We start from the raw sequence: 57310 nt of genomic DNA on the forward strand, positions 1-57310 counted from the left end.
CCGTCGAAGAAGCACTCCTCATCAAGGAAGCTCAGGGCGGTGAGGTAACGGTGCTGTCCGCAGGTCCCGACCGCGCCACCGACGCTATCCGCAAGGCTCTCTCGATGGGCGCCGACAAGGCCGTCCACATCAACGACCCGGCACTGCACGGCTCCGACGCGATCCAGACCGCATGGACGCTCGCTGCTGCTCTCGGACAGATCACCTTCGAGAACGACGAGCCTGCCGACCTGATCATCGCCGGCAACGAGGCCACCGACGGCCGCGTCGGCGCTGTTCCGGCCATCATCGCCGAGTACCTGGGCATCCCGCAGCTCACGCAGCTGCGCAAGGTCGTCGTCGCCGACGGCAAGATCACCGGTGAGCGCGAGACCGACGAGGGCGTCTTCGGCCTCGAGGCTTCGCTGCCCGCGATCGTCTCGGTCACCGAGAAGATCAACGAGCCGCGCTTCCCGTCCTTCAAGGGCATCATGGCCGCGAAGAAGAAGGAAGTTCTCGTCTACACGCTGGCCGACCTCGGAGTCGACCCGGAGACCGTCGGAGTTGCCAACGCCGGCACCACCGTGACGTCCTCCACCCCCAAGCCCCCCCGTACCGCTGGTGAGCGCATCGTCGACGAGGGAGACGGTGGCACCAAGATTGCCGCTTACCTCGTCAGCAACAAGGTCATCTGATCGCGCCCTTCTAGACATCCAGCAGAAGAACTCAGGGAGAGTTAAGTCATGGCAGAAGTACTTGTGCTCGTAGAGCACGCAGAGGGTGCGCTGAAGAAGGTCAGCACCGAACTCATCACCGCTGCACGCGCACTCGGTGAGCCGTCGGCAGTTGTCGCCGGCCCCGCGGGCACCGCAGCAAAGCTCGCCGACGCTCTGGCAGCAGCCGGCGCCGAGAAGATCTACGTCGCCGAGTCCGACGACATCGACGGCTACCTCGTCACCCCCAAGGTCGACGTTCTCGCCGCTCTGGTCGAGTCCACCAGCCCGGCAGCAGTCATCACCGCAGCCGGCACCGAGGGCAAAGAGGTTGCCGGTCGTCTGGCCGCACGTCTGGGCTCCGGATTGCTGACCGACGTCATCGAGATCAAGGCTGACGGCACCGGCGTCCACTCCATCTTCGGTGGCGCGTTCACCGTCGAGGCCAAGGCCAACGGCGACGTTCCGGTCTACTCGGTTCGTCCGGGCGCAGTCGAGGCTGCTCCGCAGGCCGGCGCAGGCGAGCAGATCACCGTCGAGGTTCCGGCCCAGGACGAGAGTGCCGTCAAGGTCACCTCGCGTGAGCCCATCGTCGGCGGCGACCGCCCGGAGCTCACCGAGGCGTCGGTTGTCGTCTCCGGTGGACGTGGTGTCGGCAGCGCGGACAAGTTCTCCGTCGTCGAAGAGCTGGCCGACTCCCTCGGCGCTGCAGTCGGTGCTTCGCGTGCCGCTGTGGACTCGGGTTACTACCCCGGACAGTTCCAGGTCGGTCAGACCGGTAAGACGGTCTCCCCGCAGCTGTACATCGCGCTCGGCATTTCCGGTGCCATCCAGCACCGCGCCGGCATGCAGACGTCCAAGACCATCGTTGCGGTCAACAAGGACGAAGAGGCACCCATCTTCGAGATCGCCGACTTCGGCATCGTGGGCGACCTGTTCAACGTCGCACCGCAGCTCACCGAAGCTGTGAAGTCCCACAAGGGCTGAAAAGCACAAACTGCTGTGCGCCTTTATCAACCCCCCGCGGTTGATAAAGGCGCACAGTGCTTTATTCACCCGGCCTGCATCGGCATGTCACTTCGTCGATACCGAGACGCCGTTCGCGCTCGATAAACCTTGCGCATGACAATTACGTCAGTCCTTCGCTCCGCGAGTGACAATCTCGGCCGTGAGGTCGCCCAGCCGAGATATTCCCTGATCGTCTCCTCCGACCGCGAGCATCGTGTCGCAGCGCAGCGCCTTCGATACCGAGTGTTCGCCTCCGAGCCAGGCTTCTCCCTCCCGGCCTCGGCCGGGGTCTTCGAACTCGACGCCGACGGCTTCGACGAATTCTGTGATCATCTACTCGTTCGTGACAACATCACCGAGGAGTACGTCGGCTGCTACCGAATGCTGCCGCCGGATTCCGCTGCGGCGGCGGGTGGGTATTACACCGCAACCGAATTCGACATCTCCGCGCTCGATCCGGTGGCGAACAGGATCGTCGAAATGGGTCGCGCGTGCGTCGATCCCGCGCACCGCACCGGATCCGTCCTGAGCCTGATGTGGTCGGGCATCCTGCACTATCTCGAATTGACCGGATACGAGTGGGTGATGGGCTGCGTCTCCGTGCCCGTCTTGCCGAGCCCCGATTCAATTGCCGGCGCCGATGTCCGCGGCGTCCGTGACTTCGTGATGAACAAGCACGCCAGTCCGGGGTCGCGGCGGGTGATCCCACGAAACCCGGTGGTCCTCGGGGGTCTGACGCTCGACGAGATCGCCGCACCGGAACGCGTGACGATGCCACCGTTGCTCCGTGGTTACTTGCGGATGGGCGCGATGATCTGCGGGGAACCTGCTCACGATCCCGAGTTCGGTGTGGCCGATTTTGTTGCGCTGCAAGGCCTTCACTCCGCCAACAAGCGCTATCTGGAACGGCTGCGATCGGCGGCCGCCGCACACGAGTCGGGGATCGGCTGATGACCGCGGCGGTGCCGTACTGGGTGCCGACGAGCCCCTGCGGCGACGGGTGCCTACCCGCGGACGCACCCGGTGTGTCGAGTATCACCGTGATGGCCCGCGGGGTCATGGTCGGTGCCGCACTGGTGACTGCGCCTGTGCTTTCGGCCGGCTGGCTGCTCCCGCGCACCTGGCGTACTGAGATGCAACGCGGATACTCGCGCGCGTTGCTTCGTTGTCTGGGGATGAAGCTGACGGTCGACGATCAGCGGTTGGGGCGCGCGGAACCTGACGGGGTCATGGTTGTCGCCGGTCACGTGTCCTGGACCGACGTCCTCGTCGCGAGCGCCGTTGCTCCGGCCAACTTCGTCGCCCGCGCCGACCTGCTCGACTGGGCAGTGCTCGGCGGTCTCGCGCGCCGGATGCGCGTCGTCCCCATCGACCGCGCTCGCCTGCGTGAACTCCCCGGAACCGTCGACGTCGTTCGCGAACGCCTGCAGCGAGGTGTCCGGGTGATGGTGTTTCCCGAGGGAACGACCTGGTGCGGGCGGGCATACGGCGGTTTTCGTCCGGCGATGTTCCAAGCAGCCGTCGACGCCGAATGCCCGGTTCAGCCGATGGCGATCCGCTACGAGAACGCCGACGGTTCCCTGTGCACCGGACCCTGCTTTGTCGGCACCGAAACGATCGGTCAGTCCATCCGTCGGATCCTGCGTCAGAAGAACGTCGAGGTGAAGGTCAGGCTGGCTCCGCTCGAGGAGGCAGGGGAGTGTCGAGCCGATCTCGCGCAGCGATGCGAGAGAGCCGTACGCGGCGTCGACATCATCGATCTGGCAGCTCACGACATCTTCGACCCCGCACCGGAACTCGTGACACAAGCCGTGGGACAAATCGATCCTTCCCCGGCGATGAGCGCTTAGCCTGCTGAGCGAGGCTGGTCGAACTCTCGTGCTGGGCTATCCTTGTCAAGCCATGACTCTGCCTGCACACAGTGCCCACGCCGGATTTCCGGTGTACCTCGATCATGCCGCCACGACTCCGATGTCGGCAGCCGCTATCGAGGCGATGACCGATACCTTCAAAACCGTGGGCAACGCGTCCTCGTTGCACGGCTCCGGCCGTGCGGCCCGGCGCCGCGTCGAGGAATCGCGCGAATCGATCGCCGCCAGCTTGGGTGCGCGGCCGTCGGAGGTCATCTTCACCTCCGGAGGCACCGAGAGCGACAATCTCGCGGTCAAGGGCATCTACTGGGCTCGCCGTGACGCAGACCCGCGACGCACTCGCATCCTGGCCAGCTCCGTCGAGCATCATGCTGTGCTCGACGCCGTCGAGTGGCTCGAGCAGCACGAGGGCGCGCGCGTGACGTGGTTGCCGGTCGACGAGAACGGTGTCGTCGACCCGCAGACCTTGCGTGACGAGCTTTCCGTCCACGCCGACGAGGTCGCACTCGTAACGGTGATGTGGGCCAACAACGAGGTCGGCTCGATCATGCCGATCGTGGAGTTGGCGGAGATTTCGGCTGAGTTCGAGATTCCGATGCACAGCGACGCGGTTCAGGCAGTTGCACAATTGCCGGTCGATTTCGCGGCGAGCAAATTGGCCGCGCTGAGCATCGCGGCGCACAAGTTCGGTGGTCCGCACGGCGTCGGCGCGCTTCTGCTCGGACGCCAGGTTCCCTGTGTGCCGCTCCTTCACGGCGGCGGACACGAACGTGATCTGCGTTCGGGGACGCCGGACACCGCGGGAGTTGTCGGGATGGCTGCGGCGCTGCGCGCGAATGTCGCGAACTTCGATTCGAGCACAAGGGAATTGGCGAAGCTGCGTGACCGTTTGATCGACGGGGTCCTGGAGATCCTTCCCGAGTCGGTGCTCAACGGCCCGACCGGTTCCGATCGGCTTCCCGGTAACGCGCACTTCACCTTCCCCGGTTGCGAGGGCGATTCGTTGCTGATGCTGCTCGACGCTGCCGGTATCGAATGTTCCACCGGTTCGGCCTGCACCGCCGGTGTGGCCAGAGCCAGCCATGTCTTGATCGCGATGGGCGTCGAATCGCCCGTCGCGCGTGGCTCACTGAGATTTTCGCTCGGACATACGTCGAGTGTCACCGATGTGGACGCGCTCATCGCTGCGCTTCCACAAGTAGTAGAGCGCGCTCGGGCCGCCGGTCTTGCCGGTGCCGGTTCGCGTGGAGGGGATCGCTGATGCGAGTACTCGCAGCCATGAGCGGAGGTGTCGACTCCGCTGTCGCCGCCGCCCGCGCTGTCGCCGCCGGACACGACGTCGTCGGCGTTCATCTTGCTTTGTCCACGGCGCCGGGCGCATTGCGGACGGGTTCGCGTGGATGCTGCTCGAAGGAAGATGCCGGCGACGCCAGGCGCGCCGCCGACGTTCTCGGAATACCCTTCTACGTCTGGGATTTCGCCGATCGCTTCAAGGAAGACGTGATCGACGACTTCGTGGCGTCGTACGCAGCGGGTGAGACCCCCAATCCGTGCCTGCGCTGCAACGAGAAGATCAAGTTCACCGCACTCGCCGACCGTGCAGTCGCTCTCGGCTTCGACGCCGTGGCGACCGGTCACTACGCGCGCCTCGAAGACGGCGTCCTGCGCCGGGCGGTCGACGCTGACAAGGACCAGTCGTATGTCCTCGGTGTGCTGACGGCTGAGCAGCTTTCGCGAGCGATGTTCCCGATCGGTGACACACCGAAAGAACAGATCCGCGAGGAAGCCGCCGAGCGCGGTCTGGCTGTGGCGAACAAGCCTGACAGTCACGACATCTGCTTCATCCCGACCGGCGACACACGAGCATTCCTGGGTGCGCGCATCGGCGTTCGCCCGGGAAGCGTCGTCGACGCCGATTCGGGTGAAGTCCTCGCTGCACACGACGGCGTACACGGCTTCACGATCGGACAGCGCAAGGGTCTCGGCGTCGAAGGTCCGGCGGGTGACGGCCGTCCGCGGTACGTGACCGCGATCGAGCCCGAAACCGGAACGGTCCGAGTGGGTTCGGCCAAGAATCTCGACGTCTGGGCCATCTCGGCGCAGCGTGCGATCTGGACCTCGGGCCAGGCGCCGGAGGGCCCTGTCGAATGCATGGTGCAGGTTCGTGCGCACGGTGGACTGGCGCAGGCTGTTGCGGAGGCCGTCGACGACGGTACTTCAAGCGGCGGTATCTCGATCTCGTTGCGCGAACCACTGACCGGCGTCGCAAAGGGACAGGCCGTCGTGTTGTATCGCCCCGACCGCGAACTGGGCGACCAGGTTCTCGGCAGTGGCACCATCTCGGGCACCGAATCCGAGCCGAACACACTGTGACGCAGCAGGTTTCCATCGGTGGTCTCGTCACCGGAATCGGATCCTGGCCGGGCACGGATGCCCGCGAAAGTGCCGCAACCATCCTCGGTGAGCTGGGTGGTTTCCCGCATCTGGTGGAGTTGCCGAGCCGCGGTCTCGGCGCTGACATGGTCGGCCGGGCGGGGGCAATTCTGGTCGATATCAACCTCGACGCCTCGACCCGCGCCTATCGAGTCGTGCCTCGGAGGGGCAATGTCGCGAAGCGAGCCGAGGACTTTCTGAATCAGGATCTCGACGCGCTCGAGGAAGCCTGGGAGTCGGCGCGCTTGGTCGGCGGAGACCACGTCGTCAAGCTCCAAGCCGCCGGCCCGCTGACACTCGGCGCCGAGATCGAAGTCGCAAACGGTTCGCGAGTTCTCGTCGACCGCGGTGCGCTCCGCGACATCGCAGAATCACTCGGTGAGGGTCTCGCGCGTCATGCGGCCGAGGTCACTCGCCGCACCGGCGCCGCAGTGGTGATCCAGTTGGACGAGCCGCAGATCGCGGCAGTTCTGGCCGGTTCGCTGCCTGGGCGCACCAAGATGGAGAGCGTTCCGGCTCTCCCGGAACCCGAGGCACTCGCCGTACTCGACTCGACGATCAGCGGTTGCGGACTGCCCACAATCGTCCACAGTTGCGGCACAGACATGCCGTGGGATCTACTGAGGCGAAGCCAGGCGTTCGGCGTGAGCTTCGACATGTCGCTCATCGGCTCACGCGATCTCGACGGTATCGGCCAGTTGTTCGACGCCGGCAAGGAATTGGCGCTCGGTCTGGTTCCGTCCGTGGAGCCGGAAAAGCCGGTGACGTGGAAAGAGTGTGCGATGCCCGCCGTCACCCTGGTAGATCGTCTCGGCTTCTCGCGTGAACTCCTGCAGACCCAGGTCGCGGTCACTCCGCGTTGCGGTCTTGCGGGTGCGAACCTCGACTGGGCTCGTGCCGCCCTTCGGCTGTGTACAGACGTCGGCAAGGCATTGGTGGACGATCCGTCGGCGTTCTAGTGTGTGCGTTCCGATGTGGAGTCGTGTGGTGTGTCGGTGTGAACCGATAATCTTCTAGCTGTGACTGAAACCGCGGATGCAATGCAGCCAGCGCCCAACGAGGCGCGCGAGCAGTGGACGGAGCTGGCCGAAGAGGTACGCCAGCATCAGTTCCGCTACTACGTTCGTGATGCGCCCGTCATTTCGGACGGTGCATTCGACACATTGCTCGGGCAGCTCAATGCTCTCGAAGAGCAGTACCCGGATCTGCGAACTCCCGACTCTCCGACGCAACTCGTCGGTGGCGGATTCGCGACTGACTTCACGTCCGTCGACCACCTCGAGCGGATGCTCAGCCTCGACAACGTCTTCGACGAGTCGGAGCTCCGAGCATGGATCGCCAAGGTAGAGCAGGAAACCGGGCCGGAACTGCACTATCTCTGTGAAGTGAAAATCGATGGTGTCGCCCTCAATCTCGTCTACGAGAACGGCAAACTCGTTCGTGCCGCAACCCGCGGTGACGGTCGTACGGGCGAGCTGGTCACGCTCAACGCTCTGACGATCAACGACATCCCGGAGCGCCTTACCGCCACGGACGAGTACCCGATTCCGAGCCTGCTCGAGGTGCGTGGCGAGGTGTTCTTCCGCCTCGAGGACTTCGCAGCACTCAATGCCTCCCTGGTGGAGGAGGGGAAGGCGCCGTTCGCCAATCCGCGCAACTCCGCGGCGGGCTCCCTGCGTCAGAAGAATCCTGCCGTCACCGCGCGTCGCCGCCTCGGAATGATCTGCCACGGGTTCGGGCGCATGGAAGGTTTCGAGCCGGCCTCGCAGTACGACGCCTACGTGGCCCTCGCCGCCTGGGGTCTGCCGGTGTCCACGCACACCTCACGGGTGGTCGGCGCCGACGCCGTGGTCGAGAAGATGAAGTACTGGGGAGAACACCGCCACGACGTCGAGCACGAGATCGACGGGTTGGTGGTCAAGGTCGACGAGATGTCGTTACATCGACGTCTGGGCACCACGTCGCGCGCACCACGGTGGGCGATCGCGTACAAGTACCCGCCGGAAGAGGTCACGACCAAGCTCCTCGACATCCGGGTCAGTGTCGGACGTACGGGTCGTGTGACGCCGTTCGCGTACATGGAACCCGTCACGGTGGCGGGTTCCACTGTGTCCTTGGCCACGCTGCACAACGGCTCGGAGGTCAAGCGCAAGGGTGTGCTGATCGGCGACACCGTGGTGTTGCGCAAGGCCGGAGACGTCATCCCCGAGGTTCTCGGTCCCGTGGCAGACGTTCGTGACGGTACCGAGCGCGAGTTCGTCATGCCGACACATTGTCCCGAGTGCGGCACGTTGTTGGCACCCGCGAAAGAGGGCGACGTCGACGTGCGATGCCCCAATCAGCAGTACTGCCCGGCGCAGTTGCGCGAGCGCGTGTTCCACGTCTCGGGGCGCGGTGCATTCGACATCGAGGTGCTCGGTTACGAGGCCGCGACCGGGCTGTTGGAGGCGAAGGTCATCGGCGACGAGGGCGATCTCTTCTCACTCGACGCCGAGAAACTGATCGAAGTTCCGATCTTCCGCACCAATGCGGGATCCCTGTCCGCCAACGGAAAACGCTTGCTGGCCAACCTGGATTCGGCCAAGGACAAGCCGCTGTGGAGAGTGCTTGTGGCACTGTCGATTCGGCACGTCGGCCCCACTGCCGCGAGGGCGTTGGCCGGCGAATTCGGCTCGCTGCAACGCATTCGGGAAGCCTCGGTCGACGAGTTGGCTGCAGTGGACGGCGTCGGATCGACTATCGCCGCCGCCGTCGTGGAGTGGTTCTCCGTCGACTGGCATCAGCAGATCGTCGACAAGTGGGCGTCGGCCGGAGTACGCATGGAGGATGAACGCGACGATTCGATTCCGCGCAATCTCGAGGGCCTCTCGATCGTCGTCACCGGTTCGCTCGAGACCTACTCGCGTGATCAGGCGAAGGAAGCGATTCTGGTGCGCGGCGGTAAGGCGGCAGGGTCGGTCTCGAAGAAGACTGCGTTTGTCGTCGTCGGTGAAGCGCCCGGTTCCAAGCACGACAAGGCGGTCGAATTGGGTGTGCCGGTGCTCGACGAAGACGGCTTCCGGCGGTTGCTCGAAGATGGCCCGGATGCGGTCGCTCCCACCGATTTGGACGAACCAGAGTGACTTTGTCCGATTTCTGAGATTGGTGTGCTGGGTGCGATAGTGACGCCATGATCGAGATTCGTGAAGTTCTACCGGCTGAGTTCGAGACCGTCGGGGAGCTGACAGTGCAGTCGTACGTGGGTGGCGGATTTGTCGCCGGCGGATCGCCGTACGCGGAGCGCCTGCGAGACACCGCAACTCGGGTGGAGCAGGGCCGGGTGCTGGTTGCGGTTCTCGGTGACGAAGTCGTGGGCTCGTTGACGATCGCAGAACCCGGCACGCCCTTCGCGGATGTTGCGCAGAAGGGCGAACTCGAGTTCCGCATGCTCGCAGTCTCGCCGCAAGCTCGGGGATCGGGCGCCGGAACCGCATTGGTTCGCGCAGTGATCGCCGAAGCCTACGACCGCGGCGATCACTCGGTGGTCATCTCGACGCAGCCCGAGATGGTCGATGCCCGTCGTATCTACGACCGCAACGGTTTCGTCCCCGATCCCGAGCGGGCGTGGGAGCCGATTCGCGGTATGGAACTGACCGTCATGGTGCGCGGCCTGGCCTGATCAGCCAGCCTGGTCAACCCAGTACCGTCGCCACGATTCCTGCGAGGTAGCCGAGGCGGGCTATCTCCGAAGGGCGGAATTCGGGCCCACCGGGACGACCGAGCATGAGGACTCGATTGCCGGAGCCGAGAGGTGCGGCAGCGAGGCTGGTGTTCATGTCGCGCCATACGTCCGGAACCCAGTCGGCCTCGCCGTCGAGGGCGGTGGGCTTGTCCAGTGGCATCCACGGAATGTCGGTGGCGTGGGTTTCCGGCGCGCCGGCGCTACCGACGACGCGGTACGCACCGTGCTTGCCGATGTCCGCGACGACGCACCAGCCGACTCGCAGTACACGCGGCGCGCCGTCGACGAGGACCTGTAGTCGATCGTTTCGGGCCGTCGCAACGGAATCTATGAGTTCGAGCTCACGGTGAGTGTCGAGAATCCCGGCGTAGGGGCGGATCGAATCGACCAGCACGTCCGGTAGATGCTCGGCAGCGGTGATCAAGGTGTCGGGCAGCGCGCCCGGTTCGACGTCGACCACGAGGTCGTCGATGGCAAAACCGTCACCTCGTTCCACGACGTCGAGGGAGAGGATGTCTGCGCCCACGGATCCGAGAGCTACGGCGAGCGCGCCGAGGCTGCCTGGTCGATCGGGCAGTTGGACGCGAAGCAGGTACGACACGTGCGTGCCTTTCGCTGATCGGTTCTCGCCCGGATCACGTCGACCCGGGCCTGACTCATCTTTGCACTTGCCCAACCTGCGATGGTGGGCGCCGCGGCGGCGTCACGCCAGATGCACATGCTTGTCACACGAGCGAAACACACTGCGGGCTTTCGGCGTGGCGATCGACACAGTGAGCGTGCTCGTCGTTCGATACAGCGGGCGTGCTTACAGGTCTGTCGCGGCGAGCAACTAGGCTGGACCGGCAATGTTCACGTCCTCTTCCGAAAGGGGCCCCGCGGTGCCTGCCATCTCCCGTGACGAGGTCGCGCACCTCGCGCGGCTGTCCAGACTCGCCCTGTCCGATGCCGAACTCGACGAGTTCGCCGGTCAGTTGGATTCGATTCTCAACCACGTCAAGGTGGTCACCGAGGTTGCGGCCGACGACGTCCCGCCCATGGCGAATCCCAATGCCGTCACCAACGTGACGCGCCCCGACGTGATCGTGCCCGGGTTGACCCCCGAGCAGGCATTGTCCGGAGCACCCGCAGTCGAACAGGATCGCTTTGCGGTTCCGCAGATCCTTGGAGAGGGCGAATGACCGATCTGACCACGCTGGACGCCGCTGAGCTGGCCGGCAAGATCCACTCGCGTGAGGTGTCCTCCGTAGAGGTCACGCAGGCGCATCTCGACCGCATCGCGGCCGTCGACACCGAGTACCACGCCTTCCTGCACGTTGCAGGCGAACAGGCTCTCGAAGCCGCCGCAGCAGTGGACAACTCGCTCGCAGGCGGAAACGAACCTGCTTCGGCACTCGCCGGCGTTCCGATCGCGTTGAAGGACATCTTCACCACGACGGACATGCCGACCACCTGTGCGTCGAAGATTCTCGAAGGCTGGGTCGCGCCGTACGACGCGACTCTGACCTCCAAGCTGCGCGCTGCCGGCATCCCGATCCTCGGCAAGACGAACCTCGACGAGTTCGCGATGGGCTCTTCGACCGAGAACTCGGCCTTCGGCCCGACGCGTAACCCGTGGGACGTCACCCGCATCCCCGGTGGTTCGGGCGGCGGCAGTGCGGCTGCGCTCGCGTCCCGTCAGGCCCCGCTGGCCATCGGCACTGACACCGGCGGTTCGATCCGTCAGCCCGCTGCGGTCACCGCGACAGTCGGAACCAAGCCGACGTACGGAACCGTCTCGCGCTTCGGACTCGTCGCGTGCGCGTCCTCGCTCGATCAGGGCGGCCCCTGTGGTCGCACCGTGCTCGACACCGCTCTGCTGCACGAGGTCATCGCCGGACACGATCCGCGTGACTCCACGTCCATCGACGCCCCCGTGCGTCCGGTCGTCGCCGCCGCACGCGAAGGTGCAAACGGCGACCTGCGCGGCGTCAAAGTCGGTGTGGTCAAGGAACTTCACTCCGACAGCTACCAGCCCGGCGTCATCGCTTCCTTCGATGCTGCCGTCGAGCAGCTCAAGGCACTCGGTGCCGAGGTTGTCGAGGTCTCGTGCCCGAGCTTCGAGCACGCGCTCGCGTCGTACTATCTGGTGCTGCCCAGTGAGGTCTCGTCCAACCTGGCCCGCTTCGACGCGATGCGCTACGGACTGCGTGTCGACGACGGCAACATGAGTGCCGACCAGGTCATGGCGGCAACCCGCGCCGCCGGTTTCGGTCCGGAGGTCAAGCGCCGCATCATGATCGGTACCTACGCACTGTCCTCGGGCTACTACGACGCCTACTACGGTTCGGCGCTCAAGGTCCGTACGCTCATCGCGCGCGATTTCGACAAGGCCTACGAGAAGGTGGACGTACTGGTCTCGCCGACCAGCCCGTTCACGCCGTGGAAGTTGGGGGAGAAGGTCGGCGATCCGTTGGCCATGTACCTCTCGGACCTGTGCACGTTGCCGACCAACCTGGCCGGACACTGCGCGATGTCGGTGCCCTCGGGCCTGTCCGCGGACGACAACCTGCCGGTGGGCTTGCAGATCATGGCGCCCGCCATGGCTGACGAGCGCCTCTACCGTGTCGGTGCGGCCTACGAAGCAGCTCGCGGCCCGATCGCGACTGCAGTCTGACCTGTTTGCTGTGCGCCTTTATCAACCCCCCGCGGTTAATAAAGGCGCACAGCAGTTTCAGGAGCAAGTTCTCAGGGCCGTCCCCTGATCGGTTCCGTAGCGATGGCCGTGACCGGCGGGGACACCGAGCGAACCGAGCATGTCGACGGTGGTCTGCAAGAACGTGACACCCGGGATCCACTGCGGGATCGGTGCATCTTGCACGGCACGGCTCAGATCCGGTTTCTGTGTCGCGAGGGCAGGCGACCACCACACCACCGGGTCGGAAGTGTTCGCGAGGACGGTTGCGCCGTCCGTTCGTGTCGCGCCCGCCGGGGGACCGGCCCACAACACGTCGCACGCGGTGGTGGGACTGCCCTCGGACAAAGCCTCGGTCAGTGCGGCGCTGCCGCCGACGGCGCCGAGGCTCTGTCCGTAGAGGAACAGGTCCGGTCGATCCTCGGCGGGCATAGCGGCAATGTGGCTGCCGACGGCGGTGAACAGAGCGGTTGCCGATTCTTCGGCGTCGTCGCGGCTGAACAGGAATGTCGCCCAACTGGGTGCGTCGGAGTATTGCTGCCCGACTATTGCGACGTCGCCGCCGAACCGTTGCTCGATACCGTCGACTGCATGCGTGTCGATCCACCCCGATCCGGTCGGAACGGCCACTACGACGCTGTTGCGGGCAAAGCCGCCGACGCGATCGAGTTCGCTCACCGCGAGAGCGGCACGTGATGCAGTGTCGGGTGCCGAATCCAAACCGGCGTAGACACGCACCGAGTCTTCGCCTGCTGCGACGAATTTGCGTCCCTCCGCCCCCATCGACGTCCACGAGATGAGAGATTCGGGGCTGCCTGACACAGAGGCCGAAAGTGGCTGTGTCAGAGCAGTGTCGATGTACGCGTTGGACTTGTCGAACGAATCGGCGAGGCCGTTCCACACGACGGGACCGACTACCAACTGCACCCCGAGAATACCCATGACCAGTGCGCCGACGCTCCGCGCGAAACCCATCCACCGCAGCGCCTTCGAAATTCCGATCCCGATGCCCCAGAGACCAAGTGCGGTCAGTGCTGAAATGCAACCCGCCTCCGCCCAGTGGAGAAGTCCGGCAGACGGTGCGCCCATCGCCGCTCGCAACGAGTTCTGCCAACCGGCGGCGGCGAACATCGCAACTGCGGTGCCGGCAGTCGACAACCCGAACGCGGTGATGCGCCAATGACGTTCGTCGAATCGGGCCTTGACCCGGTCGGGGACGAGCCGACGGGCTACCGCGGAGAACGCCCACATCGCCAGTAGTCCGGCCGCGACGAGCAGACCGCTGAACACCCCTTGTAGTACGGCTGATCGCGGCAGGAGTCCGGGAGCCAGCGAGATGGCGGACATCGCTGCCACGGCGACGCTCGTGGACACGCGGGGGAGTGCGAGCGCCCCGACTCGGGCGAGGACGGGGGTCCGTGACGCATTCAGAACGCTCATGCTGCAATCGCTTTCGGGGAGTAGGAGAACTCGTTCGACGGGTCGAGGCGCCGCGATCGCATCAGGGTGAAGCCGAAGGCGGAGACTGCCAGAACACCGGCCGTGCCGTAACCGAATCCCGATTCCGCGACCGGCGTCAGATAGCTTTGGCGCCAGGAGTTTCCGTTCACAGCCGTGACGGCTACATCGGCCATCGCGAAGCAATACCCTCGTGAGAGAAAGGACGTGCGGTCTTCACACGCGGCATGCATTCGCTGGTCGAGCTGACCGTCGAGGACCTGACGTGCCCACGGCCCCAGTTCCGTTCCGTGCGAATGCGCGTAGCGGAGTAGGTCGTAGCCGAGATCGTGCGCTTTGCAGGCCGAGTCGAATTCGTCGGGAAGTGGGACCGGCGACGAGCAGTCGCCGTGGGGATTGGCGAGGTATCCGTCGACGACGGCGGGGGTGTAACCGGCGAATGCCGCAAAGTCCGCCGGGATGGTGGTCGCAGCGTCAGAGGCATCCGCAGTAGTCACGGTGGCGATCGCCCTGGATGCGTTCGAATTCTCGGTGCGCGGCGACTGGGCTCCGCTCGCTCCGGCAGTGACCGTGATCGCTGCCGTTGCAGCCAGCGCCAGGGCAGCCCAGGTGCCGGCGCTTCGAGAGATGTCTTTCACCCGTGTGATCCGCATGCCGTTCACGCTATGAACGGACAATCCTGACGGTCATCGCTCTGTGGAGGGGTTCTCCGACGCGCATTCGGGTGAGAATTCCCTCCCCTGTGATACCTCGGAGGTAGGGGGATCTCACTCTGCAGTATGAGGACTTTCGGGGTTCGCCTTCATAGGCTTGACGAGTGATCAAGGTCCGTAGGAAGAACAAGGGTGCACCGGATGTGCCCACGCCGACATACGCCACCGCCGGGTCGATGCTGTCCGGCCTCGACGGGGCGGTCGTTCATTCGGAGAAAGTGCGCCGGGCAACCAGTTTCGTGGCCCGCGGTCAGTTCTGGAACATCGTCACCGTAGCGATCACTCTGATCCTCTATTCGATTGCCTGGCCGACACTGCAACTGACGCATCATGTTTCGCCGCCGATCATGCCCTTCGTCGCCGCGTTGGCTGCATTTCCGTTCGTCCTGATCCGGATCAACGCTCCGTTGGGGTGGGCGGTGTCGGCGGTCTCGGCGTTGATCATCCCGTTGGTGTTCGACAACACTCCCGGTTACGACTACCCGTGGCAGGTCGTCCACATCATCGTGCTGATGTCGTTGCTGGCCGCAGTGAGTCTGCGGGCGCCCATTCAGGTTGTCGGTGTCGCCTGGATCGCCACGGTGCTGCTCTTCCTCGGCAACGCCCCGGGAAGCGACGGCGCCGGTTGGGCTGTCGGGCTGAGTGCACTGGTCGTCTTCTGCCTGTTGATCCGCTGGTTGGTCCTCTCGCGCCGCCAGTTGGCCAAGCAGGAGGAAGTCAGTGAACTCGAACGCACTCGACGCACGATCCTCGAGGAGAAGGCGCGGATCGCCCGCGACTTGCACGACATCGTGGCCCACCACATGTCGATGGTGGTCGTGCAAGCTCAGAGTGCGCCGTACAGACTCGATGCAGTCACTCCGGAGATCCGAACCGAATTCGAATCGATAAGTGAGACAGGGCGAGCAGCGCTCAACGAGATCCGCGGCCTCCTCGGAGTCCTGCGCAGCGACGGGGACACCGTGGTGACGGCTCCACAACCGGGCGTCGACCAGTTGGACGAACTGTTGCTCGGCAGTACCCGTGCCGGTTTGCCGGTATCGTGGCGAGTCGACGGCGATCGAGCGTCGGTCTCGGAATCCACGGGCCTTGCGCTCTACCGGATCATTCAGGAGTCGATCACCAACGCGGCCAGGCATTCGCCAGGCGGACCCATCGAGGTCGCCGTGGCCTTCGGTCCGCAATCGGTGAGCGCGCTCGTGAACAACGGACCTTCGCCATTGGGTGGCAATCAGCACTCGGCGTCGGAAACCACTGGTGGCAACGGAATCCGCGGAATGCGTGAGCGGGCTTCGGCGGTGGGCGGCATGCTGTTGGCAAACCGGCGCGAGGACGGAGGGTTCGAGGTCCGGGCCGAGTTGCCGTCGATGCCCGCCTAGGCTGTCCGAGTGCCCATCACAGTATTCATCGCAGACGACCAGGCGATGGTTCGACAAGGGTTCGGAGCCCTACTCTCCGCCCAGCCCGACATCAGCGTGATCGGCGATGCGCCGGACGGCAAGATCGCCGTCGCCGAGGTCGCGCGATTGCGTCCGGATGTGGTCTTGATGGATGTTCGCATGCCCGAGATGAACGGACTCGACGCTGCCCGCCAGATTCTGTCCGCCGGATGGGAACCGCCGGTGCGAGTCCTCATGCTCACCACTTTCGACATCGACGACTACGTCTACGAGGCCCTGAGCGTCGGAGCGAGCGGGTTCATGCTCAAGGACGCACCGGCTGAGGAGCTGATTCGGGCGGTACGCGTCGTTGCCGAAGGGCAGGCTTTGCTGGCGCCGACGGTGACTCGGCGTCTGATTGCCGATGTGACCAGCCGGCGGGCGGCCCCGCGCGCACGGCCCGCAGCGCTGGACGCCCTGACCCCGCGTGAGCGCGAGGTCCTCGAACTGATCGCCCGCGGATTGTCCAACGTCGAGATCGCCGAGCGGCTGTTCGTCGCCGAGCAGACCGTCAAGACCCATGTCGGGAAGGTGCTGTCGAAGCTCGATCTGCGCGATCGCGCCCAGGCAGTCGTGCTGGCGTACGAAAGCGGGCTCGTCACGCCGGGTTAGGGGTCCCGTGCGGCGCGGCGTTGCGGCTCGGCAACGCCGCTATCCTGCGGCAATACCGTGACTGGGGGAAGATGGACACCAAGATCCACAATCCGGTCACGAGAGGTGCTGCACTATGCGAATCGGAATCCTCACGGGCGGCGGCGACTGCCCGGGCTTGAACGCGGTCATCCGCGCCGTCGTACGTACGTCGGCCGGTCGTTACGGCAGTACCGTGGTCGGATTCCGGGACGGCTGGCGAGGATTGCTCGAGGACCGCAAGGTCCCGCTCGACTCCGATGACCGCATCAACCGCATCCTCACCCGCGGTGGCACGATCCTCGGCACCGCTCGCGTGAACCCCGACAAACTCCGTGCGGGCCTCGATCAGATCAAGCAGACTCTCGACGACAACGGGATCGACGTCCTGATCCCGATCGGCGGCGAAGGCACTCTCACCGCGGCCAGTTGGCTTTCCGAGAGCGGCGTACCCGTGATCGGTGTGCCCAAGACGATCGACAACGACATCGATTGCACTGACGTGACTTTCGGTTTCGACACCGCCTTGGCTGTCGCCACCGACGCCATCGACAGGCTCCATACCACGGCCGAATCGCACCAGCGCGTCATGCTCGTCGAGGTCATGGGCCGGCATGCGGGCTGGATCGCGCTGCAGGCCGGACTGGCGTCGGGGGCACACCTGACTCTGGTTCCGGAACAGCCGTTCGACGTCGACGAGGTGTGCGCGATGGTCAAGAAGCGCTTCCAGCGTGGCGACTCCCACTTCATCTGCGTCGTGGCTGAAGGTGCGATGCCCGATCCCGCGTCGATGACCCTGCGCGAAGGTGGCATAGACGAGTTCGGCCACAAGATCTTCACCGGTGTCGCGCAGCAGCTCGGAAACGAGATCGAGCGCCGGATCGGCAAGGAAGTTCGCACCACCGTCCTCGGGCACATTCAGCGCGGTGGCACCCCGACGCCGCACGACCGCATCCTCGCCACTCGCTTCGGCGTTCATGCCACCGACGCAGCTCACCGCGGAGATTTCGGTCAGATGGTCGCGTTGCACGGAACGTCCATCGACCTCGTTCCGCTCGCCGAGGCGACCCGCAAACTCAAGACGGTGCCCAAGGAGCGCTACGAGGAGGCAGCCGCATTCTTCGGCTGAGCCGCAGACGCATAAACTGATCACCATGACTGCTGTCGATGCGCCCGACATCCTCGATTACGACGAAGTACTGACCAAGTACGAGCCTGTGATGGGTATGGAGGTGCACGTAGAACTCGGCACCGCGACCAAGATGTTCTGCCCGTGCCCCACCGAGTTCGGTGCCGAACCCAATACCCAGGTGTGCCCGGTCTGTCTGGGCATGCCCGGTTCGTTGCCGGTGGTGAACGCAGCCGCTGTCGAGTCCGCGATCCGGATCGGCCTTGCGCTCAACTGCTCCATCACGCCGTGGGGCCGATTCGCTCGCAAGAACTACTTCTACCCGGATCAGCCGAAGAACTACCAGATCTCCCAGTACGACGAGCCGATCGCAACCGAGGGTTACCTCGACGTGATCCTCGACGACGGCACGACGTGGCGCGTCGAGATCGAGCGCGCCCACATGGAGGAGGACACCGGTAAGTCCCTCCACGTGGGTGGCGCTACCGGTCGTATCCACGGTGCCAGCCATTCGCTGCTCGACTACAACCGTGCGGGCGTTCCGTTGGTGGAGATCGTCACCAAGACCATCCACGGTGCCGGTGAGCGCGCCCCCGAGGTTGCTCGCGCGTACGTCACGGCGCTTCGTGATCTGCTGAAGTCCCTCGACGTCTCCGACGTCCGCATGGATCAGGGATCGATGCGCTGCGACGCCAACATCTCCCTCATGCCGATCGGTTCCACCGAACTGGGGACCCGCACCGAGACCAAGAACGTCAACTCCCTCAAGAGCGTCGAGGTCGCAGTTCGCTACGAAATGCGCCGTCAGGCAGCAGTTCTCGACGCCGGCGGTGAGGTCATCCAGGAGACCCGCCATTTCCAGGAAGGCGACGGCACCACCGCAGCGGGACGCCGGAAGGAAACGGCCGAGGACTACCGCTACTTCCCGGAACCGGATCTCGAGCCCGTCGCTCCGAGCGCCGAGTGGGTCGAAGAACTGCGCGGTACCTTGCCGGAGCTTCCCTGGATTCGCCGTGCGCGGATCCAGAAGGACTGGGGAATCTCCGACGAGGTCATGCGCGACCTCGTCAACGCCGGTGCCATCGATCTGGTGATCGCGACCACCGAGGCCGGTGCTTCGCCCGAGGCAGCGCGCTCCTGGTGGCTGTCCTACCTGTCACAGCAGGCGAACACCCGTGGCGTCGAACTCGGCGCTCTGCCGATCACCCCGGCGCAGGTTGCCCAGGTCGTAGCTCTCATCGACAGCGGCAAGCTCAACAACAAAGTGGCTCGCCAGGTCGTCGATCACGTCCTCGACGGCGAGGGTGACCCGGAGCAGGTTGTCGCGGCCCACCCGGAGTTGGTCGTCGAACGTGACGAAACCAAGCTCAAGGCAGCCGTCGACGAAGCGCTCGCAGCGAACCCCGACATCGCGGACAAGATTCGCAGTGGCAAGGTGCAGGCCGCCGGAAAGATCGTCGGCGACGTCATGAAGGCCACTCGTGGACAGGCAGACGCGGCTCGTGTGAAGGAACTTGTCATCGAGGCGTGCAGCTAGCGCACACTGAATTTCTGACACTGATGCCCGGCCGAATCGAATTCGCCCGGGCATCAGTGTTTTTCGCTGTCGTTTTGCCGCTGTCGGTCTACAGACCAGGGACCACAACCGCGCGGCCGCTGAGCGTTCCGGCGGCCAGTCGTCGATACGCTTCGGCGCCGTTGTCGAGACTGAAGGTCTCCACCGCGATGTCGAAGATGCCGGCGTGCGCCAGGTCGATCAATTCGATCAGCTCGTTGCGGGCACCCCAGTACGGAACTGTCACAGAAGCCTCGTAAGGACTTTGGAAGAACCCGACTTTGGCATGGGCCTGCCCGTCGCCGATCCCGACGATCGTGACGTCCGATCCGACGCCGGCGACAGCCATCGCGGTGTCGATGGTGGGCTGATAGCCGACGAAGTCGAGAACCAGTGCGGCGCCCTGACTTCCGGTGATCCTGCGGACGTTCTCGGCCGCGTCCTTGTCGGACAGAACCACTTCGTGAGCGCCTACCTTGGTTGCCAGTTCGAGCTTGTCCGCGCTCACGTCGAGTGCGATGACGGTTGCTGCCGAGAGGTGGCGGAGGAGTTGGATGGCGACATGGCCGAGACCGCCGGTACCGATGACGACGGCGTACGAGCCACCGCGAAGTTTCGGCAGTGAACGCTTGATCGCGTGATACGGAGTCAGACCGGCGTCGGTCAGCGGCACCGTCTTGACCGGATCGAGGTCGCCGATCGGGACGAGGTGGCGAGGTGAATCGACGATCATGAATTCGGCCAACGCGCCGGGTGCACCGAGACCAGGAGGATTGATGCCGAGTTCTTTTGCTCGAGAACAGTAGTTTTCGAGTCCTTGCGAGCAGTGCCAACAGCTGCCACAGCCCCAGGGTCCGTAGACGACGACATTGGTTCCGATGTCGAGCCCTTCGACGCCCTCGCCGACGGCGGCGACCCGGCCGGCGCCCTCGTGGCCGAGCGTGAGAGGAAGGCCGTAGGTGTACTGCTCCTCGGGCAGGCTCATGATGAAGTCGTCCGAGTGGCAGACGCCGGCAGCGGTGACTTCCAGGAGCACTTCACCTGGACCGGGCTCGGGTTTGGGAATCTCCGTGAGTTCGGGTTCTGCGCCGATTCTCGTGTACTGGATTGCCTTCATACCGACTCCTTTGTCGTGGTTGGGCCAACCGGTCCTGGCGAATGCGTGGTGTTTAGCCCCGCTAACAAAAGAGTACGCATCTGTGCATGTTCGGTCACGGGATCCGTGACCGAACAGACATGGCGGCTCAGTCGATCCCGCCGCTGCCACTCGGCATCGGGATCTTGACCACCTTGTCGTCGTTCGGACCCGGCTCGCCCGCGGTTTTGTTTATCGTGCTCGCCCACATCAAACCGTCGGATCCGAGTGCCAAACCGCCCAGCTGGCCGTACGTGTCTTTCGCCACTGCCGACGGCGCGGTCGTGACGGCACCTGTTCCTGGATCTGCGGCCAGCGCCGAGATCGCTTTGCCGGCCCCCAGCGCGACAGCTACCACTCCCTGCGCCGCGATGCACCCGCCGACTCCGGGTCGGTCGGGCCACGTCCACGCGGGGGATGTCACCGTGCCGTCGGCGCCGACGCGTTGGAGGCGATCCTCGAGAGTGGTTCGGTCCGTGACCCACGTCGCGATTCCCGGATCGACGCACACGCCGCCGCCGTTTCCGATTCCGGACAGAACAACTTCCGGGCGAGGCGGCGCAGCGTTGGGTGTCAGCGATCGGACCCGCAAGAGTTTCCCCGCCAACGAGGCGGGATCCTGAGCAACCGCGGGGTTTCCGGTATCGCCTGTCAGAACCATGAGCTGGTCCGGGGCCGCGAACTCCAGTGACCCGCCGTTGCCGCTCGCGCCGCGCGGGATTCCACCGAGTACTTCCTTGGCGGTGTCACCCGGAGCGATGCGGACCACCCGGTTGTCCGTTCCGGTGGTGACGTAGGCATAGATCAGGTTGTCTTCGACAAACGTGGGGGAGAGTGCGATGTCGAGAAGGCCGCCGTCACCGCTGCCGTCGACGTCGATCTTGGCTACCTCGACCGGTGTCGTGTTGGGAGCTACCTGCATGATCCGGCCGGTCCGCCGTTCGGCGACCAGTCCGGAGTTCCCGTCCGGGAGTGTGACGAGCCCACCCGTGGTGTCGAGACAGGTTGCGATCACGGCGGTGTCGGCATCCTGACACGGTCCGAGGGGGCCGGTCCGCGGCGCCGGCGGCGTGGTCGACGGCGGCGGGTTCTCCGGCTGCACTTCCGCGCTGGCCTGGTTGGTCGGTTCGGGTGTGAACGGCGAGGCAGTCGATTCGTCGAAGTCGGCGCAACCTGCGAGCAACGATGTCCCGAGCACCAGCGCCAGTGCGCCCAGCGCTGCATGCCTACCCGTAGTCATGCCCAAGACGTTACGTAATGCACGGCAGATGCCGCCACGCCGGACCAAGGTTCCCCGTCGAGTTCGTGAATCGGTCATAGGCTCACCTACGTGACTGACGAGCGAAAAGATCCCAGCGAGTTGTCGGATGCGGACAAGCCGACGGGCAATGTGTCCAGTCCGTATGATTCGCCCACCGAACAATTTCCGACGGTGAGCGCCAAGAATCCGTTGCCGCGGACCGACGACGATCTCGATTTCGGTTCCACGAACGCCAACTCCCTGACCGAACAGATACCGACATACCGAGCACCTGGCGCGGATCAGCCGACCGTGGCTCTCGAGCGTGAGACGGCGTACGACGCTCCGATCGCCGCCGTTCCCACCGCCGAAGCCGTGGCAGGTACAACTGAGTCTCCGCGGGGCCGAGGCACTCTCGACCTCGGGTTGCTTGCACTGCGATTGGCCGTCGGTGGAACTGCGTTGGTGCACGGTCTGCAGAAATTGACCGGTATCTGGAACGGGCCGGGGCTGAACGGGTTCGAGTCGATGCTGGCGGACGCCGGGTTCCAGCAGGCGAAGTGGATGGCGATACTCGGCGCCGTCGGTGAAGTCGCAGGTGGCGCCCTCCTGATCCTCGGGTTGCTGACTCCCGTTGCGGCAGCGTCGGTTCTGGCGGTGATGATCAATGCGTGGGCGCTGCGTCAGGCGAGCGCACCCGGCCTGGAGTACTTCGCCCCGGCCGGGACCGAGTACGAGATGCTGCTCGGAATCTGTGCGGGCGTCATCATTTTGACGGGACCAGGTCGTATTGCGCTCGACGGTCGTCGTGGCTGGGCAACTCGTCCGTTTATCGGATCGCTCGTGGTTTTGATCCTCGGTATCGCTGCCGGCGTCTGCACCTGGATCTTCCTGAACGGTGCCAATCCGCTCATCTGAAACTCGCGCCGTCGAACCAACGAACCGCCGCTCTCCGAATCGGAGAGCGGCGGTTCGTTTGTGAAGGATCAGTCCTTGACGAGTACCGGGTCGGCGTTCGCGGACGGGATGGCCGTTCCGTCCTTGAGCTTGCGACCGAGGACCGACTTGCGGTGACCGTAGGCGAAGTACACGAGCACACCGATGGCCATCCAGACGAGGAACCGGATCCAGGTCTCGACCGAGAGGTTGAGCATCAGCCAACCGCAGGCGAGCACGGCGACGATCGGAACGAACGGCACCAGCGGGACGCGGAATCCGCGCGGCAGGTCGGGGCGGGTGCGGCGAAGGACGATGACACCGACACAAACCAGGACGAAGGCGAACAGCGTTCCGATGTTGACCATCTCTTCGAGCGTGCCCATGGGGAAGAACGCTGCCAGGACGGCAACGATGCCACCGACGATCAACGTGATGCGCATCGGGATGCCCTTGGCGTTGGTCTTGGCCAGGCTGCGCGGCATGAGGCCGTCACGGGACATGGCGAAGAGGACGCGGGTCTGGCCGAGCATCATGACCATGACAACTGTCGTGAGGCCGGCCAGGCCACCGAAGTTGATGGCGGTTTGTGCCCAACCAATGCCGTTGGCCTCGAATGCGGTTGCGAGGGTGGCGCTGGAATCGCCGACCAACGGACTGCCGTCCTTGAGTTCGGTGTACTTGACCATGCCGGTCAGTACGAGCGTGACGGCAACGTAGAGAACCGTGACGATGGCGAGCGAGCCGAAGATTCCTCGCGGCAACGACTTCTGCGGGTTCTTGGTTTCCTCGGCGGTGGTGGCGACGACGTCGAAACCGATGAAGGCAAAGAACACGAGGCTGGCTGCGGCGAGCAATCCGTAAGCGCCGTAGCTACTTCCGCCTGCGCCGGTCAGCCAGGAGAACAGGGTCTGATGGATTCCGCTTGCAGAACTCTCGGTTCCTTCGGACGGCGGGATGAAGGGGGAGTAGTTCTCCTTCTTGATGTAGAACGCGCCCACGACGATGACGAGCAGGACTACTGCGATCTTGATCGCGGTGATGATCGCGGAGACTCGCGAGGAAACCTTGGTGCCGATCGCGAGGATCAGCGTGATCGCGCCGATGATGAGCAGAGCGCCCCAGTCGAAGCTGATCGAACCGATGTGGGCGGTGGTGCTTCCGCTGGCCCCGATGACGTTGCCGAGGTACAGCGACCAGCCCTTGCCGACGACGGCGGAGGCGAGAGCGAACTCGAGAATGAGGTCCCAGCCGATGATCCAGGCGGCGAACTCCCCGAACGTGGCGTAGGAGAACGTGTATGCGCTGCCTGCGACGGGGACGGTGGAGGCGAACTCCGCGTAACACAGCGCGGCGAGGCCACAGGCGATGGCAGCGAGAACGAATGCCAGTGAAATGGAGGGTCCTGCGACATTGCCTGCGGTTCGAGCAGTCAGCGTGAAGATACCTGCGCCGATGACGACGGCGACTCCGAATACCGTGAGGTCCTTCGCGGTCAGTTCCTTCTTGAGCTTTGTCTCAGGCTCGTCGGTGTCCGCGATCGATTGCTCGACGGATTTGGTGCGCCATATGCCGACTCCGGGCATGTATTGCTCCTTGGTTGTTTCCCGTCGACCTTGTGGGTGACGGGCGGTGGCTGACTGTCGTCGTTGTGATGTGCGTCTCAGCGACCTGATGAGGGAACCACTGGTGAGCGCCGTGTGCAAGTCGGCTCGCTCGAACTGACCGAAATGATCACCTGACTGAAAGTCATCCCCCCTCATGTATCTGAATTGATCAGCTGGTGTCTGAAACCCTACGTCCAAGTGAATTCGCTCACGAGCCGGACGCGCGATTCGGTCTGAAATGTCTGATAGCTCATATCGTTCCGTTGGTGCTCCGCGTGTCGCCCGGTTATTCGGTACCTGTCGGTCGGTCTTGCTGTCGATGAGTTGCACTGTCGCTGTGCCAGCACGTCCCATTTCACCCGTATCGGGGCGACAGGCGAGAGGACCAACGCGTACCTGGATCCGATCGAGCGTCGATCACGCGTCGTGGCAGAGTGTCTCGGCGACGGGATGATCGGATTGGGTTGTGGTTCAAGCTCATACAGCACCGGAGGAAGTACGGCGTGTTCGGACGCAGTCGGTCCCGCGTTCTTCTCCGAGGTGACATGAACCCGACTCTGTCGACCCTCTGCCGTGGCCCGTTGGCGAGCATTCTCGTGGAGCTGAGTTGGTTGCCGCACGTCCGACTGCCCGAAAACCTTGTGTGACTGTCACATCGGCTACGCGCGTCTCGAGCCGCACGCACGCTTACAGAAAAGATCCCCGGCCGAAAGGCGGCCGGGGATCTTTTTCGATTCGTGGCAGAACTTACGGAACGTAGCGAACCGCGCCCTTGTCGGCGGACGTTGCCAGAGCGGCGTAGGCGCGCAGTGCTGTCGTCACGGTGCGCTGACGATCGACCGGCTGCCACGGGCGCTCCGAGGCCTCCATCTTTGCGCGTCGCTCGGCGAGGACGTCGTCGTCGACCAGGATCTCGAGCGTGCGCGAGGCGACGTCGATGCGAACCTGATCGCCGTTCTGGACGAGACCGATGATTCCGCCTGCGGCAGCCTCGGGGGAGATGTGACCGATGGACAGCCCGGAGGTTCCGCCCGAGAAACGACCGTCGGTGATCAGTGCGCATTCCTTACCGAGGCCTGCGCCCTTGAGGAAGGCAGTGGGGTGCAGCATTTCCTGCATGCCGGGGCCGCCCTTGGGGCCTTCGTAACGCACGACGAGAACGTCGCCGGCCTTGATCTTCTTCTGCAAGATGACCGAGACGGCTTCTTCTTGGGATTCGACGACGAGCGCCGGGCCCTGGAAGGAAAACAGTTCCTCGTCGATGCCGGCCGTCTTGAGGATTGCGCCGTCGAGTGCGATGTTGCCACGCAGGACAACCAAGCCGCCTTCGACGGTGTAGGCGTTCTCGACGTCGCGGATACAGCCGCCGGCCGCATCGGTGTCGAGGGCAGACCAACGGTTGTCCGTGGAGAACGGTTCGATGGTGCGCACGCCGCCGGGAGCCGCGTGGAAGAGTTCGATTGCCTCGTCGGTTGCCTTGCCGGAGCGGATGTCCCAGTCGTCGAGCCACTGGTCGAAGCTCTTGGTGTGCACGGTGGACACGTCGGTTTCGAGGAGTCCGCCGCGGCGAAGCTCACCGAGCAGGGCGGGGATTCCGCCGGCGCGGTGGACGTCTTCCATGTGGTAGTCCGAGTTGGGAGAGACCTTGGACAGGCACGGAACCTTTCGGCTGATCGCGTCGATGGTGTCGAGGTCGAAGTCGACCTCGCCTTCCTGCGCCGCAGCCAGCGTGTGCAGGACGGTGTTGGTGGAACCGCCCATGGCGACGTCGAGAGCCATCGCGTTGCGGAACGCTGCCGGGGTCGCGATGTTGCGTGGCAGCACCGACTCGTCGCCGTCGCGGTAGTACTTGAGGGCAGCCTCGACCACGGTGGTGCCCGCACGAGAGAAGAGTGCGTGACGAGCCTTGTGAGTTGCCAGCGTGGAGCCGTTGCCCGGCAATGCGAGGCCGAGGGCCTCCGTCAGGCAGTTCATGGAATTGGCGGTGAACATTCCGGAGCAGGACCCGCATGTCGGGCACGCGCTGCGCTCGACCTCGTCGAGGCCCGCGTCGGACACGGCATCGTTGGCAGAGGCGGAGATCGCGGTGATGAGGTCGGTGGGGGCTTGGGCCACGCCGCCGACGACCACTGCCTTACCGGCCTCCATCGGACCACCGGAGACGAAGACGGTCGGGATGTTGAGACGCATTGCAGCGTTGAGCATGCCGGGAGTGATCTTGTCGCAGTTGGAGATACACACCAGTGCGTCGGCTGTGTGGGCGTTTGCCATGTACTCGACCGAGTCGGCGATGATCTCGCGGCTCGGGAGCGAGTAGAGCATTCCGCCGTGGCCCATTGCGATGCCGTCGTCGACTGCGATGGTGTGGAACTCACGAGCGACGCCGCCGGCCGCACTGATGGCCTCGGCAACGATCTCGCCCACGTTCTTGAGATGCACGTGGCCGGGTACGAACTGGGTGTACGAGTTCGCTACGGCGACGATCGGCTTTCCGAAGTCGGAATCCGTCATTCCTGTGGCGCGCCACAGGGATCGGGCTCCGGCAGCATTACGTCCGATGGTGGTGGTGCGTGACCTCAACGGGGGCATGGGCGTGTTCCTTATGTGATCGTTGCTGGTCCACTCAAATAGAAGCGAGGGCCTTTCAACGCTACTCGCGTGCTACGGGCGCTTCTCTTCGGGCTGGTCCTGTGTGTTCTCGGCGACCTCTGCTTCTGCTTCTGCAGCTGCTTCTTCCTCTTCGGCTTCCTTGGCGGCGAAGGCTTCTGCGGCAGATGCATAGGGATCGGTGATGCGGCCGCCGCTGGCGATCGCGATCTCGGGAAGCCTGACGAAGCTGACCGCAGGCAGGGTCACCTCGGTTCCGTCGGTGAGTTCCGCGCGCGCCCAACTCCGCTTCGGGAAGCGGAAACCCTTGACGTCGTCCCAGGCGAGGGTGCGCTTGGAGAACGTCGAGCGGACCTCGAGGCCGTCAGGGCTGACGGTGGTGCGCAGTCGCGCGACGAGATAGACGGCGATGATCGGAAGGATCAGCAACCAGCTGAAGGCGACGGGCCACCCGAAGATCGGGAAGCTGACCGCGAACAGAAGGAACGCGCACGCCATGTAAGCGAGCTGCGAAATGCGGATGACGTGCCGAAGTGGTTTCGGCGTGTGGGATGATTGAGCCGGTGGCACGGGCTGCTGCGAAGTTGACACCTCTACATCTTCGCATTGCAGCCGATGTATCTCAGATTCTGGGACGGTCGACTCACCAAGTTTGCCGTTCGCGACTAGCGCCTCTACTGTCGAGTGCGTGAAACAGAATGAGTTGCTCGTAATCGGCCGGCGCGTCGTCGCCTGAGTCGATTTTTCAACTCACCAGATAACGACGCGCCACCCTCGCTCAGCAGATGCTGACGGGGGTTTTTTGTTGCCCGGAGCCAGAATCAGAGGATTTCCCAGTGAGCGCACCAACAGCACGGCCTCAACCCACGCCGCGCAAGTCAGGGACACCGAGCCCGACAACCGCGGCTGCCGCAACCCAGACGGCCAACCGTCGCCAGCTCCCGCCTGAGCGGGTAACCGGCGCGCAGTCTGTGGTTCGAGCCCTCGAAGAGCTCGAGGTCGACACGGTATTCGGCATTCCCGGCGGTGCCGTGCTCCCGGTTTACGACCCACTCTTCGATTCGGTCAAGGTTCGCCACGTGCTCGTGCGCCACGAGCAGGGTGCAGGCCACGCTGCCACCGGTTACGCCCAGGCGACCGGCAAGGTCGGCGTCTGCATGGCTACCTCGGGTCCCGGTGCGACCAACCTGGTCACGCCACTGGCCGACGCGCAGATGGACTCCGTTCCGATCGTGGCGATCACCGGACAGGTGGCGCGCTCGCTGATCGGTACCGACGGCTTCCAGGAAGCCGACATCTCAGGCATCACCATGCCGGTCACCAAGCACAACTTCCTGATCACCGACGCGATCGACATCCCGCGCATCATGGCCGAGGCCTTCTACCTCGCGGCCAGCGGTCGCCCCGGCGCCGTCCTGGTCGATATCCCCAAGGACATCCTGCAGTCGCAGACCACGTTCTCGTGGCCGCCGGAGATGCGTCTGCCGGGCTACCGCCCGGTGACCAAGCCGCACGGCAAGCAGGTTCGTGAAGCTGCACGTCTGATCGCCGACGCCAAGTCGCCGGTTCTGTACGTCGGTGGCGGCGTCATCAAGTCCGACTCCTCGCCGGAGCTGCTCGAATTGGCCGAGCTGACCGGTATCCCCGTCGTCACCACGCTGATGGCCCGCGGCGCGTTCCCGGACAGCCACGACCTCAACTGCGGTATGCCGGGAATGCACGGCACCGTTGCTGCGGTCGCCGCTCTGCAGCGCAGCGATCTCCTGATCACCCTCGGTGCGCGTTTCGACGACCGCGTCACGGGTCAGCTGGATTCCTTCGCGCCCGATGCCAAGGTCATCCACGCCGACATCGATCCGGCCGAGATCGGCAAGAACCGCTACGCGGACGTTCCGATCGTGGGCGACTGCAAAGAGGTCATCACCGAACTCATCGAGGCGATTCGCGCCGACATGGCCACGGGCACCACGTTCGATCTCTCGGAGTGGTGGGCGTACCTGAACGACATCCGTCGTACGTACCCGCTGAGCTACGACCGTCCCACCGACGGTCAGCTGAGCCCGGAGTACGTGATCCAGACCGTCGGCAAGCTCGCCGGACCGGATGCCATCTACTGCGCCGGCGTCGGTCAGCATCAGATGTGGGCCGCGCAGTTCGTCGGTTACGAGAAGCCGCGCACGTGGCTCAACTCGGGCGGACTCGGCACCATGGGGTACGCGGTTCCCGCAGCCATGGGTGCCAAGATGGGCATGCCCGACACCGAGGTGTGGGCGATCGACGGCGACGGCTGCTTCCAGATGACCAATCAGGAACTCGCAACCTGTGCCCTCGAAGGTATCCCGATCAAGGTTGCCCTCATCAACAACGGCAACCTCGGCATGGTGCGTCAGTGGCAGACACTCTTCTACGAAGAGCGCTACTCCAACACCAACCTCGGAACGCACGGCGCCATCCGCATCCCGGACTTCGTGAAGCTCGCAGAAGCATTGGGCTGCCACGGAATTCGTGTCGAGCGTGAAGAAGATGTCGAAGCTGCGATCCGTGAGGCGCAGTCCATCAACGACAAGCCTGTCGTGATCGACTTCATCGTCACCGCCGACGCACAGGTGTGGCCGATGGTCGCTGCCGGAACGAGCAACGACGAAATCATGGCGGCCCGGGGCATCCGGCCGCTGTTCGACGACGACGAGGCAGTTGCCGAGCCCGCCGTCATCCACGAAGCCATGTCACGCGAGCAAGCCGGACCCGCCGCGGGCACAGGGGAGGATCAGAAGTGAGCACCAGTCACACCCTCAGTGTTCTCGTCGAGGACAAGCCAGGCGTGCTGGCTCGCGTCTCCGCACTTTTCTCCCGCCGCGGATTCAACATCGAATCCCTTGCGGTGGGCGGAACCGAGATCCCCGAGATCTCACGTATGACCATCGTCGTCACGGTCGACGAGTTCCCTCTCGAGCAGGTGACGAAGCAGCTCAACAAGCTGATCAACGTCATCAAGATCGTCGAGCAGGACGGTGAAGCATCCGTCGCTCGCGAGCTCGTGCTCATCAAGGTGCGCGCTGATGCAAGCGTGCGCACGCAGGTCATCGAAACGGTGAACCTGTTCCGCGCCAAGGTGATCGACGTCTCTCCGGAGTCCGTCACCATCGAGGCGACCGGTACTCGGTCCAAGCTGGATGCACTGCTGCGGATGCTTGATCCGTACGGTATCCGGGAGATCGTTCAGTCCGGGGTCGTGGCAGTCGGTCGAGGGCCGAAGTCGATCACGGCCACCCGCTAGTACTTTTAGACACGTAAAAATCCAAGGAGAGGTTGAGAACTGTGGCAGTCGAGATGTTCTACGACGACGATGCCGATCTGTCGATCATTCAGGGCCGCAAGGTTGCTGTGATCGGCTACGGAAGCCAGGGCCACGCCCATTCGCTGAGCCTGCGTGACTCGGGCGTCGATGTGCGCATCGGCCTCAAGGAAGGCTCGAAGTCGCGTGAGAAGGCTGAAGAGCAGGGGCTGACGGTCGGTACGCCGGCAGAGGTTTCCGAGTGGGCCGACGTCATCATGGTGCTCGCACCTGACACCGCTCAGGCGAGCATTTTCACCAATGACATCGAGCCGAACCTCAAGGACGGCGACGCGCTGTTCTTCGGTCACGGCCTGAACATTCACTTCGACCTGATCAAGGCTCCGGAGTTCGTCACCGTCGGCATGGTCGCCCCCAAGGGCCCCGGCCACCTGGTGCGTCGTCAGTTCGTCGACGGCAAGGGCGTTCCCGCGCTCATCGCCATCGACCAGGATCCCAAGGGTGAAGGCCAGGCTCTCGCTCTGTCCTACGCCAAGGGCATCGGCGGAACCCGCGCAGGCGTCATCAAGACCACGTTCAAGGAAGAGACCGAGACGGACCTCTTCGGCGAGCAGGCCGTGCTCTGCGGCGGCACCGAGGAACTGGTCAAGACCGGTTTCGAGGTCATGGTCGAGGCCGGCTACGCACCCGAGATGGCGTACTTCGAGGTTCTGCACGAGCTCAAGCTCATCGTCGACCTCATGTACGAGGGTGGCATCGCCCGCATGAACTACTCGGTGTCCGACACCGCTGAGTTCGGTGGATACCTCTCCGGCCCGCGCGTCATCGACGCCGACACCAAGGAGCGCATGAAGGCGATCCTGGCCGACATCCAGTCCGGCGAGTTCACCCGTCGTCTGGTTGCCAACGTCGAGAACGGCAACACCGAGCTCGAGGGCCTGCGCAAGGCCAACGCCGAGCACCCCATCGAGGTCACCGGCAAGAAGCTGCGCGACCTGATGAGCTGGGTCGATCGTCCGATCACCGAAACCGCGTAATTCGCAGTTTCACGCTCCACGTCTCCACTGGCCTGATGCCGCGCCGGTTCAATTACGTTGAACCAGCGCGGCATTGGGCCGGAGTCGTTTTCCGGGTCGTCTGAGTCCGGATTCATATTCCATCGAGAATTTGCCCGCGAAAGTGTCCACTATGTGGTATTGCCTACCGCGTTGTGGATTCCAAGTGAGCGCGCACTAAACTATCGGTGGTTAAACCACCTTCACACCCACCTAATCAGGGAGTTTGCACGTGAGCCAGCCTGGCCGTCCCGTTGTTCTGATCGCCGACAAGCTCGCGCCGTCCACAGTCGAGGCGCTCGGTGACGGTGTGGAGGTGCGTTGGGTCGACGGACCCGACCGCCCGGCGCTGCTCGCCGCGGTACCCGAGGCCGACGCGATTCTCGTCCGTTCCGCCACCACCGTCGACGCCGAGGTTCTGGCTGCCGGCACCAAGCTGAAGATCATCGGCCGCGCCGGTGTCGGCCTGGACAACGTCGAGATCCCCGCAGCCACCGAGCGCGGCGTGATGGTCGTCAACGCACCGACCTCCAACATTCACTCCGCTGCCGAGCACGCTGTCGCGCTCCTCATGTCGACCGCTCGCCAGATTCCCGCAGCAGACAAGACTCTGCGTGAGAACACCTGGAAGCGAAGCAAGTTCAACGGTGTCGAGATCCTCGGCAAGACCGTCGGTGTCGTCGGACTGGGCCGCATCGGCCAGCTCTTCGCGCAGCGTCTCGCTGCGTTCGAGACCACGATCATCGCGTACGACCCCTACCTGCCCGCAGCGCGCGCAGCGCAGCTCGGCATCGAACTGGTCACCATCGACGAGCTCGTCGAGCGCGCCGACTTCATCTCCGTGCACCTGCCCAAGACCAAGGAAACGGCCGGCCTGATCAACGCCGAGCGCCTCGCCAAGGCCAAGGACGGCGTCATCATCGTCAACGCCGCTCGCGGTGGTCTGATCGACGAAGATGCGCTCTACGACGCACTCGTCTCCGGCAAGGTCCGCGGCGCCGGTCTCGACGTGTTCAGCACCGAGCCGTGCACCGATTCCAAGCTCTTCGAGCTCGACAACGTCGTTGTCACCCCGCACCTCGGAGCATCGACGTCCGAGGCTCAGGACCGCGCAGGCATCGACGTGGCGAAGAGTGTTCTCCTCGCTCTGGCAGGCGAATTCGTTCCCGAGGCTGTCAACGTCTCCGGCGGCCCCGTGGGCGAAGAAGTTGCTCCGTGGCTCGAGCTCGTCCGCAAGCTCGGTCTCCTCGCTGCGACGTTGTCGCCCGAAGCTGTGCAGACCGTGCAGGTTGTCGCCACCGGCGAGCTGTCTGCCGAAACCGTCGACATCCTCGGCCTGGCTGCACTACGCGGCGTGTTCTCCGCCAGCAGCGATGAGGCCGTCACGTTCGTCAACGCTCCGGCACTGGCCGAGCAGCGCGGCGTGACCGTGTCGGTCGAGAAGCACTCCGAGGCTCTTGCTCACCGCAGCGCGGTCGAGGTGCGTGCAGTTGCCGCCGACGGTACGGTCACGTCGGTCACGGGCGCACTCACCGGTCTGCAGCAGGTCGAGAAGATCGTCAACATCAACGGACGCAGCTTCGACCTGCGCGCCGAGGGCCACAACATCGTCGTTCACTACAGCGATCGCCCGGGCGTTCTCGGTGTCCTCGGCACCGTCCTCGGAAACGCGGGCGTCGACATCCTCGCAGCAGCACTGAGCCAGGATGCCGAAGGCGAAGGCGCAACTGTCATCTTGCGCGTCGATCGCGTCGTCGGTGACGCCGAGGTCGAGGCAATCGTCTCGCAGCTCGACGCTCGCGTCGCCCAGGTCGACCTTTCCTGATTGTTTTTGCTGTGCGCCTTTATCAACCGCCCGCGGTTGATAAAGGCGCACAGTTCTACTGAGATGAGGACTCCATGAAGCTTGCGGTCATTCCGGGTGACGGAATCGGCGTCGAGGTCACAGCCGAAGCGCTCAAGGTGCTCGGCAAGTTGGTTCCGGATCTGGAAACCACCGAATACGATCTCGGTGCCCGTCGCTACAACGCCACCGGCGAGTTGCTCCCGGCGGACGAGCTGGACCAGATTCGTCAGCACGACGCAATCCTGTTGGGCGCCATCGGTGATCCGCGGATCGTCGCACCCGGCATCCTCGAGCGTGGTCTGCTGCTGAACATGCGCTTCCAGCTCGATCATCACGTGAATCTTCGCCCCGCACAGCTGTATCCGGGTGCGCTGTCGCCGTTGGCGGCCCAGCCGGAGATCGACTTCGTCGTGGTTCGTGAAGGCACCGAGGGTCCGTACACCGGAAACGGTGGAGCGATCCGCGTCGGCACCGATCACGAGATCGCAACCGAGGTGTCGATCAACACCTGGTTCGGGGCCGAGCGCGTGGTGCGTTACGCATTTGCCTTGGCGCAGACCCGGTCCAAGCACCTCACCTTGATTCACAAGACCAACGTGCTCTCCAACGCGGGCGCAATCTGGACGCGTGCAATCGAGACCGTCGGTGCCGAGTTCCCGGACGTCGAAACCGCGTACTGCCACATCGACGCGGCCACGATCTACATGGTCACCGACCCGTCGCGCTTCGACGTGATCGTCACGGACAACCTCTTCGGTGACATCATCACCGACCTCGCCGGCGCCGTAACCGGTGGCATCGGTTTGGCCGCAAGCGGAAACATCGATGCCTCGGGTACCAACCCGTCGATGTTCGAGCCCGTTCACGGCAGTGCTCCGGACATCGCCGGCAAGGGAATCGCTGATCCCACCGCCGCGATCCTCTCGGCCGCACTGCTTCTTCGCCATCTCGGACGCGAGGACGACGCCGCTCGGGTAGAGGCTGTGGTCGCTGCCGACCTGGCTACCCGCGGCGAAGGTCCCATCTCCACAACGGAGATCGGCGACCGGATCACTGCAGCGCTGTAAGGAATTCTTTCACGAGACTGACGCGCGTGAGCCTTTCGGCTTGCGCGCGTCAGTCGTTTCCGGCACCCCGATAGACTGGCCGGCATGCGTCTTGGTCGAATTGCCAGTCCCGATGGTGTTGCGTTCGTCAGTATCGAAGGTGAAGAGGATGCCCTCGTCGCCAAGGAAATTGCGGAGCACCCGTTCGGGAACCCCACATTTACCGGCCGAAGTTGGCCGCTCGCCGATGTCCGTCTGCTGGCTCCGATTCTCGCCAGCAAGGTGATCTGCATCGGCAAGAATTATGCAGATCACATCGCGGAGATGGGCGGAGAGGCTCCCGCGGACCCCGTGATCTTCCTCAAGCCCAACACGTCCATAGTTGGCCCGGGTGCCCCGATCGTCTTGCCTCCCACCTCGAACGAGGTGCACTTCGAGGGTGAACTCGCGGTCGTCATCGGTCAACCGTGCAAGGACGTTCCGGCGGCGAAGGCGTTGAGCGTGGTCCTCGGTTACACGATCGCCAACGACGTGTCGGCGCGAGATCATCAGCGTCACGACGGGCAGTGGACGCGCGCGAAGGGCCACGACACTTTCTGCCCACTCGGCCCCTGGATCGAAACCAGTCTGGATGCGTCCGACGTCGACATCAAGACCGAGGTGAACGGCCAGGTCAAGCAGGACAGCAGCACGGCTTTTCTCCTCCACGACATTCCGAAGATCATCGAGTGGATCTCGGCGGTGATGACTCTCTTGCCTGGCGACGTCATCCTCACCGGCACCCCCGCCGGAGTAGGCCCGATCGTCGACGGCGATTCCGTGTCGGTCACGGTCTCGGGGATCGGCACGCTCACGAACCCGGTGACCGCCAAGAGCTGATCCTGACCCGGTTCGTTCAGTCACGCGACTACGGAGGCCCCATCCAACCGGATGGGGCCTCCGTCGTGGTGTGAGGTCGAGAGGTGTCTGTCGCAGAAAAGTTGCAAGATGGTAACTATCGCCAGTGGATTGATCGGGATTGCCAACCGACTCGAAGAAATCAGGCTCCGGGACTGACCTGCGGGTTTCATGACCCAGGCGAAGCTTCGCCTCTGATCCTCCTGGCGTTATGTCGGATTTGGCCAGGTTGGGAGAGTTCGCCATACGGTTTGCTGTCGCGGCCCGTAACAGACCAAATTCCCTGAAATGTAACGCTGAGCAGTAGGGTGACCGATAACTGGATAGAAGCCGATGGGGCAATCGAGTGGATTGCGCAGAAACGTGGTGATACATGACGACCTTCGCGGAAGCCTCCCGGACAGCGGCAGGGCAAGCGCGGAACGGGCAGCGGCCGGTGTGGCGAGACAAGAAGCGCTACCTGTGGCCACTGGGTTTGCTGGTTCCTCTCAGCCCGTTCGCTGCGTGGTTCCTGGTCGACAAATTCAGTCTCGGGCTCTTCTGGGCCATCGGGGCGTGGCTGATCGTCATCGTCATTCCCCTGATCGATCTCCTGGCGGGCGAGGACGGTAACAGCCCACCGGACGAAGCGATCCCTGAATTGCAAGAGGATCGTTTCTACCGCTGGTGCACGTACTTGTTCCTGCCCCTCCAATACGTCGGGCTGGTGTTCGTCGCGTGGTGTTGGGTGAACGCGCCGATGGCGGCGGGGGAGAAGTTCGCGCTCGCGATGACTGCCGGCGTGGTTGCCGGTGTGGGGATCAACGCGGCGCATGAATTGGGGCACAAGAGTGAGAAGCTCGAGAAGTGGCTCGCGAAAGTAGCGCTCGCGCAGTCCTTCTACGGCCATTTCTACGTCGAACACAACCATGGTCACCACGTCCGCGTCGCGACGCCGGAGGATCCGGCCAGCTCGCGGTACAAGGAAAACTTCTGGTTCTTCTTGCCTCGCAGCGTCATCGGCGGCCTGCGCTCGGGATGGCGGATCGAAAGCGCTCGTCTGAGGCGTCAGGGGAGACGGACGTGGAGTTACCGCAACAACATCCTGAACGCGTGGGCGATGAGTGTGGTTCTGTTCGGCAGTCTGATCGCCGCGTTCGGCTGGGAAATTGCGCCGTGGCTCGCCGTTCAGGCAATTGCAGGCTTCACGTTCCTCGAGACCGCCAACTATCTCGAGCACTACGGCTTGCTACGTGCGAAGCGGCCTGACGGCTCGTACGTCCGGTGCTCGCCCGAGGACAGCTGGAACAGCGACCACGTCGTCAGCAATCTGTTCCTCTATCAACTTCAGCGTCACAGCGACCATCACGCGAATCCGCGTCTGCGGTACCAGAGCCTGCGAAGTGCGGCCGAAGCGCCGCAACTTCCAGCGGGTTACGCAGTCATGATCGTCTGCGCGTGGGTGCCGCCGCTGTGGCGAAAGGTCATGGACAAGCGACTGCTGGCCTACTACGACGGCGACATGACACGCATCAACGTCCTGCCGGGTAAGTGATCGGCCGGATGGAGGAAGCGCTGCCGGACTAACCTGTAGTACGACCATCCATCATCGCCGAGCCAAGTGAGCCATGACCAACAGCGAAGTACGCGTCCGTTTCTGTCCGTCACCCACCGGAACCCCGCACGTGGGTTTGGTGCGCACCGCCTTGTTCAACTGGGCATTCGCACGACACCACGGCGGCACATTCGTGTTCCGTATCGAAGACACCGATGCGCAGCGCGACAGTGAAGAGTCCTACCAGGCCATCCTCGACGCCCTCCGCTGGTTGGGGCTCAATTGGGACGAAGGCCCGGAGGTCGGTGGGCCGCACGCACCGTATCGCCAGTCCGAGCGTCGCGACCTGCATCTCGACGTTGTTGCCAAGTTGCTGGCCGCGGGCGAGGCCTACGAGTCCTACTCGACCAACGAGGAGGTCGAAGCGCGACACAAGTCGGCCGGACGCGATCCGAAGCTCGGATACGACAACTTCGATCGCGAGCTCAGCGACGAGCAGCGCGCTGCCTACATCGCCGAGGGGCGCAAGCCCGTCGTCCGCCTCCGGATGCCCGATCACGATCTGACCTGGAACGACCTGGTGCGGGGCGAGACCACGTTCAAGGCAGGCACCGTTCCGGACTTCGCGCTGACTCGCGGCAACGGCATTCCGCTGTACACCTTGGTCAACCCGGTCGACGACGCGTTGATGAAGATCACCCATGTACTGCGCGGCGAAGATCTGCTGTCCTCGACTCCGCGTCAGCTCGCGTTGTACGAGGCATTGATTCGTATCGGTGTCGCCGATTTCACACCGTCGTTCGGGCACTTGCCTTTCGTGATGGGTCAGGGCAACAAGAAGCTTTCCAAGCGCGATCCCGAGTCCAACCTCTTCATCCACCGCGATCGGGGCTTCATTCCCGAGGGATTGCTGAACTACCTGGCTCTGCTCGGGTGGAGCATCGCCGACGATCACGACGTCTTCTCGCTCGACGAGATGGTTGCGGCCTTCGACGTCTCCAAGGTCAACTCCAATCCTGCCCGCTTCGACCAGAAGAAGGCCGACGCGATCAATGCCGAGCACATTCGTCTGCTCGAGCCGGCCGACTTCGCCGGTCGTCTGAAGTCGTTCCTGGTGGAGCACGGACACATCGGCGCCGACGTCGACGAAGCGACGTTCACTGTTGCGGCGGACCTCGTGCAGACGCGCATCGTCGTCCTGTCCGACGCGTGGGATCTGCTGAAATTCCTGTTCGTCGACGAGGCGTCGTTTGCTCTCGATCCGGCCGCGGCGGCAAAGAACTTGAAGGAAGATGCCGGTCCGGTTCTGGACGCGTCTCTTGCGGCGCTCGATGCCATCTCAGAGTGGTCGGCGGCCAGTATCGAGGAAGCACTCAAGAAGGCCCTCATCGAGGATCTGGAGCTCAAACCGCGTAAGGCCTTCGCTCCGGTTCGGGTCGCGATCACGGGCTCTCACATCAGCCCTCCGCTGTACGAGTCGATGGAATTGCTCGGTCGTGAGGTCTCGCTCGCTCGGTTGCGCGCCGGTAGGGCAGCGGTAACCGCCTAGATCGGACGGTCTTCCGGCCGAAAATGAAGCAAAAACCTCCTGTGACCATACGATTTGGTATTTGGGGCAGGGGTACTGGTAATCTTCTTTTCGGCCGGAGACGAGCCGCCGAGCACAACAGCGAAGCGGATCGGGCAAGGCTGGTGAGCAAGACCTTGGGGTATGGTGTAATTGGCAACACAGCGGTTTCTGGTACCGCCATTCTAGGTTCGAGTCCTGGTACCCCAGCGGAAATCCGGTCGATTTTGTGGCCGGACTCAGACAAGCTAAGCTTGCTGAGCATCCAAGAGCAAGGCTGAAATACCACGTTTAAAAGCGTGTCCTGGCCCCGTCGTCTAGCGGCCTAGGACGCCGCCCTCTCAAGGCGGTAGCGCGGGTTCGAATCCCGTCGGGGCTACAAATGAAAGACCCTCCGATCATTGATCGGGGGGTCTTTTCGTATGTGCGGAAAATGTTTCCGGCGATGCGAAAAACGATCACCCCCAGGCGAATTCGACTGGGGGTGATCGTCATCTCACTCTGTTGTCCGCGATCGGCTATCCGCTCTTACGGCGGAACTCTCGCTTGTGATCGGCCGGGCCATGCGTGTTGTGGACCTTGGACTGTCCGTCGCGATGGTCGGTCGATTTGGCGTTCTGATGATTCTTCCGTTCGAGGGCCTCACGGAACTTTCGTTTGGTTTCCTCCGATTGGGATTCGGGTTCGGACGGGGTGTTGCTGTCGAGATCGCTCATATGCTCACTCCTTGTTGTTGGGCCTGTTGGTGAAACTACGCCGGCCCGAATTCGATTGCTCGTGATTTTTCCGCTCACGAATCTCAGGGCTGCGGCGGCGGTGCGGTAGAGCCGGAAAGAGGCATCGCAGGCATCCCGAGCTTGCGGTGATCCCACGAACGAGTTCGATCGGGAACGAACCGTACCGCGACGCGCTTGTGGAGCATCGCGTCGACGGCCGGGCGGAGATCGTCGGTGTACGGGCCCGTGTATCGCTCCCAGACGCTGATTCCCACAGCGAAGAGGGCTTCCGGATCTTCGACGATGACCCCGGTACCCTCCATCGAGACTCCTCGGAGCGTGTCGTACGTCTGACCGTCTTCGATCAGGACGGACATTCGGGCGTCCCGGCGAAGATTGACGGCCTTCTGAGACTTGGCTTTGGTCTCGAACCAGATTTCGCCCTCGACTATCGCGAACCACATCGCGATCAGGTGAGGCATTCCGTCGGCGCTCAACGTCGCCATCGTTGCCGTACGGCTCTTTTCGACGAAGCTCGAGATTTCGGCCTCGGTCATCGTGATCTGACTACGCTGCTTTCCTGCCATGGTCGCGTCGTACTCCTACGTGCTCGAGGATCTGAAGGCCTTACTGTGTCACGAATTACAGACGCTTGTGGAGCGCTTCGGCAGCTGCGAGAAGGTCCGCCGCCCAGCGGGCTCCCGGTCGTCTACCCATCCGATCGATGGGGCCGGAGACCGAAATCGCGGCAATGACAGCGCCTGCCGAGTCGCGGACGGGAGCCGCGACGCTGGCGACACCGGGCTCACGTTCGGCCGCGCTCTGTGCCCAGCCGCGCCGGCGAACCTCGAGGAGCACTCGTTCGCCGAAGGACGCATCGGCGAGGACGGTCCGTTGGGTTTGTGGATCTGCCCATGCGAGAAGGACCTTGGCGCCGGATCCGGCGTTCATCGGCAGTCGGGCTCCGACGAGCACCGTGTCACGCAGGCCCGTCGGTGGTTCCATCGACGCGACGCAGATGCGTTGTGTGCCTTCGCGACGGTACAGCTGGACGCTTTCGCCGGTGATTTCGCGAAGGCGGGGGAGGATGAGTCCGGCCGCAGCAATGAGTGGATCATTAGCGGTGGCAGCGAGTTCGGCGAGTCCGGGCCCTGGGCACCACTGACCGTCCGAGTCGCGAGTGAGGAGTCGATGGACTTCGAGACCGACGGCGAGTCTATGGGCGGTCGCGCGCGGCAAACCGGTTCGTGCACAGAGTTCGGTGAGGCTGCACGGTTCCTCAGCTACTGCATGAAGCACGCCCATTGCTTTGTCCAGGACGCCGATGCCGCTATGCTGTCTCATAGGTCGATACCAGTTTCTCGCATAGTGGGATGCTACCGCATTTCCTGGAGGGATAGCGCATTTCCTCGGGACAGTCTGCATCTGCTGTGAAGGCTGGGGACCTACTTCACGCGCGGCGGGCCAGCCCGTAGTCCGCCGACGCGAGGCTACGTACAGAGGTGGAAGACATGGCACAGAAAGCACGCACTCTCGCCGAGAAGGTGTGGGACGACCACGTTGTCGTGAAAGGGGAGGGGCAGGATCCCGACCTCATCTACATCGATCTCCACCTCGTTCACGAAGTGACGAGCCCCCAGGCATTCGACGGACTTCGCCTGGCGGGACGCCAGTTGCGCCGTCCCGACCTGACGATCGCCACCGAGGACCACAACGTTCCGACGATCGACATCGACAAGCCGATCGCAGATCCTGTGTCCAAGACTCAGGTCGACACCTTGCGCCGAAATTGCGAGGAGTTCGGAGTTCGCTTGCACCGCATGGGCGATCTCGACCAAGGCATCGTGCATGTGGTCGGACCGCAGCTCGGCCTGACGCAGCCCGGAACCACCGTGGTGTGCGGCGACAGTCATACGTCGACGCACGGCGCATTCGGTGCGCTCGCAATGGGAATCGGCACCAGCGAGGTCGAGCATGTGATGGCAACGCAGACATTGTCGTTGCGCCCCTTCAAGACCATGGCGATCACGGTCGACGGCGAGCTGCCTCCCGGCGTCACGAGCAAGGACTTGATCCTGGCAGTCATCGCCAAGATCGGCACCGGCGGCGGCCAGGGCTACGTACTGGAGTACCGCGGCGAGGCCATTCGCAAACTGTCGATGGAAGCTCGTATGACCATCTGCAACATGTCGATCGAGGCCGGAGCCCGCGCGGGCATGATCGCACCGGACGAGACCACTTACGAGTTCATCAAGGGCCGTCCGCATGCACCGTCCGGCGCAGAGTGGGACGAAGCCGTCGCCGCGTGGGAGTTGCTCAAGACCGACGAGGGCGCGGAATTCGACAACGAGGTTCACATCGACGCAAACGCATTGACGCCTTTCGTCACGTGGGGAACCAATCCGGGACAGGGTGCGCCGCTCGGCGACCGTGTGCCTGATCCCGAACTGATCGTCGACGAGAGCGAGCGTCAGGCAGCCGAGAAGGCGCTCACCTACATGGGTCTCGACGCCGGTATGCCGCTTCGGGATGTTTCTGTCGACACCGTGTTCGTCGGTTCGTGCACCAACGGACGCATCGAAGACCTGCGCGCAGTGGCGGAGGTGCTCGAGGGTCGCCATGTGGCAGAGGGCGTTCGGATGCTCATCGTTCCCGGCTCGATGCGGGTGCGGGCTCAAGCCGAAAGCGAAGGTCTCGGTGAAATCTTCACAGCGGCAGGGGCTGAATGGCGCCAGGCCGGTTGCTCGATGTGCTTGGGAATGAACCCTGACCAGCTTGCTCCCGGCGAGCGTTCGGCATCGACGTCCAACCGGAATTTCGAAGGCCGACAGGGTAAAGGCGGCCGGACTCATCTGGTTTCCCCGCTCGTCGCGGCTGCCACGGCGGTCCGCGGAACGCTCTCGGCACCGGCCGATCTGGTCTGACCCACTTACCATCTCGAGGAGAATTTCGATGGAATCCTTTACCACGCACAAGGGTATCGGCGTCCCGCTGCGACGCTCGAATGTCGATACCGACCAGATCATCCCTGCCGTGTACCTGAAACGGGTGACGCGCACCGGATTCGAGGACGGGCTGTTTGCAGGCTGGCGTACCGACCCCAACTTCATTCTGAATCTGGCTCCGTACGACAAGGGAAGCGTCCTCGTGGCCGGTCCCGATTTCGGCACGGGCTCTTCGCGTGAGCATGCCGTGTGGGCTCTCTCCGACTTCGGATTTCGGGTCGTCATTGCTTCCCGGTTCGCCGACATCTTCCGCGGAAACGCCGGAAAAGCCGGTCTCGTAGCGGCACAGGTCGAGCAGAGCGACGTCGAATTGCTCTGGAAGTTGCTCGAAGAGCAGCCCGGACTGGAATTGACAGTAGATCTCGAGAATCGGACCGTCAGCGCCGGAACTACGGTGGTGCCGTTCAATATTGACGACTACACACGGTGGCGTCTGCTGGAGGGTCTCGACGACATCGGACTGACATTGCGGCAGGTAGACGCGATTTCCGAGTTCGAAAAGTCAAGGCCTTCATGGAAACCGACTACCCTTCCAGCCCGAATTTCGCAGGGCTGAACCGAAATCCGCAACTCCGCGCGGGAAGAGAAATAGGTCACCATTTCGCAGTCACGTTGAATGAGAATTGGCGTGGCACATAGACTCTTGCCGTTATCAGGTTTACCGTGGTTCTCAGTCGGTCCGACGGTGGACCACAATTAGCGGAGGAATTTCAATGAACAAGGCAGAGCTCATCGATGTTCTGACTGAAAAGCTGGGTTCGGACAGGCGCACAGCGACCGACGCAGTGGAGCACGTCGTGGACACCATCGTCCGCGCCGTCCACCGTGGCGAGAGCGTGACCATCACCGGCTTCGGAGTCTTCGAGCAGCGTCGTCGTGCAGCACGTGTTGCACGCAACCCGCGTACGGGCGAGACCGTCAAGGTCAAGCCGACGTCGGTTCCGGCTTTCCGTCCGGGTGCGCAGTTCAAGGCTGTTATCGCTGGTGGACAGAAGCTTCCGGCCACCGGCCCGGCAGTCAAGCGTGGCGTAGCAGCACCGGCCACCAAGGCTGCAGCCAAGAAGGCTGCTGCCAAGAAGACCGCAGCCAAGAAGGCTCCGGCCAAGAAGGCTCCGGCCAAGACCGCAGCCAAGAAGACGGTTGCCGCGAAGGCTCCCGCCAAGAAGGCTCCGGCCAAGACCGCAGCCAAGAAGACGGTTGCCACCAAGGCTCCTGCCAAGAAGGCTCCGGCCAAGACCGCAGCCAAGAAGACGGTTGCCACCAAGGCTCCCGCCAAGAAGGCTCCGGCCAAGACCGCAGCCAAGGCTCCGGCCAAGAAGGCTCCGGCCAAGAAGGCTCCCGCCAAGACCGCAGCCAAGAAGGCTCCGGCCAAGAAGGCTCCGGCCAAGCGCGCAAAGTAGTCGCGTTCGGGTGAAAAACCCGATGCCGTAAGACAAAGAGGTGCAGCCGCGGATCAGATCCGCGGCTGCACCTCTTTTTGCTGTCTGGGAGAAGTATGAATTCTCCTGTGTTTCAGTGCTTTGCAAAACTACCGAATCGAGCTGAGTGTCGGTTGGTCCAAATCCCTCAGGAGTTGGCGACTTTGGGGAGCGGGCTGTCGAGGTGATCCGCGGCGACGAGACGGCCGTCGAGGAACGAGAGCACCCAAGTGCTCGCCTTACGGTTGCGCGCCGAGGGCAGTGTTATACCGGCCGTATCAGCCCACCAGCGCATCAAATCGGGGATGACGCCTCCTTGGCTGCAGATTACGGGAGTGCCCTCCAGCGCGGCGATCTGCAGCGCACGCGCCCTGGCGGCGTCGGGATCGGCCTCGTAACCTTCTTCGGTCAGAAGAGGTTCCGTCGAAATCTCTTCACCCAATGCCTCCGCCAATGGCATCACAGTGTCGATGCAGCGCGTACGGTCAGCCGCGAAAACCGAATCGGCTCCGAAGATTTTCAGCTGTTCGACCAAGGCGGCGGATTGCTCTTTGCCCTTGGCGTCGAGTGGACGCACATTGTCGTCGCCCTTGTATCGCTTACGGCTCCCAGCTTTTGCGTGGCGGACGAGTAATACCGTTTTCGTGTCAGGCGGAAGGGAAACGAAGCGGCGAAGAATCATTCGATCCATCGGGTAGGAAAGATGATCGGCGACCTCGGTGACCGGAAGCCAATAGAGAACATCCACTTCGCTATTCGGCCCGAAATCTCCGTCCACTGCTTCGGCCGACCAGTATTCGACCCGTTTGAGTTTGCGATGTCCCGGGATCGGGTACGTCACGCCACCGAGGTGCCTTCCGAAACGTCCGGTGATCGAGGTCTCTTCGCGGACCTCCCGAACTGCTGCGGTCAAGAAGGTCTCGCCGGGATCGAGCTTTCCTTTGGGGAATGACCAGTCGTCGTACTTCGGTCGATGTACGACGGCGATCTCGATGGCGGAAGGATCCTGAGGAGCCTTCCGCCACAGAACCGCGCCTGCGGCAAAGATGTTGGCTTTGACCGGCTTGTCGTTCATTGTGTGATCCGAGCCCGTCAAGACCCGCTGGCGGTGCGGCTGCGCATCAACGACTGTTGATGCTCACGTACGTCCTCACCGCGTTCGGGGGCAGCGACCCAACTCCCGTCCGGATGCAGTACCCAGCAGCGAGTTCGGGGATCGAGCGCGGAGTCGAAGATGTCACCGAGTTGCTTCGACAGTTTCGGGTCCTTGACCTGCACCATGACCTCGACGCGGCGATCGAGGTTGCGGTGCATCATGTCTGCGCTGCCGATCCAGAATTCGTCGGCCGAGCGGAAATGGAACATTCGCGAGTGTTCGAGGAAGCGTCCGAGAATGGAACGTACTTCGATGTTTTCGCTGAGGCCGGGAACGCCCGGCTTGAGCGCGCAGATTCCGCGGACCACGATCTCGACGGGGATACCGGCCTTGGATGCGCGGTACAACGCGTCGATGACCTGCTCGTCGACCAATGCGTTGGCCTTCAAGCGGATACCGGCATCGCGGCCTGCGAGCTTGTGAGCGATCTCGTTGTCGATCCGCTCGATGATCCCGCGGCGAACCCCGTACGGCGCTACGAGAAGGTTGCGGTAGCTCGTCTTTCGGGAGTATCCGGTCAGCGAGTTGAAGAGGTCGGTGAGGTCTGCACCGATCTCCGGTGCTGCGGTGAGCAATCCGACGTCCTCGTACATGCGCGCGGTCTTCGGATTGTAGTTGCCCGTGCCGATGTGGCAGTAACGACGAATGGTCGAGCCCTCTCGCCTGACGACGAGGCACGTCTTGCAGTGAGTCTTGAGACCGACGAGACCGTAGACGACGTGAACGCCGGCCTGCTCGAGTTTGCGAGCCCACTTGATGTTGGCCTGCTCGTCGAAGCGGGCCTTGATCTCCACCAGCGCGACAACCTGCTTGCCCGCTTCGGCGGCGTCGATCAGTGCATTGACGATGGGGGAGTCGCCGGAAGTGCGGTACAGGGTCTGCTTGATCGCGAGCACCTGCGGGTCGGCGGCGGCCTGTTCGATGAAGCGTTGAACGCTTGTGGAAAACGAGTCATATGGGTGGTGGACGAGCACGTCGCCTTCGCGCAGGGTCGAGAACACGCTCTTCGGAGTCTCGCGTTCACCGAACGCCGGATGCGTCGCCGGGACGAACGGAGCGTCTTTGAGAGCGGGGCGGTCGACGGCGTAAACCTGCCAGAGGCAGGACAAGTCGAGGAGACCGGAAACCTCGATCACGTCGGCCGGATCGACGTCGAGTTCACGCAGAAGCAGTTCGAGCATGTGCTCGGTCATGTCGTCGGCAACTTCGAGGCGAACGGGTGAACCGAAACGACGACGCGCCAATTCACGTTCGAGTGCCTGCAGCAGATCCTCGTCCCGATCTTCTTCGACCTCGAAATCGGCGTTGCGTGTGATTCGGAAAGCGTGATGTTCGACGATTTCCATTCCGGGGAACAGCACGTCCAGATGAGCCGAAATCAGTTCTTCCATCGGGAGGAAAGAATCGATGGTGGACGAAGATGTCGTGCTCTTGACTCGCACGAACCGGCCGACGTTGTCGGGAACCTTGACGCGAGCGAAGTGTTCGCCGCGGGTGACGGAGTCCTTCACCGTCACGGCGAGGTTGAGGCTCAGTCCGCTGATGTAGGGGAACGGGTGAGCGTGATCGACTGCCAACGGCGTCAGTACCGGGAAGACCTGCTCGTGGAAATGCGCAGAGAGTCGGCCGTGATCGTCGGCGCTGAGGTCGGCCCATCGAACGATTGAAATGCCTTCTGCCGCCAGGGCAGGGCGGACCGAGTCGAGAAACACGTGCGCGTGCTTGTCGGCGAGTTCCTGGGTGCGACGCGCGATGAGCGCCAATTGTTCGCGTGGGGAGAGGCCGTCGGCGGACCTGACCGACAGTCCCGTCTCGTCGCGGCGCTTGAGTCCGGCGACCCGGACCATGAAAAATTCGTCGAGATTGGAAGCGAAGATGGCGAGGAACTTTGCGCGTTCGAGCAACGGCAGTGACTCGTCGGCGGCCAATGCGAGAACACGGGCATTGAAATCGAGCCAGCTGAGTTCGCGGTTGAGGTAACGATCCTCGGGAAGTCCGACGAGCAATTCGGGTAGCTCTGCCTTGGTAGCTGCAGGGGGAGCGCCCGGGATGTTGGTGGCGACCGCGACGGCCTGAGATCGCGGCGAGGTGGCCGCGCCGTTCTCGTGGCGGCCGGAGCTGTGGTCTCCGTCCGACTGGTCTTCGGAAATACGGTTTTCGAGTGCTTCGCCATTGCTCACTCGTCGATCATCCCCCACAATCGCGCGGTCCGACAATCGATGAAAGAAAATTCATCGACTGTTCGACGGCGTGGCCTTGAGTCTGGTCAACGAAGCCGATGTCGCGGGGCCTACTCCCAGTGCTCGCACAGTGCCGAGATCGGCATGGGTGTCGACGTCGGTGCGCAGTCCCGGCCATTGGCCGTTGAGTGGACGAGCACCTGAATTGGCATGTCCAAGTGCGGATTCCGGCCCGAACCGAGGGTCCAGCGCGCTTTCGCCGCACGCAAACAATGCGGAAGTGCCAGTGCCGTGGTGATCGACGACGACTGAACGTCCGCCGCTGCGGGCCGCGGCCACGGCCTCCGTCAGTTCGCTCGGTTGCATGGCGGGCAAGTCGGCTTGCAGCACAACGAGGTCGACCACTCCGCGCTTGGCTCGGATATCGGCGGCCGCTGCACTCAACGCCGCGTTGAGGGTTTCCTCCGTGCGCGGTGTTGCGCCGTTGGTTCGGGCGCCGTCGGGAGCTGGATCGGCGTAGACCGTCACGCCGACGGAATATGCAAGGGCGGCAACGGTGGGGTCTGGGGTGACCACTGTGACGCTGTCGATGGCCGAGACGGCTGCAACTGTGGCGAGGGTGTCGTGAAGCATGGCCAACACGAGGTCTGCACGCGCGTCCGAGTCGAGTTCGCCCGCGAGTCGGGACTTGGCCGATCTCAAGGACTTGACGGCCACTATCGCATGCATGGGGCGTTCGATCTCCGTGCGCGCATGCGGTGTCTCCACGGCGTGTGGGTACGGGGGTTCCGCGCTGTCCATCCCTCGATCTTGCCAGTCATCACGCTCGGTGTCCGCGGCTGCCCACCGCAGTGCACCACAGGCGATACTCTGTGCAGACGATTTTTCTGGCGGCGACCCGCTTCGCCGGGTAGACGGGGTGAGCGTGTGAGTAAGGCAGCTGTATTGGGCGCAGGTTCGTGGGGAACGGCGTTGGCGAAGGTGATGGCCGAGGCCGGAACCGACGTGACGATGTGGGCCAGGCGTGAAGAGGTCGCGAAGCGCATCGACACCACGCACGAGAACAGCGACTATCTGCCGGGCATTGCTTTGCCTTCGTCGATTCGCGCGACCCACCACCACGAGGAGGCGATGGCAGGTGCTGACTTCATCGTGCTGGCGGTTCCCTCGCAGTCGCTACGAGCAAACCTGGAGCAGTGGAAAGGCTCGATCGGACCCGATGCGACTCTGCTGAGTCTGGCCAAGGGAATCGAGACCGGGACGCTCATGCGCATGAGCCAGGTCATCGTGTCGGTGACCGGCGTGGAACCGGGGCGCGTCGCGGTGCTCTCGGGCCCGAACCTTGCACACGAGATCGCCGGCGGGCAGCCCGCGGCGACGGTGATCGCCTGTTCGGATTCCTCGCGTGCCCTCGCTCTCCAGGATGCTTGTGCTACCGGCTATTTCAGGCCGTACACCAACTCCGACGTCATCGGTTGCGAGATCGGTGGTGCGTGTAAGAACGTGATCGCGCTGGCCTGCGGCATGGCCGCCGGCAGTGGATTCGGCGACAACACGGTCGCCAGCATCATCACCCGTGGGCTCGCCGAGACGATTCGTCTCGGCGTTGCGCTCGGCGCCAAGGCGTCGACTCTTGCAGGCTTGGCGGGCGTCGGTGACCTGGTAGCGACCTGCACGTCCGAGTTGTCGCGAAACCGGACGTTCGGAGAGCGGCTCGGACGAGGCGGGTCGATGGAGTCGGCACAGAAGGCAACCAACGGTCAGGTCGCCGAGGGCGTGAAGTCGTGCACGTCGGTACGCGCACTCGCTGCCGGATACGACGTGGAGATGCCGTTGACCGACGCGGTCCACCGGGTGTGCCACGAAGGCATGGCCGTCAGCGATGCGATCGGTCAGTTGCTCGGACGCCGGACGAAGCCGGAATGAGTGAAATCGGTGTGGGTCGCTTCGAGGATTACGGGGATTCGACGCGCAGCGTGAGCGCCGTCGCGCGCGAACACGCCGCGGGTCAGCCCATGCAATTGGGCCCGATATTCGCTGCGCCGTACCAACTTTCGGCGGACGAAGGTTCCGAGTCCGATACCTATGCACGTGCGTCGAACCCGGGTTGGCGCGGACTCGAATCCGCGCTCGCGGCGCTCGAGAGAGCGGACCACGCCCTCGTCATGGGATCGGGGATGTCCGCGATCACCGCTACCTTGCGCAGCGTCCTCGTCGCGGGGGATACCGTCGTCGTGCCCTCGGACGGGTACTACCAAGTGCGGTTGTACGCGAACGAGCGCCTCGCGCCGTTGGGAATCACCGTTCGCGAGGTTTCGACTCTGCAGATGGGCGACGCGAGCTTCGTAGATCTGCTCGACGCGTCACCGGGCCGCGTGGTCGTCGTCGCCGAGACGCCGTCCAACCCGGTGCTGGACGTGGTCGACCTTCGCGTGCTCGCCGACGTGTGCCACCGTTCGGGTGCGCTGCTGATCGTCGACAACACGACCGCGACACCGCTGGGTCAGCGCCCGCTCGAATTGGGTGCCGACGTCGTGGTGGCCAGCGGTACCAAGGCTCTCAGCGGGCACAGTGACCTCCTGATGGGTTACGTCGCCACCTCCGATGCGGCAGTGAGTCGGCGAATCGAGCGTGAGCGACTTCTCTCGGGAACGGTGCTCGGCCCCTTCGAGACGTGGCTTGCGCACCGGAGCCTCGGCACGGCAGGCCTGCGATTCGGGCGTCAGTGCGACAACGCGCTGGCGCTTGCCGAGATGTTGGTAAATCACAAAGCAGTCCGGTCCGTTCGTTACCCCGGCCTTCGCGGTGACCCGTCCTATGCAACGGCATCCGGTCAGATGAATCGATTCGGCGGATTGGTGAGCGTCGAGTTGGATTCGGCTCAGGCCTTCCACTCGTTCGTCGAAGCGAGCGCTCTCGTCACGGCTGCTACCAGCTTCGGGGGGATCCACACGACGGCGGATCGCCGTGCGCGCTGGGGCGATCCGGTCAGTGCGGGGTTTGTCCGAATCGCTTGTGGCATCGAGGACACCGCCGATCTCCTGGCCGACATCGAGCGCGCACTCGACGCGTAAACGGGCCGGGTCGACGAAATCGGTCCGGCCCGATCGCGTGCCGCAGTCGATTCGGCGGTACGGTTTGACGCGTGAACAGCAGTCGTACCCGCGTGGCCGTGATCTTCGGTGGCCGGAGCAATGAGCATTCAGTGTCCTGTGTTTCCGCCGGAAGCGTCCTGAGCAACCTCGACCCCGATCGGTACGACGTCGTACCGATCGGCATCACCGTCGACGGTTCCTGGGTGCTCGGTTCGAGCGACCCCAGTTCCCTCGCGATCAGCGGGCGCGCGCTGCCGTCGGTCGACAAAGACGGAACGTCGGTGGTCCTCAGCGCGGACCCCACCCGCGAGGGCGAGGTCATCTCCTTCGACGGCTCCGACGCCGGTGCTGTGCTCGCGTCGGTCGACGTCGTGTTCCCCGTTCTTCATGGGGCTTACGGTGAAGACGGCACGATCCAGGGTCTGCTCGAACTTGCCGGGGTTCCGTACGTCGGACCCGGAGTTCTGGCCAGCGCCGCCGGCATGGACAAAGAGTTCACGAAGAAGCTTCTTGCTGCTGAAGGACTTCCCGTCGGAGTGCAGGTCGTGCTTCGACCGGGAACCGCAACGCTGACCGAAGAGCAGAAGGCGGAATTGGGCCTTCCGGTTTTCGTCAAGCCCGCTCGTGGAGGCTCGTCCATCGGCATCACTCGGGTGAGCAATTGGGACGGTCTGGACGGGGCGATCGCTCATGCACGCCTGCATGATCCCAAGGTGATCGTCGAAGGCGCGATCATCGGCCGCGAGGTGGAATGCGGCGTCCTCGAATTCCCGAACGGCGACGTCAAGGCGAGTGTGGTCGCCGAGATCCGGATGCCGGATTCCGACGCCGATTCGGACGCGTTCTACGACTTCGACACCAAGTACCTCGACGACGTGTGTGAATTCGACATCCCCGCGAAACTCGACGAGTCGGTGAGCGACCAGATTCGAGAGCTTGCTGTCCGCGCGTTCAAGGCACTCGATTGCCAGGGACTCTCGCGGGTCGATTTCTTCGTCACGGCTGACGGCCCGGTGATCAACGAGATCAACACGATGCCCGGGTTCACTTCCATCTCGATGTACCCGAAGATGTGGAACGCCACCGGAATCGATTACCGCACTTTGATTTCGACTTTGGTCGACACCGCCGTCGCTCGCGGCACCGGCCTTCGCTGATCAGGGAACCGCGACCGGCGCCGGGTCGAGAGGCTTCTGTTCGAGAGTCGCCGTGATGGTGTCGGAGATTTCCTGAATCGGCGTCGGACCGGTCCCGTCGGGGATCGTGATACCGATGTATTCACCGCGGTCTACGGCAAACCAAGTGCTCGCCGCCAAACCGATGTCGGTTCCCGAGACCTGGAACCACTGGACACCGTTCACGACCTGTAGTGCTGCAGCCTGGTCGAACTCGGACGGACGGTCGAGTCCGCAGCGCAAGACGATCGGCTCTCCTTCGCTGCGCTGCCACGCTGCCGCACCGGCCGGAGCAGGTTCTACCAATTCGGCTTTCGTGAAGTCGTCGATCTTGTCGGGGAGCGCGCCGAGAAGGGAAACGCAGGCCGGCGACTCCGCTGCCGGTGCCGGTACGGGTCCCAATGCAACCGGCGAGAGTTCAGGGTTGTTTCCCGCGACGACGGCCGCGATCACTACTCCGACGATCAGGGCTACCGGGAGTGCGATGGCGGTGGCGATCAGCGCCGGACTGCGGCGCTCTGACGGATCGTCGTCGCCGTCGGGGTCGATGTCGGCGTTGTCTGCGGTGGAGGTGTTTTCTGCCATGCTCAGTTCTTCGCTCGGGTCCTGGTCCAGTCGATCAGCGGTCTTGTCACTTCTGAGAGCATGTCGGTGAATCGGTAGGATTGCCGACACACGCGTGAGCTTGCAGAAGCATTCACGACCACAGCTAGAAGGTACCGCAGGCCGCTTACGAGCGAATTGCGTCGGCATTGGAGAGACTCATCGCATCATCGGAGTTCACTGCATCATCGGAGTTCACTGCATCATCGGAGTTCGGGTCGGAGCCCACTGTCGAGCAGGTGGGGGAGTTCGACGTGATCGCGCGATCTCTTCTCGGCCGAATCCAACCGGTCACCACTGAATTGGGGCCGGGTGACGATGCCGCCATCGTGACTTCCGGAGACGGCCGTGTGGTTGTCTCGTCCGACATGTTGGTCGAAGGTCGACATTTCCGAATGGATTGGTCTTCACCACGCGACATCGGCCGGAAGGCAGTGGCACAGAACGCTGCTGATGTGGTCTCGATGGGAGCGCGGCCGACGGCCTTCACGGTGTCTCTGGGGTGCCCGCCTTCGACACCCGTCGACGTGGTCGACGCAATCTCCGCGGGAATCTGGGACGCGGCAACCGATCTGGGCGCCGGTGTGGTCGGCGGTGACCTGGTCCAGTCACCGGTGATCGTGGTGTCGGTGACCGTGCTCGGCGATCTCGGTGGCCGTGCGGCAGTTCTGCGTTCGGGAGCAAAGATCGGTGACAAGATCGCGGTCGCCGGGTTGTTCGGTTGCTCGGCAGCAGGGTTGGCACTACTGCTCGACGAAGCCGTACTGCTCGACAAGCCCGCAAACTTTCCAGATTTGCTTGCCTCCCATCGCGTTCCGAATCCGCCGTATCAATCGGCATGGGACGCCGCAGAATCAGCACATTCCATGACGGACGTGTCCGACGGATTGATCGCGGACCTTCGACATCTCGCAGAGGCCTCGCACGTGCGGTTCGACATCTTCTCGGCTGCGGTTCCGACCTCACCGGATGTCGCATCGGCGGCCGAGGCGCTCGACGTCGATCCGCTGGACTGGATCCTCTCCGGTGGTGAAGATCACGGATTTGCAGCAACTTTCGGGCCTGAGGTCGAGATTCCGTCGGGTTGGATCGTGATCGGTGAGGTTGCCGCCGGTTCGGGCGTGAGCGTCGACGGTTCGCTTCGCGAGAGCGGCGGGGGCTGGCACAGCTTTTCGACCACCGGTACCACCGCGGTATAGGTTGCTTTCATGGCTGTATACGCACTTGGAGACAGAGTTCCGGACATTCATCCGGACGCATACGTCCACCCGGACGCGGTGGTGATCGGCGCCGTGACTCTCGCAGCGGGTACCTCGATCTGGCCGCAAGCGGTATTGCGTGGTGACTACGGAACCATTTCGGTGGGAATCGGATCGAACATCCAGGACGGAACCGTCATCCATTGCACCGCCGTCGATGCGACTGTCATCGCTTCCGGTTGCGTCGTGGGCCACAACGCGCACATCGAGGGATCGACCATCGAGGACCATTGCCTGATCGCGTCGGGGTCAGTTGTTCTCAACGGAACGGTGATCGGGACGGGGTCGATCGTCGCCGCTGGTGCGGTGGTGGCCAACAAGATGCAGGTTCCGCCGCGCAGCATGGCACTCGGTGTCCCCGCCAAGGTCCGTGCGGGATACGAGGTTCCGCTCGGTCACCTCGACGGCAACGTCAAGATGTACGCAGCCAATGCGGCGTACTACCGCGACGCGTTGCGCAGGCTCGACTGATGGCGCCGCTTGCAGAGATCGTCGACCCAGGGTGGGCGCGAGCACTCGAACCGGTGTCGGAGCAGATCACCGCGATGGGTAAGTTCTTGCGCGAAGAGATCGCTGCGGGACGGGAGTACCTGCCGGCGGGGGAGAACGTCTTGCGTGCGTTCACGAACCCTTTCGAGGACGTTCGAGTGCTCATCGTCGGTCAGGACCCTTATCCGACGCCCGGTCACGCTGTCGGGTTGAGCTTTTCGGTTGCACCGGACGTGCGGCCGGTTCCGCGAAGTCTCGGCAACATCTACAAGGAGTATCACCAGGATCTCGGGTTGCCGATACCGCCGAACGGCGATCTGACACCGTGGTCGAAACAAGGTGTGCTGCTTCTCAATCGCGTTCTCACCGTGCAGCCGGGTCAAGCCGCTTCTCATCGTAAGAAGGGCTGGGAGCCGGTGACCGAGCAGGCTATCCGCGCTCTGGTCGCGCGGTCGTCACCGATGGTGGCGATCTTGTGGGGTCGTGACGCGGCCACTCTCGCGCCGATGCTCGGCGACACACCGATCATCGAATCCGCGCACCCGTCACCGCTTTCGGCCTCGCGTGGCTTCTTCGGTTCGCGCCCCTTCAGTCGTGCGAACGAACTCTTGACCGGACTCGGAGCCGATCCGGTCGACTGGAATCTGGGCTGATCGAACGGTGTCTGCACGAACCGGCCTGCCGAACGTCGAGTCGCGACGTTCGGCACGGCAGTTCGACTAGGCCTGCTTTGCGGAAGTGAAATCGGGCCGACGCTTGTCGACGAACGCGTCGACGCCCTCGCGTCCGATCGGGCTGTTCGCTGCGATGGCGATGGACGCGGCTTCGGCGTCGAGTTGCTCGGCGAGCGAGTTCGTCCGCGACGAACGCAGCAGTGCTTTGATTCCCGAGTACGACGTACTCGGTCCGTTGGCCAGAGCGCGGGCGAGGCGAGCTGCCTCTTCTTGGACCTCGTCGTCACCGACGAGTCGGGTGAGGATCCCCAGGCGGACGGCTTCGTCGCCACCGATCACCGAATCGTTGAGAAGAATCTCGCGAGCGCGTGCCACGCCGACGATGCGTGGAAGCGTCCACGACATTCCGCCGTCCGGGGTGAAACCGATGGAGGGGTACGCGGGGCGAAGCTTGGTGCCGGTGCCGCCGATTGCGACGTCGGCGAGGCAGACCAGGCTCATTCCGGCGCCGGCAGCCCATCCGTGGACCCCGGCCACCACTGGAGCGGTCGCAGCGTCGAGCGCGCGAACGAACACGTGGAAGACGCGGGCAACCTCGGCCACGTACTCGCCGCGGTCAGGGGCTGCGGCGAACGCACGGACGTTGCCGCCGGCACAGAAGTTTGCGCCTTCGCCGACCAGAAGGATGCTCCCGATGTCGTTTCCGACTGTCTCGAGCGCCTGCGCGCCCTGAACCAGTCCTTCGTCGTCGAGGGAGGTGCCGTTGGCGGCGGTGGAAATGGTGATGCGGAGTACGCCCTCGTCGAGGGTCACTTTGCTCAGGTCATCGATGGAAGTCACTCAACGCACATTACGGGTGTCCGACAGCCATACGAAACACGGGGACACATAGATACAGCCACATAGATACAGCTCTGCCCCCGTCACCGAAGTGACGGGGGCAGAGCCTGCAATAGTTTGTGCTCGGGCAATCAGCCCCGAGCGACCTTGCCTGCCTTCAGGCAGGAGGTGCACACGTTGACCTTACGGGTGTTACCCGGGGCAACCTCGGTACGAACAGACTGAATGTTCGGGTTCCAGCGACGATTGGTACGCCGGTGCGAGTGCGAGACCGACTTACCGAAGCCGGGCCCCTTGGCGCATACGTCGCAGACGGCAGCCATAGTCGCGAACTCCTTGTTAGAAATGAATATTGAAGTGGTTACCCTACACGGTAGGGCAGCCAGAATTACAATCCGAATATACTCGACTTCGAACCGATCCTTGACCGCTCACTGTGCAGCCGAACGTGAAAACAGTCAATCAGCAACAAACAAAGTGCAGCATTATTTCGTGTAGCCCGTTCGAGGCAACCGTGTAAGAGTAACCGCTTCCGGCCCGAATGGCCAAACCGCCCGGTAATGACGGTTGCGCAGAAGCGTCGGACTACCCTCGACTGCACCGATCACCGATCTCTTTTTCATCGTCAGTCTTTCCATCGTCGAGGGGAACCGTCAGTGGGGGAAGTGCAACGCGTCGCCGAAGAAGCGGAATCCGTCGCGGACGGACATCTGCTGCGGCGCTGGGCCCGCCGGGCGGTCGACAGCCTCCAGAAACGTCGCGGTGAGATCAACAACCTCAACGTCTTTCCCATCCCTGATTCGGATACCGGCACCAATCTGCTGTTCACGATGCGGGCTGCACTCGATTCCGCCGAGACGATCGAGGACGACGTCCGCAGTGCGGGCCGCGTCGCCAACGCTCTGGCTCGGGGCGCCGTGTCCGGTGCTCGCGGTAATTCCGGAGTGATCCTCTCCCAGGTGATCCGGGGCATCGCCGAGAGCGTTCAAGGTGAGCACATCGACGGCCGTAGCTTCGCGAACTCGCTGACCACGGCGACGACGCTGGCCTCTCGGGCTGTCTCCGATCTGGTGGAAGGCACCATCGTCACGGTATTGCGTGCATCGGGAGAAGCAGCGCAGGAGTGCGTCGACACCAGGACACCGAGCGGCGAGGATCTTGCATCCGTGGTTGCCGCCGCTGCCGACGCCGCTGCGGTCGCACTGAACAAGACGCCGGAGCAACTGGACGTTCTCGCGTCCGCCGGGGTGGTCGATGCCGGGGGATTCGGTCTGGTTCTGATCCTCGACGCCTTTGTCGAGGTGCTGACCGGGAAGCCGCAGGTTCGCGAAGATCTGGGGACGCCGGACCCGAGGTCGAGCGCAGTTGTCGACGTCAGCGCATTCGATCACGATTGGGCTCACAAGAGCCCGATCGAATGTGGTGATCACTCGGAACAGGATTTCGAGGTCATGTACCTCGTCGACGACTCCGACGACGATCGCATGACGGCGCTGCGCACGCGGCTGTCCGTCCTCGGAGATTCGACGGTCATCGTCAGCGACGGTTTCGGCGGCTGGTCGGTGCACGTGCATTGCTGCGATGCCGGTGCAGCCGTGGAAGCCGGCCTCGAGGCCGGGAAGGTTCACGGTATTCGCATCAGCAGTTTTCTCGTCGACGAACGCGACCAGTTGGTGGCACGGGCGGAGAGGCGATTCCCCGGGGCCGGCGCGCGCGGCGTACTGGCCGTCGTTGCCGGTGACAGCGCGGCGGCGTTGTTCGAGAGTGAGGGTGCGACGGTTCTTCGGTGCGACGATGCGCCGGTGACACGCGCACAACTGCTCGGCCGCATTCGTCAGATGGAACGCAGCGAAGTTCTGGTGCTTCCGAACGGAGCTTTGACCGCTCAGGAACTCGTCGCAGTCAGTGCCGCTGCACGCGATCCGCTTCACCAGGTTCTGCTGCTGTCGACGTCGTCGATGGTCCAGGGCCTGGCAGCACTTGCCGTTCACGACCCTCAGCGCAACGTCGCCGACGACGGCTTCACGATGTCCGAGGCGGCGGCCGCCACGCGCTGGGGATCGTTGCGGATCGCGGTCGAGCGTTCGCTGACCTACGTCGGGACATGTGATCCGGGTGACGCGATCGGTCTGATGGGGCACGAGGTGGTGCTCATCGGTCCCGACGTCGCGGAGTCGAGTGCGCGACTGGTCGACCTCGCGCTCGGATCCGGCGGCGAACTCGTGACCCTACTCATGGGCGCCGACGCGCCGGACGACCTGGCCGGGCAGCTCGAGGCGCACGTCGTCGCGCACCACCCGGGCGTCGACGTGCTCGTCTATCAGGGTGATCAGCCGGGTGACCTGTTCCAGTTGGGTGTGGAGTGATCGAACCTGGTCTGTCGGTGACTGCTGATATACGAACACATGTGCTTACCGCGACACTGTGCTGGAGGAACTGATGGCGACGCTCGCCGACCCACTCGATCGGCTGCTGGGAAAGAAGACCGCGGACGCGCTCGACGAGGCATTCGAGATCCGCACCGTCGAGGACCTGCTGCGTCACTACCCACACCGGTACGCGTCGGCAGGCAAGGAACTTGCCGAGAAGGAGCCGCCCGAGGGTGAGCACAT

Annotated in this window: 52 protein-coding genes and 2 tRNA genes (2 of these 54 cut by a window edge); 37 read left to right on the forward strand and 17 right to left on the reverse strand. The window is 63.7% G+C overall.

All coding sequences use genetic code 11. From position 1 onward, the window contains the following. The 9 genes from ACN50D_RS01895 to ACN50D_RS01935 all read left to right on the forward strand — a co-directional run. On the forward strand, window positions 1-674 hold the 3' portion of the coding sequence (locus ACN50D_RS01895; protein WP_003944754.1) for an electron transfer flavoprotein subunit beta/FixA family protein. Its footprint begins 127 nt before the window's first position; only the last 674 of its 801 coding nucleotides appear in the window; the start codon falls outside the window, past its left edge; its stop codon occupies window positions 672-674. A 48-nt stretch (window positions 675-722) separates the two neighbouring features. Continuing rightward, complete coding sequence (locus ACN50D_RS01900) at window positions 723-1679, forward strand: electron transfer flavoprotein subunit alpha/FixB family protein (RefSeq protein ID WP_003944698.1); 957 nt, start codon at window positions 723-725, stop codon at window positions 1677-1679. Between the two features lie 135 nt (window positions 1680-1814). Then, window positions 1815-2651: a GNAT family N-acetyltransferase gene (locus tag ACN50D_RS01905; protein WP_073512981.1), complete on the forward strand. Its 837-nt coding sequence runs from the start codon at window positions 1815-1817 to the stop codon at window positions 2649-2651. Beyond that, entirely contained in the window at window positions 2651-3550 is a 900-nt protein-coding gene (locus ACN50D_RS01910; RefSeq protein ID WP_003944726.1) for a lysophospholipid acyltransferase family protein, read from the forward strand. Before ACN50D_RS01905 ends, ACN50D_RS01910 begins: the two co-directional genes overlap by 1 nt. Window positions 3551-3602: 52 nt before the next feature. Further along, window positions 3603-4832 carry a cysteine desulfurase family protein gene (locus tag ACN50D_RS01915; RefSeq protein ID WP_073512980.1) on the forward strand — a complete coding sequence of 410 codons (1230 nt, stop codon included), beginning with the start codon at window positions 3603-3605 and terminating at the stop codon, window positions 4830-4832. Beyond that, entirely contained in the window at window positions 4832-5944 is a 1113-nt protein-coding gene (gene mnmA / locus ACN50D_RS01920; RefSeq protein ID WP_042447455.1) for a tRNA 2-thiouridine(34) synthase MnmA, read from the forward strand. The genes ACN50D_RS01915 and mnmA overlap by 1 nt, the downstream gene beginning before the upstream one ends. Next, entirely contained in the window at window positions 5941-6963 is a 1023-nt protein-coding gene (locus ACN50D_RS01925; RefSeq protein ID WP_073512979.1) for a methionine synthase, read from the forward strand. The genes mnmA and ACN50D_RS01925 overlap by 4 nt, the downstream gene beginning before the upstream one ends. Before the next feature lie 81 nt (window positions 6964-7044). Next, window positions 7045-9126 carry an NAD-dependent DNA ligase LigA gene (ligA, locus tag ACN50D_RS01930; RefSeq protein ID WP_007729389.1) on the forward strand — a complete coding sequence of 694 codons (2082 nt, stop codon included), beginning with the start codon at window positions 7045-7047 and terminating at the stop codon, window positions 9124-9126. 47 nt (window positions 9127-9173) lie between these two features. Continuing rightward, entirely contained in the window at window positions 9174-9662 is a 489-nt protein-coding gene (locus ACN50D_RS01935; protein ID WP_003944764.1) for a GNAT family N-acetyltransferase, read from the forward strand. Window positions 9663-9675: 13 nt separating this feature from the next. On the opposite strand, the gene ACN50D_RS01940 is transcribed toward ACN50D_RS01935, so the two are convergent. Then, window positions 9676-10326, reverse strand: a complete 651-nt coding sequence (locus ACN50D_RS01940) for an amino acid-binding protein (RefSeq protein WP_003944719.1) — start codon at window positions 10324-10326, stop codon at window positions 9676-9678. A 280-nt stretch (window positions 10327-10606) separates the two neighbouring features. Here ACN50D_RS01940 and gatC point away from each other — a divergent pair, with 280 nt between their 5' ends. Then, the gene (gene gatC / locus ACN50D_RS01945) at window positions 10607-10906 is read left to right on the forward strand and encodes an Asp-tRNA(Asn)/Glu-tRNA(Gln) amidotransferase subunit GatC (protein WP_003944747.1); all 300 of its coding nucleotides are present in this window, start codon (window positions 10607-10609) and stop codon (window positions 10904-10906) included. Then, a complete protein-coding gene (gene gatA, locus ACN50D_RS01950) occupies window positions 10903-12381 on the forward strand; it encodes an Asp-tRNA(Asn)/Glu-tRNA(Gln) amidotransferase subunit GatA (RefSeq protein WP_030535403.1) in 1479 nt (492 codons plus the stop codon). The genes gatC and gatA overlap by 4 nt, the downstream gene beginning before the upstream one ends. Window positions 12382-12438: 57 nt before the next feature. On the opposite strand, the gene ACN50D_RS01955 is transcribed toward gatA, so the two are convergent. Together ACN50D_RS01955 and ACN50D_RS01960 are read right to left on the reverse strand one after the other, a co-directional pair. Beyond that, complete coding sequence (locus ACN50D_RS01955; RefSeq protein WP_211920402.1) at window positions 12439-13839, reverse strand: alpha/beta-hydrolase family protein; 1401 nt, start codon at window positions 13837-13839, stop codon at window positions 12439-12441. Next, a complete protein-coding gene (locus tag ACN50D_RS01960) occupies window positions 13836-14510 on the reverse strand; it encodes a hypothetical protein (RefSeq protein ID WP_083057481.1) in 675 nt (224 codons plus the stop codon). Before ACN50D_RS01960 ends, ACN50D_RS01955 begins: the two co-directional genes overlap by 4 nt. 164 nt (window positions 14511-14674) lie before the next feature. Between ACN50D_RS01960 and ACN50D_RS01965 the strand changes: the two genes are divergently transcribed. From ACN50D_RS01965 to gatB, 4 genes are all read left to right on the forward strand, one after another. After that, the gene (locus ACN50D_RS01965) at window positions 14675-15949 is read left to right on the forward strand and encodes a sensor histidine kinase (RefSeq protein WP_211920400.1); all 1275 of its coding nucleotides are present in this window, start codon (window positions 14675-14677) and stop codon (window positions 15947-15949) included. 9 nt (window positions 15950-15958) lie between these two features. After that, on the forward strand, window positions 15959-16621 hold the full coding sequence (locus ACN50D_RS01970; RefSeq protein ID WP_007729374.1) for a response regulator: 663 nt from the start codon (window positions 15959-15961) through the stop codon (window positions 16619-16621). Between the two features lie 115 nt (window positions 16622-16736). Beyond that, complete coding sequence (locus ACN50D_RS01975; RefSeq protein WP_019747919.1) at window positions 16737-17768, forward strand: ATP-dependent 6-phosphofructokinase; 1032 nt, start codon at window positions 16737-16739, stop codon at window positions 17766-17768. 25 nt (window positions 17769-17793) lie between these two features. Beyond that, entirely contained in the window at window positions 17794-19305 is a 1512-nt protein-coding gene (gene gatB, locus ACN50D_RS01980) for an Asp-tRNA(Asn)/Glu-tRNA(Gln) amidotransferase subunit GatB (protein WP_007729370.1), read from the forward strand. 88 nt (window positions 19306-19393) lie between these two features. Here the strand turns inward: gatB and ACN50D_RS01985 are convergent, their stop codons facing one another. Beyond that, entirely contained in the window at window positions 19394-20440 is a 1047-nt protein-coding gene (locus tag ACN50D_RS01985) for an NAD(P)-dependent alcohol dehydrogenase (protein ID WP_042447438.1), read from the reverse strand. A gap of 127 nt (window positions 20441-20567) precedes the next feature. Continuing rightward, window positions 20568-21698 (reverse strand): PQQ-dependent sugar dehydrogenase, encoded by a 1131-nt coding sequence (locus ACN50D_RS01990; protein ID WP_003944688.1) that lies wholly within the window; start codon window positions 21696-21698, stop codon window positions 20568-20570. Window positions 21699-21788: 90 nt separating this feature from the next. Between ACN50D_RS01990 and ACN50D_RS01995 the strand changes: the two genes are divergently transcribed. Beyond that, a complete protein-coding gene (locus ACN50D_RS01995; protein WP_003944742.1) occupies window positions 21789-22616 on the forward strand; it encodes a DoxX family protein in 828 nt (275 codons plus the stop codon). A 68-nt stretch (window positions 22617-22684) separates the two neighbouring features. Here the strand turns inward: ACN50D_RS01995 and ACN50D_RS02000 are convergent, their stop codons facing one another. The 3 genes from ACN50D_RS02000 to ACN50D_RS02010 all read right to left on the reverse strand — a co-directional run bounded on the left by ACN50D_RS02000 (window position 22685) and on the right by ACN50D_RS02010 (window position 27418). Then, complete coding sequence (locus tag ACN50D_RS02000) at window positions 22685-24220, reverse strand: amino acid permease (protein WP_003944693.1); 1536 nt, start codon at window positions 24218-24220, stop codon at window positions 22685-22687. A gap of 768 nt (window positions 24221-24988) precedes the next feature. Then, window positions 24989-26830 carry a dihydroxy-acid dehydratase gene (gene ilvD / locus ACN50D_RS02005; protein ID WP_070162233.1) on the reverse strand — a complete coding sequence of 614 codons (1842 nt, stop codon included), beginning with the start codon at window positions 26828-26830 and terminating at the stop codon, window positions 24989-24991. 72 nt (window positions 26831-26902) lie between these two features. Next, window positions 26903-27418, reverse strand: coding sequence for a PH domain-containing protein (locus tag ACN50D_RS02010; protein ID WP_211920599.1), 516 nt, complete (start codon window positions 27416-27418; stop codon window positions 26903-26905). A 266-nt stretch (window positions 27419-27684) separates the two neighbouring features. Between ACN50D_RS02010 and ACN50D_RS02015 the strand changes: the two genes are divergently transcribed. The 10 genes from ACN50D_RS02015 to ACN50D_RS02060 all read left to right on the forward strand — a co-directional run bounded on the left by ACN50D_RS02015 (window position 27685) and on the right by ACN50D_RS02060 (window position 38467). After that, window positions 27685-29625 carry an acetolactate synthase large subunit gene (locus ACN50D_RS02015; protein WP_037131672.1) on the forward strand — a complete coding sequence of 647 codons (1941 nt, stop codon included), beginning with the start codon at window positions 27685-27687 and terminating at the stop codon, window positions 29623-29625. Further along, the gene (gene ilvN, locus ACN50D_RS02020; RefSeq protein WP_003944718.1) at window positions 29622-30125 is read left to right on the forward strand and encodes an acetolactate synthase small subunit; all 504 of its coding nucleotides are present in this window, start codon (window positions 29622-29624) and stop codon (window positions 30123-30125) included. Before ACN50D_RS02015 ends, ilvN begins: the two co-directional genes overlap by 4 nt. 53 nt (window positions 30126-30178) lie before the next feature. Next, complete coding sequence (gene ilvC / locus ACN50D_RS02025; protein WP_030535412.1) at window positions 30179-31180, forward strand: ketol-acid reductoisomerase; 1002 nt, start codon at window positions 30179-30181, stop codon at window positions 31178-31180. A 250-nt stretch (window positions 31181-31430) separates the two neighbouring features. After that, window positions 31431-33023, forward strand: a complete 1593-nt coding sequence (gene serA / locus ACN50D_RS02030; protein ID WP_003944758.1) for a phosphoglycerate dehydrogenase — start codon at window positions 31431-31433, stop codon at window positions 33021-33023. Between the two features lie 74 nt (window positions 33024-33097). Next, a complete protein-coding gene (locus tag ACN50D_RS02035; protein WP_003944691.1) occupies window positions 33098-34111 on the forward strand; it encodes a 3-isopropylmalate dehydrogenase in 1014 nt (337 codons plus the stop codon). A gap of 84 nt (window positions 34112-34195) precedes the next feature. Next, window positions 34196-34969 (forward strand): fumarylacetoacetate hydrolase family protein, encoded by a 774-nt coding sequence (locus ACN50D_RS02040; RefSeq protein ID WP_003944722.1) that lies wholly within the window; start codon window positions 34196-34198, stop codon window positions 34967-34969. 391 nt (window positions 34970-35360) lie between these two features. Continuing rightward, the gene (locus ACN50D_RS02045) at window positions 35361-36521 is read left to right on the forward strand and encodes an alkane 1-monooxygenase (protein ID WP_030535413.1); all 1161 of its coding nucleotides are present in this window, start codon (window positions 35361-35363) and stop codon (window positions 36519-36521) included. A 73-nt stretch (window positions 36522-36594) separates the two neighbouring features. Then, window positions 36595-38070, forward strand: coding sequence for a glutamate--tRNA ligase (gene gltX / locus ACN50D_RS02050; protein ID WP_211920398.1), 1476 nt, complete (start codon window positions 36595-36597; stop codon window positions 38068-38070). A 156-nt stretch (window positions 38071-38226) separates the two neighbouring features. After that, a tRNA-Gln gene (locus tag ACN50D_RS02055) sits at window positions 38227-38298 on the forward strand. Between the two features lie 96 nt (window positions 38299-38394). Next, a tRNA-Glu gene (locus tag ACN50D_RS02060) sits at window positions 38395-38467 on the forward strand. A gap of 139 nt (window positions 38468-38606) precedes the next feature. Here ACN50D_RS02060 and ACN50D_RS02065 read toward each other — a convergent pair. The 3 genes from ACN50D_RS02065 to ACN50D_RS02075 form a co-directional block, all read right to left on the reverse strand. Next, window positions 38607-38804, reverse strand: coding sequence for a DUF5302 domain-containing protein (locus tag ACN50D_RS02065; RefSeq protein WP_007729345.1), 198 nt, complete (start codon window positions 38802-38804; stop codon window positions 38607-38609). Window positions 38805-38887: 83 nt separating this feature from the next. After that, window positions 38888-39391 carry a pyridoxamine 5'-phosphate oxidase family protein gene (locus ACN50D_RS02070; RefSeq protein ID WP_070162237.1) on the reverse strand — a complete coding sequence of 168 codons (504 nt, stop codon included), beginning with the start codon at window positions 39389-39391 and terminating at the stop codon, window positions 38888-38890. A gap of 55 nt (window positions 39392-39446) precedes the next feature. Further along, entirely contained in the window at window positions 39447-40148 is a 702-nt protein-coding gene (locus ACN50D_RS02075) for an IclR family transcriptional regulator (protein ID WP_007729342.1), read from the reverse strand. A 158-nt stretch (window positions 40149-40306) separates the two neighbouring features. Between ACN50D_RS02075 and leuC the strand changes: the two genes are divergently transcribed. From leuC to ACN50D_RS02090, 3 genes are all read left to right on the forward strand, one after another. Further along, on the forward strand, window positions 40307-41728 hold the full coding sequence (leuC, locus tag ACN50D_RS02080) for a 3-isopropylmalate dehydratase large subunit (protein WP_211920396.1): 1422 nt from the start codon (window positions 40307-40309) through the stop codon (window positions 41726-41728). A gap of 28 nt (window positions 41729-41756) precedes the next feature. Continuing rightward, window positions 41757-42365, forward strand: a complete 609-nt coding sequence (leuD, locus tag ACN50D_RS02085; RefSeq protein WP_003944724.1) for a 3-isopropylmalate dehydratase small subunit — start codon at window positions 41757-41759, stop codon at window positions 42363-42365. 157 nt (window positions 42366-42522) lie between these two features. Continuing rightward, window positions 42523-43209, forward strand: a complete 687-nt coding sequence (locus ACN50D_RS02090; protein ID WP_047271271.1) for an HU family DNA-binding protein — start codon at window positions 42523-42525, stop codon at window positions 43207-43209. Between the two features lie 166 nt (window positions 43210-43375). Here the strand turns inward: ACN50D_RS02090 and ACN50D_RS02095 are convergent, their stop codons facing one another. From ACN50D_RS02095 to cofC, 3 genes are read right to left on the reverse strand one after another with little or no spacing between them, the layout of a single operon-like run. After that, window positions 43376-44302 (reverse strand): bifunctional NUDIX hydrolase/histidine phosphatase family protein, encoded by a 927-nt coding sequence (locus ACN50D_RS02095; RefSeq protein ID WP_054187768.1) that lies wholly within the window; start codon window positions 44300-44302, stop codon window positions 43376-43378. Between the two features lie 17 nt (window positions 44303-44319). Next, window positions 44320-46563 (reverse strand): RNA degradosome polyphosphate kinase, encoded by a 2244-nt coding sequence (locus ACN50D_RS02100; protein WP_003942685.1) that lies wholly within the window; start codon window positions 46561-46563, stop codon window positions 44320-44322. 51 nt (window positions 46564-46614) lie between these two features. Continuing rightward, window positions 46615-47364 carry a 2-phospho-L-lactate guanylyltransferase gene (gene cofC / locus ACN50D_RS02105; RefSeq protein WP_080552786.1) on the reverse strand — a complete coding sequence of 250 codons (750 nt, stop codon included), beginning with the start codon at window positions 47362-47364 and terminating at the stop codon, window positions 46615-46617. 126 nt (window positions 47365-47490) lie between these two features. Here cofC and ACN50D_RS02110 point away from each other — a divergent pair, with 126 nt between their 5' ends. From ACN50D_RS02110 to ACN50D_RS02120, 3 genes are all read left to right on the forward strand, one after another. Beyond that, entirely contained in the window at window positions 47491-48489 is a 999-nt protein-coding gene (locus ACN50D_RS02110) for an NAD(P)H-dependent glycerol-3-phosphate dehydrogenase (protein WP_030535420.1), read from the forward strand. Then, window positions 48486-49637: a cystathionine gamma-lyase gene (locus ACN50D_RS02115; protein WP_003942728.1), complete on the forward strand. Its 1152-nt coding sequence runs from the start codon at window positions 48486-48488 to the stop codon at window positions 49635-49637. Before ACN50D_RS02110 ends, ACN50D_RS02115 begins: the two co-directional genes overlap by 4 nt. A gap of 71 nt (window positions 49638-49708) precedes the next feature. Next, entirely contained in the window at window positions 49709-50815 is a 1107-nt protein-coding gene (locus ACN50D_RS02120; RefSeq protein WP_042450837.1) for a D-alanine--D-alanine ligase family protein, read from the forward strand. Here ACN50D_RS02120 and ACN50D_RS02125 read toward each other — a convergent pair whose 3' ends face one another. Next, a complete protein-coding gene (locus tag ACN50D_RS02125) occupies window positions 50816-51508 on the reverse strand; it encodes a DUF3515 domain-containing protein (RefSeq protein ID WP_003942765.1) in 693 nt (230 codons plus the stop codon). Between the two features lie 77 nt (window positions 51509-51585). Here ACN50D_RS02125 and ACN50D_RS02130 point away from each other — a divergent pair, with 77 nt between their 5' ends. The 3 genes from ACN50D_RS02130 to ACN50D_RS02140 are packed head-to-tail and all read left to right on the forward strand — an operon-like array spanning window position 51586 to window position 53837. Next, a complete protein-coding gene (locus ACN50D_RS02130) occupies window positions 51586-52635 on the forward strand; it encodes a thiamine-phosphate kinase (RefSeq protein WP_211920394.1) in 1050 nt (349 codons plus the stop codon). Between the two features lie 9 nt (window positions 52636-52644). Beyond that, entirely contained in the window at window positions 52645-53166 is a 522-nt protein-coding gene (locus ACN50D_RS02135) for a gamma carbonic anhydrase family protein (protein WP_211920393.1), read from the forward strand. After that, window positions 53166-53837: a uracil-DNA glycosylase gene (locus ACN50D_RS02140; RefSeq protein ID WP_042450832.1), complete on the forward strand. Its 672-nt coding sequence runs from the start codon at window positions 53166-53168 to the stop codon at window positions 53835-53837. The genes ACN50D_RS02135 and ACN50D_RS02140 overlap by 1 nt, the downstream gene beginning before the upstream one ends. A gap of 66 nt (window positions 53838-53903) precedes the next feature. Here ACN50D_RS02140 and ACN50D_RS02145 read toward each other — a convergent pair whose 3' ends face one another. Together ACN50D_RS02145 and rpmB are read right to left on the reverse strand one after the other, a co-directional pair. Next, entirely contained in the window at window positions 53904-54698 is a 795-nt protein-coding gene (locus ACN50D_RS02145) for an enoyl-CoA hydratase-related protein (protein WP_003942812.1), read from the reverse strand. A 131-nt stretch (window positions 54699-54829) separates the two neighbouring features. Further along, window positions 54830-55021 (reverse strand): 50S ribosomal protein L28, encoded by a 192-nt coding sequence (gene rpmB / locus ACN50D_RS02150; RefSeq protein WP_003942669.1) that lies wholly within the window; start codon window positions 55019-55021, stop codon window positions 54830-54832. Between the two features lie 333 nt (window positions 55022-55354). On the opposite strand from rpmB, the gene ACN50D_RS02155 reads away from it, so the two are divergent. Further along, window positions 55355-57064, forward strand: coding sequence for a DAK2 domain-containing protein (locus ACN50D_RS02155; protein ID WP_050656645.1), 1710 nt, complete (start codon window positions 55355-55357; stop codon window positions 57062-57064). Window positions 57065-57137: 73 nt separating this feature from the next. Then, window positions 57138-57310, forward strand: partial view of an ATP-dependent DNA helicase RecG gene (recG, locus tag ACN50D_RS02160; RefSeq protein ID WP_003942757.1) — the 5' end (the start) only. Its footprint extends 2089 nt past the window's final position; only the first 173 of its 2262 coding nucleotides appear in the window; its start codon is at window positions 57138-57140; the stop codon falls past the right edge of the window.

The organism is Rhodococcus sp. SB1D (genome assembly GCF_048573875.1).
Lineage (GTDB): Bacteria > Actinomycetota > Actinomycetes > Mycobacteriales > Mycobacteriaceae > Rhodococcus_F > Rhodococcus_F qingshengii.

What these genes read in the sequence shown, in the direction of transcription:
- ACN50D_RS02140 (WP_042450832.1), top strand. Translation starts at nt 53,166, where the DNA reads ATGGCGCCGCTTGCAGAGATCGTCGACCCAGGGTGGGCGCGAGCACTC.
- ACN50D_RS02035 (WP_003944691.1), top strand. Translation starts at nt 33,098, where the DNA reads ATGAAGCTTGCGGTCATTCCGGGTGACGGAATCGGCGTCGAGGTCACA.
- gltX (WP_211920398.1), top strand. Translation starts at nt 36,595, where the DNA reads ATGACCAACAGCGAAGTACGCGTCCGTTTCTGTCCGTCACCCACCGGA.
- gatA (WP_030535403.1), top strand. Translation starts at nt 10,903, where the DNA reads ATGACCGATCTGACCACGCTGGACGCCGCTGAGCTGGCCGGCAAGATC.
- ACN50D_RS02095 (WP_054187768.1), bottom strand. Translation starts at nt 44,302, where the DNA reads ATGAACGACAAGCCGGTCAAAGCCAACATCTTTGCCGCAGGCGCGGTT.
- ACN50D_RS02065 (WP_007729345.1), bottom strand. Translation starts at nt 38,804, where the DNA reads ATGAGCGATCTCGACAGCAACACCCCGTCCGAACCCGAATCCCAATCG.
- gatB (WP_007729370.1), top strand. Translation starts at nt 17,794, where the DNA reads ATGACTGCTGTCGATGCGCCCGACATCCTCGATTACGACGAAGTACTG.
- leuD (WP_003944724.1), top strand. Translation starts at nt 41,757, where the DNA reads ATGGAATCCTTTACCACGCACAAGGGTATCGGCGTCCCGCTGCGACGC.
- ACN50D_RS01900 (WP_003944698.1), top strand. Translation starts at nt 723, where the DNA reads ATGGCAGAAGTACTTGTGCTCGTAGAGCACGCAGAGGGTGCGCTGAAG.
- ACN50D_RS01910 (WP_003944726.1), top strand. Translation starts at nt 2,651, where the DNA reads ATGACCGCGGCGGTGCCGTACTGGGTGCCGACGAGCCCCTGCGGCGAC.
- ACN50D_RS02135 (WP_211920393.1), top strand. Translation starts at nt 52,645, where the DNA reads ATGGCTGTATACGCACTTGGAGACAGAGTTCCGGACATTCATCCGGAC.
- ACN50D_RS01905 (WP_073512981.1), top strand. Translation starts at nt 1,815, where the DNA reads ATGACAATTACGTCAGTCCTTCGCTCCGCGAGTGACAATCTCGGCCGT.
- ilvC (WP_030535412.1), top strand. Translation starts at nt 30,179, where the DNA reads ATGTTCTACGACGACGATGCCGATCTGTCGATCATTCAGGGCCGCAAG.
- ACN50D_RS01960 (WP_083057481.1), bottom strand. Translation starts at nt 14,510, where the DNA reads ATGCGGATCACACGGGTGAAAGACATCTCTCGAAGCGCCGGCACCTGG.
- ACN50D_RS01955 (WP_211920402.1), bottom strand. Translation starts at nt 13,839, where the DNA reads ATGAGCGTTCTGAATGCGTCACGGACCCCCGTCCTCGCCCGAGTCGGG.
- ACN50D_RS02045 (WP_030535413.1), top strand. Translation starts at nt 35,361, where the DNA reads ATGACGACCTTCGCGGAAGCCTCCCGGACAGCGGCAGGGCAAGCGCGG.
- ACN50D_RS02075 (WP_007729342.1), bottom strand. Translation starts at nt 40,148, where the DNA reads ATGAGACAGCATAGCGGCATCGGCGTCCTGGACAAAGCAATGGGCGTG.
- ACN50D_RS01990 (WP_003944688.1), bottom strand. Translation starts at nt 21,698, where the DNA reads ATGACTACGGGTAGGCATGCAGCGCTGGGCGCACTGGCGCTGGTGCTC.
- cofC (WP_080552786.1), bottom strand. Translation starts at nt 47,364, where the DNA reads ATGGACAGCGCGGAACCCCCGTACCCACACGCCGTGGAGACACCGCAT.
- mnmA (WP_042447455.1), top strand. Translation starts at nt 4,832, where the DNA reads ATGCGAGTACTCGCAGCCATGAGCGGAGGTGTCGACTCCGCTGTCGCC.
- ACN50D_RS01975 (WP_019747919.1), top strand. Translation starts at nt 16,737, where the DNA reads ATGCGAATCGGAATCCTCACGGGCGGCGGCGACTGCCCGGGCTTGAAC.
- ACN50D_RS02000 (WP_003944693.1), bottom strand. Translation starts at nt 24,220, where the DNA reads ATGCCCGGAGTCGGCATATGGCGCACCAAATCCGTCGAGCAATCGATC.
- ilvD (WP_070162233.1), bottom strand. Translation starts at nt 26,830, where the DNA reads ATGCCCCCGTTGAGGTCACGCACCACCACCATCGGACGTAATGCTGCC.
- rpmB (WP_003942669.1), bottom strand. Translation starts at nt 55,021, where the DNA reads ATGGCTGCCGTCTGCGACGTATGCGCCAAGGGGCCCGGCTTCGGTAAG.
- ACN50D_RS02115 (WP_003942728.1), top strand. Translation starts at nt 48,486, where the DNA reads ATGAGTGAAATCGGTGTGGGTCGCTTCGAGGATTACGGGGATTCGACG.
- ligA (WP_007729389.1), top strand. Translation starts at nt 7,045, where the DNA reads ATGCAGCCAGCGCCCAACGAGGCGCGCGAGCAGTGGACGGAGCTGGCC.
- ACN50D_RS02040 (WP_003944722.1), top strand. Translation starts at nt 34,196, where the DNA reads ATGCGTCTTGGTCGAATTGCCAGTCCCGATGGTGTTGCGTTCGTCAGT.
- ACN50D_RS02070 (WP_070162237.1), bottom strand. Translation starts at nt 39,391, where the DNA reads ATGGCAGGAAAGCAGCGTAGTCAGATCACGATGACCGAGGCCGAAATC.
- ACN50D_RS01915 (WP_073512980.1), top strand. Translation starts at nt 3,603, where the DNA reads ATGACTCTGCCTGCACACAGTGCCCACGCCGGATTTCCGGTGTACCTC.
- ACN50D_RS01985 (WP_042447438.1), bottom strand. Translation starts at nt 20,440, where the DNA reads ATGAAGGCAATCCAGTACACGAGAATCGGCGCAGAACCCGAACTCACG.
- ACN50D_RS02090 (WP_047271271.1), top strand. Translation starts at nt 42,523, where the DNA reads ATGAACAAGGCAGAGCTCATCGATGTTCTGACTGAAAAGCTGGGTTCG.
- ACN50D_RS01935 (WP_003944764.1), top strand. Translation starts at nt 9,174, where the DNA reads ATGATCGAGATTCGTGAAGTTCTACCGGCTGAGTTCGAGACCGTCGGG.